The sequence below is a fragment of the Streptomyces sp. NRRL WC-3618 genome, from assembly GCF_001280005.1.
Lineage (GTDB): Bacteria > Actinomycetota > Actinomycetes > Streptomycetales > Streptomycetaceae > Streptomyces.
In genome coordinates this window covers 1-45,395 of the sequence record NZ_LGDW01000460.1, presented here as the reverse complement: position 1 = coordinate 45,395, position 45,395 = coordinate 1, and the positions used below count along the sequence as shown (strand labels likewise).

The following is a 45,395-nucleotide window of genomic DNA, read 5'->3' as shown; positions in this document are numbered from 1 at the left end:
CCCAGACCCCCCTTTCGGCCCTGAAGGGGCCTTGTCCTCAAACGCCGGACGGGCTGGGGGTGCCTGGGGCTGGGCTGTGGGTGCGGCGCGGCGGGTGGGGGGAGAAGCTGGGGGCCTTGTCGTCGGGTGCCGGTCGGGCGGAGGTGCTCGGCCGGCTACTCCGGGTGCGTTTTCTTGATCGCCGCGTCCCTGCCTCGGACGTACCAGATGCCGATCAGGCCCAGGCCGGTGCCTGCCAGGCACGTCCATACCCACCACTCGTGGTGGTGGTCCTCGTACCAGCCGTAGAAGGGGAGCTGGGCCAGGAAGAGGACGAACCAGAGGATCGTGCCGCCCGTGATGGTGGCGACGACGGGGCCCTCCAGGGGCTCCGGCGCCTCGTGCTTCGGTGTCCACTTCGCCATGTGCACAGCTTACGAGGCCATTCACGCGACCCCCGCGCACGTGAACCCGCGTACACGCGGCACCATCGCTCACGTGACCCCGTAGAACTTCTCTGTCTCGTCCACCGCGCTCTGGAACCGCTCGTCGAAGTCGCCTCGAATGAGCGTTTGGATTACGTAGTCCTGGACGCTCATTCCCCTCTTCGCCGCGTGGTCTCGGAGCCGTTCGAGCAGCTCCCCGTCTATCCGCAGGCTGAGCACGCTGGTCCCCATGTGGATGAGGGTCGCGGGCCGGTGTGGGGCCGCGGGGGGCTTTTTGCGGTTGTTTCACTCGTACGGGTGATGTGGAGGTTCAGTGGCCCTTGTCACGGGCATTCCGGCGTGTTGCGAGTGGTCCTTAGTCAGGGTAATGAGTTACGCTAAAGAACATGCCGGACCTAACCCATGGCGACGACGCTGCCGCCGTGAACTCACTTCGCTCCGCCGTGATGCGCCTGTCGCGCCGACTCAAGCACCAGCGGGTCGACGAATCACTGAGCCCCACCGAGATGTCGGTGCTCGGCACCCTCGCCCGCTGTGGCTCGGCCACGCCGGGTGAGCTCGCCCGCAAGGAGCATGTGCAGCCACCCTCCATGACTCGTATCGTCGCGTTGCTGGAGGGCAAGGGACTGGTCAGGCTGGAGCCGCATCCCGAGGACCGGCGCCAGAAGGTCGTCACCCAGACCGAGCAGGCCGAAGCGATGCTCGAGGAGAGCCGTCGCAGACGGAACGCCTGGCTGGCCGGCCTGGTCGAGGACCTCGACGAGGACGAGTGGGCCAAACTGCGCGCCGCCGCCCCCGTACTGGAGAAGCTCGCGCATCTGTAGGCAGTACCCAGCAAGGAGGCGATTACCTTTGAGTTCGGGAACCGGAGCACACTCCGCACCCGCACCAGCCGCCCACGACCCCCAGCCCGCCCCCGTTCCCGTCCCCGAGGCCGAGGATGGACCCGTCCCCGAGGCCGAGGATGGATCCGTCCCCGAGGCCGCTACCGCTCCCCCCACCCGCACCTCGATGTTCAGCTCCCTGCGCGTGCGCAACTACCGCCTCTTCTTTCTCGGCCAGGTCGTCTCCAACATCGGCACCTGGATGCAGCGCATCGCCCAGGACTGGCTGATCCTCAGCCTCACCGGGTCCTCGACCGCCGTCGGTATCACGACGGCGCTGCAGTTCCTGCCGATGCTGCTCTTCGGTCTGTACGGCGGTGTCCTCGTCGACCGGCTGCCCAAGCGGCCCACGCTGCTCGTCACGCAGACGATGATGGCCGTCACCGGCCTGGCGCTCGCCGCGCTGACGCTCACGGGGGATGTCGAGGTCTGGCACGTCTATCTCGCGGCCTTCGCCGTCGGTCTCGCCACCGTCATCGACAACCCGGCCCGCCAGTCCTTCGTGTCCGAGCTGGTGGGAGCCGACCAGCTCCAGAACGCCGTCAGCCTCAACTCCGCGAACTTCCAGTCCGCCCGCCTCGTCGGACCCGCCGTCGCCGGCGTGATGATCACCGGAGTCGGTACGGGCTGGGCCTTCCTCTCCAACGGACTGTCCTTCGTCGCGCCCATCGCCGCCCTCCTCCTCATGCGCGGCCGCGAACTGCGCTCCGTGAAGCGGGCGCCGCGCGCCAAGGGGCAACTGCGTGAGGGGCTGCACTATGTCGCCGGGCGGCCCGAACTGGTCTGGCCGATCGTCCTGATCGGCTTCATCGGCACCTTCGGCTTCAACTTCCCGGTCGTTCTGTCGGCGTACGCGGACGACGTCTTCCATGCGGGCGCCGGCGCGTACAGCCTCTTCAACACGCTCATGGCGGTCGGCTCCCTGACGGGCGCGCTGCTCGCCGCCCGGCGCGGTACGGCGAAGCTGCGGATCCTCGTCGCGGCGGCCGTGGCCTTCGGCGTCCTGGAGATGGTGGCCGCGACGGTCCCGTCCCTGTGGCTGTTCGCGCTGCTGATGGTGCCGATAGGGATCGCCGGTCTGACCGTCAACGTCACGGCCAACACCTCGATCCAGATGTCCACCGACCCGGCCATGCGCGGTCGGGTCCTGGCCTTGTTCATGATGGTCTTCATGGGCGGTACGCCGGTGGGCGCGCCCATAGTCGGCTGGATCACGGACCAGTACGGCCCCCGGGTCGGCCTCGCCTTCGGCGGCGTCGTCGCGACGGCCGCCGCCCTGACGGTCGGCGTGGTCCTGGCCCGCGTCGGCGGCCTGCGGGTGCGTGCCGACTGGAACTCCGGCCACCCGCGCGTCCACTTCGTCAAGCAGGAGCAGGAGCAGGAGCAGGAGACGGAGGGGGAGCGGCGGGAGCCGGTGGCTTCCGTGGCGTGAGTACCGTGAGCGCCATGAGTGCCGCCAGTGCCATGAACACCGTCAGACTGTTCGCCGCCGTCCTGCCGCCCGAGGACGTGACTGTGCAACTCGCCGTCGCGGTAGCCGGGTTGAGGAGCCTGCCCGGTGCGGACGGGCTGCGCTGGACCGGCGTACCCGGCTGGCACTTCACCCTCGCGTTCTACGGCGAGGTGGCCGAGGATGTCGTACCGGAGCTGTCCGAGAGGCTGGCGCGGGCCGCCCACCGTACGGACGCGTTCGCGCTGTCGGTGCGTGGCGGCGGGCAGTTCGGGCACGGGCGGGCGCTGTGGGCGGGCGCCGCCGGTGAGGTGGACGTGCTGCGGCTGCTGGCCGACCGGGCGGAGGCGGCGGGGCGCAAGGCGGGCGTCGAGATGGGGGAGCACCGGCGTTACCAGCCGCACCTCACCGTGGCGCGCAGCCGCGAGGCGTTCGAGACGACGCCGTACGTCGAGGCCCTGGACGCGTTCACGAGCCGCATGTGGACGGTGGACGACCTGGCCCTCGTGCGCAGCGATCTGCCGAAGTCGGGGGTGCCGGGGGAGCAGCCCCGGTACGAGGTGGTCGCCCGTTGGCCCCTCGCGTCGGCCGGTTAGGCTCGGTGGCGTGAATCCGAAAATCCGGAACCGGGTAATGGCCGGTGCGCTTGTGCTGTTGTTCGCGGCGGTGGCGGTGGCAGCGGCGGTCGGGAAGTGACGTAGGCCGGTAAACCGCCTGGTCAAGGCCCGTTCGCGACCGCCGCCCACCTGCTACGGCACCTGTTACGGCACCTGGTATGGCTGCCGCCCGTGCCTCACCAGGCGAAGGCCTCCGGTGACGGGCCGGGACCCGGGAAGATCTCGTCGAGCGAGGCCAGCAGGTCGTCGCTCAGCTCCAGCTCGGACGCCCGTACGGCCGACTGAAGCTGCTCGGCGGTGCGCGGGCCGACGATCGGGCCGGTCACGCCGGGGCGGGTGAGCAGCCAGGCGAGAGCGGCCTCGCCGGGCTCGACGCCGTGCTTCTCGAGCAGGTCCTCGTACGACTGGATCCGGGCGCGTGCGGCGGGGTCGGCGAGGGTGTCGGCCGTACGGCCACCCGCGCGTCGGCCGCCCTGGACCTCCTTCTTGATGACGCCCCCGAGCAGTCCGCCCTGGAGTGGCGACCAGGGGATGACCCCGAGCCCGTACTCCCGCGCGGCCGGGATGACCTCCATCTCGGCGCGCCGCTCGGCGAGGTTGTAGAGGCACTGCTCGCTGACGAGCCCGATGGTGCCGCCGCGCCGGGCGGCGGTCTCGTTGGCCTGGGCGATCTTGTAGCCGGGGAAGTTGGAGGATCCCGCGTAGAGGATCTTTCCCTGCTGTACGAGCACGTCGATCGCCTGCCAGATCTCCTCGAAGGGAGTCGAGCGGTCGATGTGGTGGAACTGGTACACGTCGATGTGGTCGGTCTGGAGGCGCTTCAGCGAGGCGTCCACCGCGCGGCGGATGTTCAGCGCGGAGAGCTTGTCGTGGTTGGGCCACGCGTCGGCCTCGGCGGCCATGTTGCCGTACACCTTGGTGGCGAGGACCACCTTGTCGCGGCGGTCACCGCCCTTGGCGAACCAGTTCCCGATGATCGATTCCGTACGGCCCTTGTTGTCGCCCCAGCCGTACACGTTGGCGGTGTCGAAGAAGTTGATGCCCTTTTCCAGGGCCGCGTCCATGATCGCGTGGCTGTCGGCCTCGTCGGTCTGGGGGCCGAAGTTCATGGTCCCCAGGACGAGACGGCTGACCTTGAGTCCTGTGCGTCCGAGCTGCGTGTACTTCATGACGGTTCAGCCAACGTCGTGGAGTGCGCTCTAGGCAAGCGGGCGGGGTGAGTTGGGTTGGCGGGGTTGGGATGGGGCGGCGGATCTTGACACTAACTTGTGGTTAGTGCTTACTTAAGCGCAGCGTTACTCGCTTTAAGTTTCAAGATCCATTCAAGGTTCGTTCGCTTCGAGATTCCTGTTCGAGATTCCTGAGAGAGGGACAAGCACTGTGACCCCCCACATGCCCGCCCGCCGTATCCTCGTCGCCACCCTCGCCGCGTCCGCCCTGCTGGGCGCCGCGACCGTGCCCGCCGTCGCCTCGCCGTCCGCCGGTGGGCACCACGCCGGCGGCTACGGCGGTGACGGGTGTGTCGGCGACGGTGCCCGGCTCGACTACCAGAAGGACGTCTCCGTACGCGTCCTCAAAGGCGTGTTCGAGCGCGGTGACACCGCGATCGTGGACAGGTTCGTGCGGACGGACTACATCCAGCACAACCCCTTCGCGGCCGACGGCTCCGAGACGCTGAAGAACCTGGGCGTCGGGGTGCACCAGCAGTTTCCCCAGGCGAAGTACGACGTCAAGCGGGTCATCTCCGAGGGCGACCTCGTCCTCCTGCACTCCAACGTCGTACTGACGCCGGGCAGCCGGGGCTCCGCCGTCTTCGACATCTTCCGGTTCCGGGGCGGGAAGATCGCCGAGCACTGGGACACCGGGCAGAACGTGCCGGACACCAGCGCCAACGGCAACGACATGTTCTCGACGGTCAGCCGGCCGCAGACCGGGCAGCCGGGGGCGCGGTGGCTCACCGCCTACAACAAGAAGCTCGTGACCAAGGCGTTCGACCAGCTCATCGTCGACAAGGATGTGTCGGCGCTCGACAGGTACTGGGGGCCCGAGTACCACCAGCACAATCCCACCATCGCGGACGGCGTGGCCGGCGCGCGGGAGGGGCTCGGGGGGTACTTCCGGGCGTTCCCGGAGCTGGCCGTCTCCGTCAAGCGGGTGGTGGCGGAAGGGGATCTGGTCGCCGTTCACAGCCACTACGTGAACGCGCCCGGCGAGCGCGGGCAGGCCGTCGTGGACCTGTTCCGGGTGCGCAACGGGAAGATCGTCGAGCACTGGGACGTACTTCAGGACGTGCCGGCCACCTCGGCCAACGACAACACGATGTTCTGAGTGCTCCGGATGCGCTGAGGCGAGCACGCGGTTGTGGTGAGTGAACGGGGCCGCCCGGCCGTCTGCCGGGCGGCAACCGCATGTGTCGGAGCCGGGCCGTACGGCCCGTGGCAGACGGTCCACGGGCGGGTCTACGGACGAGTCGGGCTGATCACCTGGGAGCGTTCACGGGTGGTCATGTCCCTCACCATCCCGTCGGCAGGCCGCTGAGGAACGGGGCAAGCCGGTCGGCGATCACCCGGTCGTCCTGAGCCGAGGTGTGCCGGTCACATCCGAGGAAGTCCAGGCCGGCCTGATCGAGGAACCAGTAGTGGACCCCGCTGTCGTCGGCGTCGTTGCGCGCCTCGACCACCTGCCGCACGTGCTCGGCGTTGCCGTCGAAGCCCACGGCCACGAGGGTGGTGCCGGCGCCGTAGCGCGTACGCAATTTCCGGAGGAACTCGTCGTAGGCGGTGCGGAAGGCGGTCGCGAGGCTGTCGGGCGTCCACGCCTCACCGGGGGCGAGGTCGGAGAAGTCGTTTGCGCCGAGGTTGACCACCACGATCTGGGGCTGCCACGTCCCCGGGTTCTGCCAGACGTCGCCGTCCACGTTCAGCAGGGCGCGGTCGTAGTAGGTCCGGTACGTGACGTCCGGGGATATGCCGGCGACGTTGCGCACCATGCCGAGGCCGGAGAAGCCGTTGATCTGGTAATCGGCGTCCAGCCGCCGGGCGGTGAGGGCGCCGTGGCTCACGTCGGCGTTGGTGTTCCGCCTGAGCTGCTCCGGATCGCACTCGCGGGTGCCCGAGACATTGCCGTAGCCCACCGTGATGGAGTCCCCGATGAACTCGATCTGGCGGTCCCGGGCCGCCGGCTTGCTCAGTACGGCGCCCCCGGGCGCGGCGACGAGGCCTCCGAACGTGCTGGTGTCGCCCGGGGTGTCGTTGCGTTTGACGACCCGGACCGTGTGCTCGCCGTCCCGCAGGCCGTCGATCCAGTGCGTGGTGTCGCCGGGTGTGACCAGGGTGGCGACGGTGACCCCGTCGACCTGGACGTCGTAGTCGGCGGCGGCGCAGTCGAGGACCACCCCGAGGCCGGTCCCGCGGAAGCGGCCCTCGAAGTACACGCCGGGCCAGCTGAACTGCACCGTCGTCCCCAGGTCCTTGACCCGCCCTGCGATGTGCACCTGCTCCGAGACGCTCTTCACGGGGACGTCGGGCACCTTGTTCCCGGTCGCGCCCAGCTTCCGGTTACTGCCTCTTAAAGTCATCTGCGTGGCATCTCTCCGGCCCGGTCGCGCATCGGTGGGTCACGGCTGAACGTCCGACATTCCACCCCTGGCTGTCAACCGATTTGCAGGGATGAAATGGAGCAATAGGCGCCCAATTTGCGCGACTTGGTGAATATCCACGCGAGCGGTGACACATACGGGACGGGCGGAGAAGCCCCCGCGGGGGCTTCTCCCACAGGCCTAGCCGAACATGCCGGGCTCGTAGTCGCCGGCGGGCTGCTGGACGATGACGTTCATGCGGTTGAAGGCGTTGATGAGGGTGATGGTGAGGACCAGCGCGGTGAGCTGCTCCTCGTCGTAGTACTTGGCGGCGTTCGCCCAGGCCTCGTCCGTGACGCCGCCGGCCGCGTCCGCGATACGGGTGCCCTGCTCCGTCAGCTCCAGCGCGGCGCGCTCGGCGTCGGTGAAGACCTTGGCCTCGCGCCAGGCGGCGACCAGGTGCAGGCGCTGCGCGGTCTCTCCCGCGGCGGCGGCGTCCTTGGTGTGCATGTCGGTGCAGAAACCGCAGCCGTTGATCTGGCTGGCCCGCAGCCGCACCAGTTCCTGTGTCGCGAGCGGCAGGACCGAGTCGGGGACCGCCTTTCCTGCCGCGACGAGGTGCTTCGTGGCCTTGGCGGCGATGGGGCTGGCGAAGAGGTTCAAACGGGCTTCCATGATGGGCTCCTCCGTCGTCTTTGAAGCTGCTCTGGTTCTGCTGTGGTGCTGCCCTGTCGGGCGGTACACACGAATGACGTGACGGAGCGGTGGGATGTGACACGCCTGGGCGAATGTGACGTGGGTCTCACCGAGGGGCGTGGGCTGAGGTGGTGCCGCCGGGGTGTCGAATGCGTGGGTTCCCGATCGACGTGGGAGTGAACGAAGCACTCCCGCCCGCCCGCGCCTCCCAGGCCTCAAGGCCTCAACACCTCAGGAGCACACCCCCATGACCGTGACCGTGACCGCGGACCTGGCCATCTCCCTCGACGGCTACATCGCCGGCACCGATGTCACCCTCGACAACCCGGGCGGGGACGGCGCCGAGCCGCTCTTCGAGTGGATCCACAACCTCGCGAGCTGGCGGGAGCGCCAGGGCATGACCGGCGGGGAGGACAACCGCGACTCCGAGCTGATGGCCGAGTGGTTCGACGCCACCGGTGCGGTGGTCATGGGCCGGATGATGTACGACACCGGCGAGGCGTTCTGGGGCGACAACCCCCCGTTCCGGACCCCGGTCTTCGTGCTCACGAACCGCCCCCGGCCCACCCTGGTCAAGGAGGGCGGCACCACCTTCACCTTCGTCACCGACGGCATCCACAGCGCCCTCAAGCGGGCGAAGGAGGCGGCCGGGGGCAGGAACGTCGACATCGCGGGCGGGGCGAGCACCGTGCGTCAGTACCTCGGGGAGGGCCTCATCGACGAACTGCAACTGCACGTCGTACCCGCGCTCCTCGGGGACGGCCTGCGCCTCTTCGGGGAGCTGGGCGCCGGGCCGGGGACCCTGGAAAAGGTCAGGGTCATCGACACTCCCCTCGCCACCCACCTGAAATACCGCTTCGTGACGCCCGCCTGACGTCGGCCGCCTCCTCGGTCAGCCGCTGCCGGCCCCGTACCGTTCCCCCAGATCCCACGCCTCGTACAGGGAATCCGCGAACGCCCCCGCGATCTTGTGCTCGCCGCTCGCGTTCGGATGCGTGCCGTCGTACGTGTCGTGGTGGATGTCGTACGAGGGTGGGGGTGACGTCAGGAGGAGGGGGGAGCGGGGCTCGTCGAGGTCGGCTGCCGTCTTCGCCAGGAGTTCGTTGAAGCGGGTGACCTGGGCGGCGAAGGGCGCGTCTGTTTCCGCGCGGACGTTCGGGATCACCGGGAGCAGGGCCATGGCGATGCGCGGGTTGGACGCCCGCGCCTCGGCGATGAACGTGCGCGCGTTCTCCGCCGTCTGTTCCGCGTCCGTGTAGAAGCCGAGGTCGATCAGGCCCAGGGAGACCAGGAGGACGTCCGGCTTGTGGGCGCGTACCGCGTCCGCGATCAGCGGGGTCAGGTGGTGCCAGCCCTCGCCCCAACCGGCCAGGTGGGCGCGGGGGAAGTCCGGGTCGGCGTACTCGTACGAGTCCGGGGTGTCCGTCGCCTTGTCGTACAGCGCCTCGCGCGGGCCGACGATGCGGAACGGGCCGCCGTACGTCTCCCGCAGGTGCTGCCACAGCCGGTAGCGCCAGGTGTGTTCGCCGGCGCTGCCGATCGTCATGGAGTCGCCTACGGGCATCAACCTGAGCATCCGCTCATGATGAGGGATCGAGGGAGGGCCGTGGGGCGGGAGTGGTGTGTGAGTCGGGCCACCCGGTGTCAGGTGTGGGGCGGGTTGTGGGCAGTTGCGCGGGCGGGGGGCGGCCGATCCGGTGGGCGATCAGGGTCGCGAGCCTCCTATCGGGCGCCGGGATGGCACGCTGGAGGGCATGCGCCGATCGCTCGCTCTCCTCGCCGGGGGCCTACTCGTCGGGGCGCTCGCCGCGCCCGCCTCCGCTGCCGATGGTGACCAGGACTTCACCATCAAGGATCCGCGGATCACCGAGTCCAGCGGCCTCGCCGCGTCCCGGCAGCACCCCGGCGTCTACTGGACCCACAACGACAGTGACGACGGGGCCTTCCTGTACGCGATCGACAGCGCGACCGGGCGGACCGTCGCCACCGTCACCATGACGGGCGTCGGCAAGCCCCGCGACATCGAGGCCATCTCCATCGGGCCGAACAACCAGATCTACGTCGGCGACATCGGCGACAACGACGGCGTGACCTGGAACTACGTCTGGATCTACCGGCTCACCGAGCCGAAGGTGCTGAAGAACCAGACGATCCGCGCCAAGCAGTACGTCGTGAAGTACTCGGACGGTTCCCGCGACGCCGAGTCGCTCGTGGTGCACCCCAAGACCGGGCGCGTCTACATCATCGACAAGCAGGAGGACGGCGGGCATCTGTACGTGGGCCCGGACAAGCTCTCCTCCTCCGGCGCCAACGTCTTCCGGCCCACCGTCCCCGTCGACATGTGGGCCACCGACGCCGCCTTCTCGCCCGACGGGCGGCAGTTGGCCGTACGCGGGTACTTCGGCGGCGTCGCCTACACCTGGAACGGCGGCAAGCTCAAGCGGCAGGGGGAGCTCGACGTGCCGTTGCAGGGGCAGGGGGAGTCGGTCACGTACAGCCGTGACGGGTCCAAGCTCATGTACGGGAGTGAGGGCGCCGAGAGCGTGGTGAAGGCCGAGGACGCTCCCTCGTACGGCGCCTCCGGTGGCTCCGACTCGCCTGGTGGCAAAGGGAGTTCGGCCTCGGGGAACGAGGGAGCCGGGGGCGCGGAGGGGAACGCGAAGACCGGGGCCATCGCCGTCGCCGTGCTCGTCGTCGCCTTTGTCGGGGTCAGGCGGCTTCGGAAGCGGCCGTCTTGATCGGCGGCGGGTGGCGGGTGGCCGGGCGTCGGGATCGGCTCGGCTCGGCTCGGTCGTGCTGAACCCGGCCTGAAGCTGGTCCGAAGTCGGCAGGGTGCCGCGAGTATTGACGTGAGCATGTTGTGCCAGTTTCCTGGGAGGTGCGCGGCGCATGGGAGCGCTCCCATCGAGTCCGGGGCCGCGCCCCCCGAGAGGAGCGAGCGGCATGTTCCGCTTCCACTTCCATGACACTCCCAGCATTTCCGGCTCTCCCAGCCTGCCCCGCCGCCGCGGCCTGCGAAGAGCGGTGTGTTCTGTCGCCGCCGCGCTCCTGTTGACGCTGGGAGCCGGCGGGCAGGCCGTCCACGCGGCGGACGCCGACACGGCGGACGTCCGTGCGGCGCCCGCCGCCGCCGGTGCCGGCTACTGGCACACCAGCGGGCGGCAGATCCTGGACGCGGCCGGGCAGCCGGTCCGTATCGCCGGCATCAACTGGTTCGGCTTCGAGACCGGCAACAACGTGGTCCACGGGCTTTGGTCCCGCGACTACAAAAGCATGATCGACCAGATGAAGACGCTCGGATACAACACCATCCGGCTGCCCTACAGCGACGACATCTTCAAGTCCTCGACCGCCCCCAACAGCATCGACTTCAGCAGCGGCAAGAACGCGGACCTCCAGGGCCTGAACTCCCTCCAGGTCATGGACAAGCTGGTCGCGTACGCCGGCCGGACCGGCCTCAAGGTCATCCTGGACCGGCATCGCCCGGACTCGGGCGGACAGTCGGCGCTCTGGTACACGGCGGCGGTGCCCGAGTCGACGTGGATCGCCAACCTGAAGGCCATCGCGACGCGTTACTCCGGCCAGGACGCGGTTGTCGGCATCGACCTGCACAACGAGCCCCACGATCCCGCCTGTTGGGGCTGCGGCGACGTGACGAAGGACTGGCGGCTGGCGGCGCAGCGGGCGGGCAACGCGGTGCTCGCCGCGAACCCGCAGCTGCTCGTCTTCGTGGAGGGCGTGCAGACGGTCAACGGGGTCTCCGGCTGGTGGGGCGGCAACCTGATGGGGGTCGCGCAGTACCCGGTGCAACTGGACGTGGCCAACCGGGTGGTGTACTCCGCCCACGACTACGCGACGAGCGTCGCCCAGCAGAGCTGGTTCAGTGATCCCTCGTTCCCCGTCAACATGCCCGGGATCTGGGACAAGTACTGGGGTTACATCTTCAAGCAGAACATCGCGCCGGTGTGGGTGGGGGAGTTCGGTACGACGCTCCAGTCGACCGTGGACCAGCGGTGGCTGGCCGCGCTGGTCGACTATCTGCGCCCGACCTCGACCAACGGCTCGGACTCCTTCCACTGGACGTTCTGGTCATGGAACCCCAACTCCGGTGACACGGGCGGGATTCTGAAGGACGACTGGTCGTCGGTGGACACCGTGAAGGACGGGTACCTGGCGAGCATCAAGGCGCCGGGCTTTCCGGGGAACGGTGGCGGCGGGGGAGGAGGAGGCGGTGGCGGTGGTGGCGGTACGGCGGCCTGTTCCGCCTCCTATGCCGTCAGCAGCGACTGGGGTGGCGGGTTCAACGCCGAGGTGAAGGTGACCAATTCGGGGACGGTGGCGCTCAAGTCCTGGAAGGTGACGTGGACTTGGGGCGGTTCACAGGCGGTCACGAGTATGTGGAACGCGTCGTACACGCAGAGCGGGGCGACGGTTACCGCTGTGAACGCGGTTCACAACGGGAGTGTGGCGGCGGGGAGTTCGGTGACCTTCGGGTTCGGGGGAGCGCCGGGGGGTGGGGGTGTGCCGACGGTGAGCTGTACGGCGACGTGAGGGGCTGAGTGCAGGGGAAGGGGGGTGCCCGGTGGCTGGCGGGTCGGCGGGCGCCCCCATCGGCTCCCGGTCCGGCTAACCACCGCTCATGGTGCAGCCTTCCGGACCGCGTACGCCGTCGATCCAGTTGGTGCTGTTCTCGATGTAGTAGCTGGAAATGATCCCGTACTTGTCCCAGCCTCGTGGCGAGACCATCACCCAGTACGGGTTGCCGCCCACTGACTGGCCAGGAATCTGGCAGTACACGAACACCTCGTCCCAGGAATTGATCTGGCCCATGACAGGGCAGTTCGAAGTGCTCGGCGACTGGAAGCAGCTGTCCTCGGTGACATCGCGGACGTTGACCCCGTCCGCCCACACGCCGTACCAGCCGCGGCCGTGTCCCTCGGCCGCGGCGCTCTGAGAGGCGGTGACCACGAGGGCGAGTGCCCCGGCAGCGGCGAGTGCCGCAGTCGTCTTGCGCATGACGTTCCCTTCGACGCGGTGGGAGGTGCGCGGGTGGACTCCCGTACTCCTCGCTTCGCACCTTAGGCAGGCCCGAGAGGCCGTGGTCCCTGACAGACGTCAGGGGCCACGGCCTCTCGGGCACGGTGTCGCGGGAGGGCGGGCGTGGGTGACGCGGCGCTGGTCCTGACAGTTGTCAGGACCGTGCGGATCACGGTCTCCCTACAGTTCTGGACGTCGGCAAGCAGCCCGTCTCCGGGCGCTGCGGGCCCGGAACAGGACTGCTTCCGGCCACGCCATCCTCATTCTCGTCCTTGGGGGACAGACACATGAAGCGACTGATCAGCCGTGCCGCCATGGGGCTCGCGGTGACCGCTCTCACCGTCGGCGGCCTCGCCACCACGGCCCAGGCGGCCCCGGCCGCCGTTGCCAACCAGGGCGACCCGACCCTCACCGACGTCTACATCTGGGCCACCGACGTCAACCTGCGCCAGCAGCCGACCACCGACTCCCCGCGGCTCGCGGTCCGTTCGCAGTGGTCGGCAGACGCCCTGTGCCAGAAGCAGGGCCAGACCGTGAGCGACCCGGCCGTCGGCACCAACAACTGGTGGACCGCTGTCATGGAGTTCTCGGGCAGCGACCTCGCCTGGGTGAACAACCTGTACATCCGGGGAGGCCAGAAGATCGCCGGAGTCCCGGACTGCTGACGCACCGTTCCCAAAACACGCCCGAGGGGCGGACCGGAGTACCGGCCGCCCCTCGGGCGTGTGGTGCGGCTCAGAACCAGCCGGTGCTCGCCAGTTCTTCGCCGTCGCAGGCGAGCAGGGCGCGCGAGACGCGGCCGTTGAGGTTGCTGCCCATCATCGTGTAGGCGTAGTTGATGCCGTTGTCGACGGTCTCGGAGACCCAGCCGTCGGCCCTGCCCGCGCCGTTGTCGGAACGCTCCAGTACGGCCTCGCAGTTCGCCCGGGAGTTGTCGATCCGGGCGAACGAGCCGCACTTGTCGGAGTAGAAGTACTTCAGGGACATGCCCTGGAAGGTCTTGGTGGCCCCGATCTGCCGGAACGTGCCCGAGCAGAAGTTGGTGGTGGGGTACTGGCCCTCATTGCCGTAGGCCCCGTAGTTGCCGCCCGAGAACTGCTGGGCCTGGGCGGAGGTCGGAAGGAGTGCCATGACCGCGGCGGCGCCTCCGGCGGCCAGCACTGTCCTGAGTGATCGGCGGCTCATGAGTCCTCTTTCGTGTGTCGGCGGTTGATCCGGTCGTGCGCGGCGACCGGCCGCCGGCCGGCCGTCGCTCGCTGGTCGTGACCGTACGGGGGTCACCGCACCGCCGGAACCTGACACTTGTCAGGGTCGAACCCGCAGGGCGGCCCCGCTCCGCCGGAGCCCTGACTAGCCCTGACATTCGTCAGGACCACCGCCCCGGCCGGGCTCCTATCGTGGCGCCGCGGGGCCAGGCCAGGGCCCGTAGGACAACCAGGGCGATCCAGGAAGGGCAACCATGCGCATGCTCCTGCGGGGCGCCGCAACGCTCGCGGCCGTCGTCATGGCCGCGTCACTCACCAGCGGTGCGACGGCACAATCCGGGACGGGCAAGACGGCCAAGACGGCCAAGACCGTCCGGACCGTCGCGGCCGCCCAGATCCCGCCCGGCGTCACCGCCGGCGTGGCCGTCTTCGACCGGCAGACCGGCAAGTTCACCGAACAGGTCAACGAGAGCGCCCAGTTCCGGTCCGCCTCGGTCGTCAAGCTCCTGCTGGCCCTGGACTTCCTCCTGGGCCGCGCGCCGGACTACACCATCCCCGCGCCCGACCGCGCCCGGCTGGAGCCGATGCTGCGCGGCAGCGACGACGACGCCGCGAACTACTACTGGTCGACGTACGGCGGCTCGGCGATCATCGAGCGGATGAAACGCCTGCCCGAGCTCGGGCTGCGTGACACGGCGGCGCCGCCCGCCGACTACCCGGGCTTCTGGGGCTACACCGCCCTCTCGGCCCGGGACACGGTCGCGATCTACCGGTACATCCTGGACAAGGCGCCCGCCCCCGTCCGTACCTTCATCATGGACAACCTGCGCCGCTCCACGCGCTGCTCCGCCACCGACCACTTCGACCAGCACTTCGGCATCGCCGGGTCGTTCGACCGGCCCTGGGCGGTGAAGCAGGGCTGGTCCGGGAGTTACGCGAAGGGCACGTGCGGCCCGCAGACCCTGTCCTCGGGAACGCGGGCGGAACCGGCCGCCCAGGCTCCCCGCGCCGCCGACGCCGTGAACCTCAGCCTTCCCGCGCTGCACACCACCGGCACGGTCGGCGCGGACGACCGGGCGATCGTGGCCGTGCTGACGCTGCACGAGGCCGGCACCTCGTACGGCAAGGCGTACACCGACATCGGCCGGCTGACCCGCTCGCTGAACGTGCCGGGGGCGAAGCGGCCCGCCGGTACCTGGTTCGGCACCTGGAGCGAGTTCGTGAACGTCCGCAGGAGCCCGACCACGGGCAGTGACCGGCTGACGCAGCTCCCGGCCGGAGTCGAGGTCCTGGTGAGCTGCCAGACCCGGGGCGAGGAGGTCAGCCTGCCGCCCTATACCAACGAGTGGTGGGCCTACCTGCCCCAGTACGGGGGCTACATGTCCAACATCTACATCAGCTCGCCGGACAACCGGCTGCCGAACGTCCCGGAGTGCGGCCAGTAGGTAGGTGCCGTAACCGGGAACGGGGGAACGAAGGAACGGGGGACGAGCGGTGGGCGGGGCTGTGGCCCCGCCCACCGCTCGCGTTCGTGCGGCTCAGCACTCGTGATCTGCGTTCGTACTCAGCGTTCGTACTCGGTGAGGTAACGCATCACCTCGTCCACGTGCGGCCGGACCCGCTCCGGCACGCCGCGCTCCTCGATGACCGTGCGGTCACTGGTGCGGTAGCCGGCCGCGACGAGCGCCGGCAGGTCCTTCTTCGGCAGCCCCGCCTGCTTGAAGCGCTGGTCGAGCCAGCACACGTACAGGCTCATGGTGGAGATCGCGTCCGGCGGCGACATCAGGTCCTTGTCGCCGTCCCCGTCCCCGTCCACCGCCCAGGCCCGGAACACCGACGGCGTCCACATGGCGATGCCGTACTCCTCGCTCTGCGGGCGGGAGGCGGTCGCGTCGAAGCCGCTCTCCGCCTTGACCAGCGCGGCCAGCAGGGCCGGGGTGATCTCCTCGTCGGAGCAGCGGCCGGCCGCGCGGGTGATGACGGGGCGCAGCGCCTCGGGTACGTCGGAGTTCGCGGGGATCTCCCCGGGCGGCGGGCCGGGCGTGGCGGGGGTGGCGTGGGTGCCGTGGCCGCGGTCGTCGTCCTGGCTGCCTCCGCCTCCGCCCCCGCCTCCCCCTCCGCCGAGCACCGCCGCCCCGGCGACCGTGGCCGCCGTCAGGACGACGAGGCCGGCCGCGACCGCGGGTCTCAGGCGGCGCCGGCGCCGGTGTGGGCCGCCGGTGAGGGCCTCGACCCGGGCGGCGACACCGGCGGCCGTGAGCGGGAGCCGGGCGGCGTGGTCCGGGGCCAGGCAGTCGGCGATCAGCCGGCGCATGTCCTCGTCGAGACCGACGTCGAGCCGCAGGGGCGCGGTGTCGCGGGCGTACGCCTGGGCCGCGAGCGAGCGGGCCCTGGCCGTCGCGCCCGGGAACGCGTGGAGTCCGCCGGTGAGCACCTGGTGGGCGAGGACGCCGAAGGCCCAGATGTCGGCGGTGGGGCGGACGACGGTGCCCTGTGTGCCGGTGCGCTGGGACCACCACTCGGGCGGCAGGTGGTCGAGGGTGCCGAGCGGCGGCAAGTGGGCGTGGGTGCCGTCGAGTTCGGCGGTCAGGCCGAAGTCCGCGAGCCACACCTCGCCGCCGGGGCCCAGCAGGACGTTGGCGGGTTTGAGGTCGCCGTGCACCCACCCGGCGTCGTGCATGTGGGCGAGTCCGGCGGCCACCCCGCGCAGGACACGGTGGGCGTCCGCGATCGGCCCGCCCGTCCCGGCGGCGTCCAGCGCGTCCTTCAGGCTGGCCTCGGCCCGGTCCATGACCAGCGCGATCGCACCGTCCAGGGCGGGCAGTTGAGGTGCCTCGACGGTGCACACCGCGTGGGTGCGGACGAGGTGGGGATGATCGGCCTCCGCGCTGAAGCGGACCTCGCGCGCCACGAGTTCACCGAGCGCGGCCCGCTGCCCGGGCCCGAGGGCACCGGTCGGGAGCACCTTCACGGCGGCGGGTGTGCCGTCGGCGACCGTACGGGCCTCGTACACGGTCCCCCAGCCCCCGGAGCCGATGACCGCGCCCAGCTCCCAGCCCTCGATGCGGAAGCCCTCGGGGAGAGCGGGCGGGCGGGGCGCTTCCCACTCGTCGTCCCGTTCCTCGGGTGTCGTCATGCGCCGCTCTCCTGCGGGTCGGTGAGGCGGCCGGCGGTGCGGGGCGGCAGCAGGCTGAGGTGCTCCTCGCGCACCAGGCCGAAGCGCAGGGCGACGGAGGCGAGCCGGGTGCGCTTGGCGCCGATGCGGCTGCCGTCGGTCGCGGTCGTGGCCTCCTCGCCGAGGTCCAGGCGCAGCTTGGCGAAGGCGAGGTAGTCGATGTGGTAGTTGACCGCGGAGCGCGTCAGGTCCTGGCAGGACTCCAATGGCCGCAGCCGTTCCACGATCTGCCCGACGCCGGGCAGCGCCGAGTCGGCGGGGTCGCGCAGCCTGGGTTCGCACAGCGCGACCAGGACGAGGAAGTACTTCGACGTCGGGTCCAGGGCGAAGGGGTGGACGGTGTGTTCGCCGCCGCCCGCCATGGACTGCTCGCCGAGATAGGCGTGCTGGGGTGCGAACACCTTGAAGGTGGCGGTGCCGGACAGGGCGGGCAGCACCACGCGGGAGAACTCGAAGGGCACGGGCGCCCCGAGCCGGCCCGGCGCGACGGTGAGGTACTCGCCCGCCCCCTCCAGGTTCTCCACCACGTACGACACGTTGCGGCTGAAGTTGGACAGCCGCCAGTAGTCCCCCGCGGCTTCCAGTTGCCCGGCCCGCCGGGAGATCCCCGGGTCGGCGAGGACGATGCGGACCCCCTTTCCGCCGCGTCCGAAGTCCGCGATCTCCCCCGGCCCGAGATGGATCAGTTCCGGACTGCCCGTCTCTTCCTCGCCCCACTGGGCGGTACCGGGCAACTGCACGATGATCGTTTCCACGCGGACTCCCCCGCTGATGTCGCCCCCGAATTGGTCGCGAGGATTGTATGTTCGGCTCCGGGCGCCGCAGACGCGGCGGGGCCGCCCTCGGAGGGCGGATTTCGCGTAGGATTTACGGCGACATCGCGTGTCGGTCACCGGCTGGGTGAGACATGGAGGTGTCGGGAGATGCCTACGGAGGCATTCCTTGTCAGTCGAGTTGAATCACACGATCGTCTATTCCCAGGACAACCGCGAGGCCGCGGAGTTCTTCGTGAACCTGCTGGGCCTCGAGATCACCTCGGAGTGGGGGCCGTTCATCGCGGTCCAGCTGAGCAACGGCGTCACACTGGACTTCGCCACGATCCCCGCGGAGCGGATCGCTCCCCAGCACTACGCGTTCCTGGTCTCCGAGGAGGAGTTCGACGCGGCGTACGCGCAGATCACGAAGCGCGGCATCGAGCACTACGCGGATCCGCACAGGAAAGAGCCCGGCGCGATCAACCACAACGACGGTGGCCGTGGCGTGTACTTCATGGACCCGTCGGGTCACGCCATGGAACTCATCACCGTGCCGTACGGCGGCTGGACCTCGTAACCGGTACACGCGGTAACCGGTACACGCGGTAACCGGTACACGCGCCGAGGGCCGCATCCCGTCACGGGGTGCGGCCCTTGCCGGTTTCTCCCGTCCTCCCGGCCGCTATCGGTCCGTTCCGAAGTAGCGGTCGCCGAAGTCGCCTATGCCGGGCAGCATGTACGCGTGCTCGCTCAGGCCCTCCTCGATGGCGGACGTCACGATCCGTACGCCGGGGTAGCGCTCGCACACGGCGGTGATGCCTTCCGCCACGGTGATGAAGTTGACGAAGACGATGTGCTCCTCCGGCACACCGAGCCCGCGCAGGACCTCGATGGCGGCGACCGCCGTACCGCCGGTCGCCAGCATCGGGTCGAGCAGGAGGACGTGGCGGTCGGCGATGTCCTTCGGGAGCTTGGTGTAGTAGAGGTGCGGTTGTTTGGTCTCCGGGTCCCGCTGGATGAGGATCTTGCCGATGCTGATCCCGGGGACCACCGCACGTAATTCCGCCTCCATGCTCTCGCCGGCGCGGATGATCGGCACCCCGCACAGGCCGCCCGCGAAGCGCAGCCCCGGGTAGGTGCTGCCCACGGGGGTGGTGACGTCGTACGGCTCGAAGGGCAGGAGGTCCAGGGCCGCCTCGGTCAGCATGCGGATGATGCGGCCGGTGTAGAAGACGAAGTCCTCGCGGCGGGCGTGGCGGTCGCGGACGATCGTGTGCAGGGCGCGCAGTTGGTCGGTCTGCGGGAGCAGGTGGACGTTGCGGTCCAGGTACGTCCGAAGCGTGTGCGCGGATGCAGTGCTAGCGGCAGTGGCTGTGGTCATGTCGGGCTCCTGGTACGTGAGTTGGTGAGGGGCGGTGGTCAGTCGACCGGCGGCTGTTCGAAGGTCGCGGGCAGTTCGGGCGTCGCGGTGAACTGGCCCGCGGCGACGCGGTAGATGGACCTGCCGCCCGTGTTGCGCCACATGGCGCGCATCACGTAGACGAGCTTCGGGTTGTGCTCTTCCTCCTCCTCGGCGGCTCGTGCGATGAGCCACTCCCATTCGCGGTTCCAGCGCGGGTCGTCGACGTCGTCCACGGCCGTGTCGAAGAGGCTGTCGAGCGCCGTCAGCTTTCCGGGCAGGGAGAAGTGGCCGCGGGAGAACAGGACACCGAGGATGCCGGTCCAGTAGCACTTCACCGCTTCGGGGCGCTGCTCCTCGGGGAGGGCGTCCGCGATGTGCCGCATGGCGTGCAGCGCGGTCATCAGGTGCAGCAGGAGGAAGTCGCCCGGCTCCGCCAGGTAGAGAAGGGTGACCAGGTAGGCGAGCTGGTCCCAACTGGCGTCGGTGTCCTGGTCGGTGACCCAGGCGGGGGTCTCGTAGATCTTCGGGTGTCCTTCGCCGAGCATCCGGGCGATCCGGTGCTGAAGGCCGGACCTGAGCAGCTCGGGGTGGATGTCGGACGTCGTGTCGTCGACCAGGTTCTGCACCCAGGCGCCGAGCTCCTGCCGGTTGTCCTCCCAGTAGCGGGCGATGCGCAGCAGCGAGTCCTTGGGCCGCTCCACGCCGTACGCCTCCGTGGTGACGGCCCGCTCGGGGTGGCAGTCGACGTGGGCGAAGGCCAGGTAGGCGATGCCCTCGATGGCCATCCAGCGGTTGCCGGCGTCCAGCGCCCAGCCCAGATGGATGGTCGCGTGCTGGAGGGCGCCGACCCAGCCGGAGAGAAGGCGCGGCAGATAGCGCCGTAGCATCTCCGGCATTCCCAGTTCCCGCTCGCGGCGGTCGAAGAACTCGCAGTGGGCGGCGAAGTCCTGGCGTTTGCCGAGGAGTTGGACCCAGTTGTCGTCGTCGATGGTCAGCTGGGGCGCCCGGGCGGGCTCCACGGGGCAGCCGTACGGGGTGAGCGTGACGTAGTTGTCGTGGTAGGCCTTGATCCGCTCCGGGGCGATGCCCAGGCCGGCCAGGGCGACGACGGCGTGCTTCACGTGGTTGGTGAGGTGGCCGTTGAACTCGATGTGGTGCGTACGGTCGTTCAGCATGTCCTCAACCGACGCGGCCTCGACCAGCGCGTCCTTGACCCGTGTGTTCCGGGGCAGCGTGCCGACGATGTGCGCCACGACCTCGGGGAACGTCTCGGCGACGTACGTCGGGCGGGCCGCCTCCAGTTCCGCCCGCTGGTGCACTCCGTAGGTGACCGCGACCGAGGGGATGCCGGCCGCCTCGGCCATCCGCAGGTCGTGGGTGGTGTCCCCGACCATCACGGCGTGCTCGGGGCGCGCGTCCAGCCGTTCGAGGATCAGCAGCCCCGGCTCGGGGTGCGGTTTGGGGTAGGTGACGTCGTCCGCGCCGATCAGCACCGTGAAGTGGTCGCGCAGTCCGGCCGCGGTCAGCAGCGCGTCGGCGCTGGCGTGGAACTTGCTCGTCGCCACCGTCAGCTCGAATCCGCTGCGGCGCAGTTCGTCGAGGCCCTCGGCGACGCCGGGGAAGACCAGCGACCTGGCCCGGGGCAGGATGACCGTGCGGAACGCCTCCTGGTACTGGGCGACGCCCTCGGCGACCCGGGGGTCGTCCTGCGGCACCCCCAGCAGCTTGGCGAACGCCTGCTCGAGCGGCAGGCCGATGGTCGCCCGGATGTCCGCCGGGTCCCGGGGGTCGGCGCCCATCGCCGCGAAGGCCACGCCGAACGCCTCCACGATCGCCCGCGGCGAGTCGACGAGCGTGCCGTCCAGGTCGAACATCGCCACGCGGGTCACAGCAGTCTCCTGAGGTCGGGATCGGGGGTGGGCCTGAGTCGGGGGGTGGATCTGCGTGCGGGGCTGGGCCGGGTTCACCGGTTCTCCTCGCGTCGGAGCCGGGCGTGGGCCGCGGCGAGCCGGCCGCCGACCTCCGCGGTGTGGATGAGTACGGCCATGTTGGCCAGCGCGGAGCGTCCCTCGGTGGCGCGGTCCACGGCACGCATCACGTACTTCGTGACGGCGCCGCCCCGCACCCCGTCGGCCGAGGCGCTGTGCAGGGCCCCGGTGATGGCGGCCTCGATGTCCTCTCCGTCGATCGCGTCCTGCTCCCGGGTGGGGCTGGTGATGAGCACGCCGCCGGGGTTGCCCAGGGCCCAGTGGGTGTCGACGGCACGGGCGATCAGGGCCTCGTCGTCCAGGCGCTGGGGGGCGCGCAGCCCGCTGGAGCGGCAGTAGAAGGCGGGGAAGTCGTCGTAGCCGTAGGAGATGACGGGGACGCAGTGCGTCTCCAGGAACTCCATGGTCAGGCCGAGGTCAAGGATCTTCTTCGCGCCGGCGCAGACGACGGCCACCTTCGACCGGGTGAACTGGATCAGGTCCGAGGAGACGTCCATGGTGGTCTCGGCGCCGCGGTGGACGCCGCCGATTCCCGCCGACGAGAAGAAGGGGATGCCGGCGAGTTCCGCCGCGACCAGCGAGGACGCGACGGTGGTGGCGCCCATGCCGCCCGAGGCGAGGACGGCGGCCAGGTCTCTGCTGCTCACCTTGGGGATGCCCGGGGTGGCGGCGAAGCGCTCGATGTCCGCGTCGGTCATCCCGACCAGGATCCGGCCGTCGTCGATGCCGATGGTGGCCGGCACCGCGCCGCCGGTTCGTACCGCCTCCTCCACCTTGTGGGCGGTGGCGGCGTTGTCGGGGTAGGGGAGGCCATGGGTGATGACGTTCGACTCCAGGGCCACCACCGGGTCGCCGTCGGCGAGCGCCGCGGCCACCTCGTCGGTGAACACCAGGGGCACCGGGCTGTGTCCGGGTGCGGGGAGCGTCATGGAAAAGTCCTTACTGGAGGTGGGGACGGCGGTCGGGAGTGCGGTCGGGACGGAGTCGCCGGTCAGTAGTTGGGCGTCTTGGCCAGCAGGTCCTGCCGGTCGACGATCTCGGGCACGTAGACCCGCTCGTTCCACACGTCCTGGGTGACGGGTTCGAGGGCGATGGAGACGACATCCTCCTTGCAGCCGAAGGCGTTTCGCACGGCCGCGGTGACCGCGGTGACCAGTTCCAGCTCCTGCTCCTCGGTGATGGGCACCGGGAAGTGCTTGATGTTGATGTGGGGCACTCCGACCTCCTGGAGAACGGCGCGGGTCGCATGGCCCGGACGCGGGGGCGTGATGGTGGCGGCGATGGTGATGGGGGCGGGAGTGGCGTCGAGACGGTAGTTGACGAGCGCGGCGAGCTCGGCGGCGTACGGCTCGCGCAGCAGTTCGTAGTGGCCGGCCCGCAGTTGGCGGACGGCGGCCGGGCGTGCGGAGAATCCGCCCTGGCGCTCGATGCGCTCGATGAAGGAGTAGTTGTCGTCGGCGGCCTTGACGAGCGTCACCGGGGTGTCGAGGCGCCGGCCGGTCAGCTCGTCGAACTCGTAGGTGAAGGAGTACGTCTGCCGTACGACGCCGGTGACGGCCCGTACGAGGTCCGCGCCGAGGCCGGGGAAGCGGGCGGTGACGAAGTCGACGAAGCCGTCCTCGTCCCTGACGGTCCGCAGGGCCTCGTCCAGTGCCGGGCCGCTGACCGTGCCGGCGAAGACGGAGAAGAGAATGGCGAGGAAGGCGCGGTCGCCGAAGTCCGCGCGGCCCGAAGCGCCTTCGGCGTCCTCGGGACGCAGCCGGGGCTGGCCGGGGGCGACGAGGAACAGGTGCTCGACCTGTTCGCCGGCCTGTTCCAGCTGGTACGCCGCCTCGAAGGCGACCCGGGCGCCGAACGAGTAGCCGCACAGGAGGTAGGGGCCGTGCGGCTGGATCTCCCGGATCGCCTCGACGTCCGCGGTCGCCATCTCACGGACCGTGGCGTACGGGACCTCACCGTTGTTGACGCCGTACGCCTGCACCCCGTGGACGGGCCGACCGGTGCCCAGGGCGGTGGCCAGCGGGCGCAGGTTCATGGGGTAGCCGCCCAGGCCGGGCCAGCAGTGCAGGGGGGTGCCGGTGCCCTCGGGCTGGAGGGGCACCAGCCGGGTCAGCGGCGCGGACGTCTCGGCGTCGAGGAGGGCGGCGAGCCGCTCCACGGTCGGGGCCTCGAACAGCACCTGGAGCGGCACGGTCCGGCCGAAGTCCGCGTTCAGCCGGCCGACGAGGGCCACGGCGAGCAGGGAGTTTCCGCCCAGTTCGAAGAAGTCGTCCACGACGGAGACCTGTTCGCGCTTGAGCACCGCCTGCCAGACATCGCGGACCCGGCGTTCCGAGCGGGTGCGGGGGGCGACGAACGCCCACCCGGAGAGGGCCAGTTCGGTCTGCTGGGACGCTTCGAGCGCCTTGTTGTCGATCTTTCCGTTGGCGGTGAGCGGCAGCCGGTCCAGGACGACGATCCGGTTGGGCAGCATGTAGCGGGGCAGCAGCCCGGCCAGGTCCTCCTTGATCAGCTCGGCCGGTCCCTGCATGTGGACCGAGTCCTCCTTCATGTCCTCGCCGAGCAGTTGCTCCCCGCTGACGCGTCCGCCGACGAAGAAGTACGACGGTCCCGTGGGCAGTCCCCGGTCGGTGAGGATCCTGGCCAGCCGCTTGGCGGAGGGCAGGTCGTTGCCGGACTGGGAGCTGTAGCCGGACGACATGAAGCCGAGGCTCAGGTCGTTCATCTGGAGGCGCTGGAGTCCGCGGCCCAGATCGAGGTAGTGCCGCCAGGAGTCGGGGCCGGTGGCGACGAGGCTGACGCCGAAGGCGGCCCGCTCGTAGACCCGCTGGTTGATGGCGATGACGTGCTTCTTGAGCACCACGTCGTCGCTGATGTGTACGAGGCCGCCGTCGGCGTACCGGTAATGGCCGGCCGGGAGGCCGTCGACCCGCCCGGAGTGTGCCTGGACGTAGACGTCGAAGGCGCCGTCGGCGGACTCGGCGGACTCGGCGGACTCGGCGAGGTCCTGGGGCAGGAGCTCGAAGGTGCCCAGGTAGTGGTCCTCCTCGGCGCAGTCGAGGCGGTCCTTGACGGTGGGCCGGTACTCCCCGGCCGCGATACCGAGACCGTGGGCCGGCAGCACCTCCTCGAACAGGCCGACCATGTGCCCGGCCTCGATCTCCAGCACCTCGCGGATGTTGTTGCGGTAGACCGGTTCGATCGCCCGGTGCTTGCCGAGGAAGTGGACCCTCGCGTGCGGCGTCCCGGGCGTGCCCGCGTCCGGGAGCGCTGGGCCGATGAGCACCAGCTGGTGCTGGAGCGGGTGGTAGTAGTACAGGCCCGCGGGGATCTCGCCCACGCCACTGAGTTCGAGGTACATCTGCGTGGCGTAGAGGGAGCCGGGGGAGGCGTAGGCGTACTTGGGCAGCAGCCGCTGGTCGCTGAGATGGTGGCCGAAGTCCCGCAGAATCGCGCCCAGTTCGTCCCGGGTCAGGTCGGCGGGGGCGCGCGCGGGCAGCTGCGGCCGGGCGGGCGGCGCCAGCAGCCGCAGGATGTCGTCCCGGCCGACCGGCCCGCCCTCGTAGAAGCGGTAGGTCTTACGGGCGAAGGCGCGGGCGCGCTGCTCGGGGGTGGCCTCGGCGCCGGGGAGTTCGACCACCGGCCGGCCGTCGAGTTCGGCGGCGTCACGGCAGCCGGAGTGCGACAGCTGGGCCCTGACCTGGAGCCTGCTGCGCTTGGACTGGTGGTGCGAGCCATGGTTGCCCTGGTCCATCAGGGCGGCTTCCTTGGGGTTGAGTTCGACGAACGCCACCAGGTTCTGGAAGCCGGTGGCATCGTTGTCGTGGAGCAGGACGGCCGCGCCGCGGACCCAGTCGTGGGTCTCGATCGTCTGGCGGATCTCGTCCAGTTCGACCCGGTAGCCGCGAAGCTTGACCTGGTTGTCGGCGCGGCCGACGAACTGGACCGTGCTGTCGGCGTTGAAGTGGGCCAGGTCGCCGGTGCGGTAGAGACGGCCTTCGGGGGTGTCGGAGAAGGGGTCGTCGATGAACCGGTCCGCTGTCAGGTCGGGGCGGCCGAGATAGCCGCGGGCGACCTGGATTCCACCGATGTGCAGTTCGCCGATCTCGCCGATCGCGACCGGCTTCCCGTGCTGATCCAGGATGTGGAACGTGGTGGCGTCCACGGGGGTGCCGATCGGCATGGTGCGCGGTCCGTCGTCGACTGTCGCACGGTCCACGACGAAGGCCGAGGCGTTGATGGTGCACTCGGTCGGGCCGTAGAGGTTGACCAGGCGGGTCGCCGGCATGGCGTCGAGGCACTGGGCGGCGAGGCTTCGGGAGAGCGCTTCACCGCCGCTGAATATGTGACGCAGGGAGCGGCAGGTGGCGAGGTCCTCGGTGTCGAGGAGCGCTTGGAGGAGGGTGGGGACGCACTGGAGAGTGGTCACGCCGTGCCGGTTGATGGTGGCGATGATCGCCGCGGGGTCGCGGTAGACGCCGGGGGCTCCCATCACCACCGTGCTTCCGCAGGCGGGGGCGAGGATCTCCCACTGCGCCGCGTCGAAGCTCATGGGGGTCTTCTGGAGGATGATCTCGCCGTCGTCGATCCCCTGGTCGTCGTGCAGCCAGCGCATCTGGCTGACGATGCTCCGCTGCTCGACCATGACCCCCTTCGGCTTTCCGGTGCTGCCGGAGGTGTAGATGACGTAGGCGAGGTCGTCGGGCCGGGGAGCGGGCAGCGGCGGCAGCGGCTCAGCGGTCGCTGCCTGGAATTCCGTTGGCCGGAACACTTCGTCGAGAGTGACGGTGCGGACGCCGGCCGGTGACATTTCCTGGAGGGTGGGCCGGAGTAATTCCTGCGTGAGGACGATTTCCACTCCGGCGTCCGCCATCATGTACGCGATCCGCTCTTCAGGATATTCCGGGGAGAGCGGCACATAGGATCCGCCGGCCCACAGGATTCCCCAGATGTTCGTCATCAGGTCGAGCGACGGCTCCATGAACACGCCGACGCGGCTGTCCCGGGTGACGCCCGCCCTCCTCAGGAAGCCGCCCAGCTCCCGGCTACGGCTCGTGAGCTGCGCAAAGGTAAGGCTCTCGGTCTCGTGGACGACGGCGATCCGGTCCGGTGATAGACGTGCCTGTTCGGCGAGGAGGTCGGTCAGGCAGGTGGTGGCGAGACGAGTACCGGGCATCACAACTGTGCTCACTGAATTACCTTTTCCACGTTATTGGACATGGCAGGGTGCAGGGTGTGAAGGGAGAAGAAGTAGTTTCTCTGGGTGCGGTTTTCGGAAATCTCGCCCGCCGATTTCTCAGCCGATCTGGCGATTTCGGCCCGCCAGCAGGCCTGCCGCGATCTGGACCAGGGTCAGCAGCAGGATGAAGGACAGCGGCAGCCGCCAGCCGCCGGAGGTGTCGTAGAGAACGCCCACGGCCACGGGTCCGGGAATCGACAGCAGATAGCCGAATCCCTGCACGAAGCCGGAGAGCCGGACGACGGCGGCGCCGTCCCGGCCGCGCATGCCGATCATCGTCAGGGCCAGCGGGAAGGAGCAGTTGGCCACGCCCAGGAGGAACGCCCACAGCCAGGGCGCGGTGGCCGGACCGGCCCACAGTCCCGCGTATCCGGCCAGGCCGCACGCGCCGATCGCCGCCGCGATCCCGCTCTGGTGACGCAGCTTCCCGGCCACGGCGGACAGGGCGAAGGACAGGGGTACGCCGAGCAGTGAGGTACCCGAGAAGAGCAGGCCCGCGGTCTGGGCGGAGAGTCCGGCGTCGCGGAAGATCTGGGGCAGCCAGCCGATGATGATGTAGGCGGAGCTCGCCTGCAGCCCGAAGTAGGCGGTGAGCGCCCACGCGGTGGGGTCGCGGGAGAGCCGGACCGAGGAGGGCGGGTGCGGGGCGTTCGGGTCCGCCCGGTCCGCCTCCGGTGGCGGGCGGCGGCGGGCGAGGGCCAGCCAGGGGGGTACGGCCATGGCGGCCAGGACCGACCAGGCCCCCAGGCCGTACCGCCAGTCGCCGCCGAACGCCTCGGTCAGCGGGACGGTGAGGGCGGCGGCGGACGAGGCGCCCGCGTTCAGCGCCATGGAGTACAGGCCGGTCATCGCGCCCACCCGGTCGGGGAAGCGCTCCTTGACGACCGCCGGGAGCAGCACGTTGGCGATGGCGATGCCCGCGAGCGACAGGGCGGTCAGCGTGACGAACAGGGCGGGGTCGGTGGCGAACGGCCGTAGCGCGAGGCCGGCCGTGAGGACCGCGGCGGCGGCGGCGATGGCGCCGGCCGCGCCGTAACGCCTGGCCAGCAGGGGGGCCGCCGAGCCGATCAGGGCGAAGCACGCGGCGGGGATGGAGGTGAGGACTCCGCTGAGCGTGCCGCTCATGGAGAGGCTGTCCCGCACCTCTTCGAGGACCGGCCCGAGGCTGGTGACCCCCGGCCGCAGGTTCAGTGCCGCGAGGACGAGCGCGGCCACCGCCAGCCCGCTCATCTTGCGGGAGGTGCTGAGGGGAGCGGGGTGGCCGGGGTGAGAGGCGGGCTTGTTGAGCTCACTCTTCGTCATAGGCCCTATCGTAGACTCATCCTATGACTCGATGTCTAGAGGTTCGAGGGTAGATTCATAGGATGAGTTAGAAAACCGGTGAGTCAGTGAGTCAGTGAGTCGGTGAATCAATGAGTCGATGAGCCTCAGAGGGGTTCATTGGGCGAGAACCCCCCTAGACTGAGGGGATGACAATGGATCCCGTTCGCCGGCAGGCGCTTTCCGACCAGGTGATCACCCGGCTGCGGCGGCAGATCACCTCGGGCGCCTGGGCCGTAGGCTCCCGCATCCCGACCGAGACGGAGCTGGTCGAGCAGCTCGGCGTCGCCCGGAACACGGTCCGTGAGGCGGTCCGGGCCCTGGCGCACACCGGCCTGCTGGAGATCCGCCACGGTTCCGGGTCCTATGTACGGGCGACCAGCGAACTCGCCGGCATGATGCGGACCCGCTTCGAAAAGGCCCGGCGAGAGGACGTCACCGACGTCCGCAGCGCCCTGGAGATCCGTGCGGCGCGGCTGGCCTGCGACCGCCGTACCCCGGAGGACCTGGAGCGGCTCGAACTCCTTCTGGAGCAGCGGCAGCAGGCCTGGTCGGCCGGAGACCGGGTCGGTTTCGCGAACGCGGACGTGGCCTTCCACCTGGCCGTCGTCACCGCGTCCCACAACACCGTGCTGGCCGAGTTGCACGCGGACCTCGGCGAGGTGATCCGGGACTCGCTGCTCGACCACTTCGGCGACACCCTGCGCCCCGAGCAGTTCCAGGACCACGCCCGCCTCGTCAAGGCGATCCGCGAACGCGACAGCGACCGGGCGGCGTACGAGTCCGGCTCCTACATGGACTGCGCTCCCGCCGAGAAGTACGAGTGACGGTCGCCGCTGTCGAGGCGGCGCCACGACGAAGGGGGCGCCCGGTGCTGGTCACCGGGCGCCCCCATGGTCGTACGGGAGGAAATTTTCGTACGAGAGAAGATCGTCGTACGGGAGAAGGTCAGAGCTTCTCGATCACGTAGTCGACGCACTTCGTCAGCGCCTCGACGTCCGCCGGGTCGACCGCCGGGAACATCGCCACGCGGAGCTGGTTGCGGCCGAGCTTGCGGTAGGGCTCCGTGTCGACGATGCCGTTGGCGCGCAGGACCTTGGCCACGGCGGCGGCGTCGATCTCGTCCGAGAAGTCGATCGTGCCGATGACCTGCGAGCGCTTCGCCGGGTCGGTGACGAACGGGCTCGCGTACTTGACGTCCTCGGCCCAGCCGTACAGCGCCTGCGACGAGGCGGCCGTGCGGCGGACCGCCCAGTCCAGGCCGCCCTGGCCGTTGATCCACTCCAGCTGCTCGTTGAGGAGGAACAGGGTGGCGAGGGCCGGGGTGTTGTACGTCTGGTTCTTGCGCGAGTTGTCGATCGCCGTGGGGAGGCTGAAGAACTCCGGTACGTGGCGTCCGCTCGCGTGGACGCGCTCCGCGCGCTCGATCGCCGCCGGGGAGAACGCGGCGAGCCACAGGCCGCCGTCCGCCGCGAAGGACTTCTGCGGGGCGAAGTAATAGACGTCCGTCTCGGTGATGTCGACCGGCAGGCCGCCGGCGCCGGACGTGGCGTCCACCAGGACGAGGGCACCCTCGTCGGCACCCGGTACGCGCTTGAGGGGAGCGGCGACACCGGTGGACGTCTCGTTGTGGGTGAAGGCGTACACGTCGACGCCCGCCTCGGCCTGTGGGTCCGGGTGGGTGCCCGGGTCCGAGGAGATGACGGTCGGGTCGGCGAGCCAGGGGGCGAGCTTGGACGCCTTCGCGAACTTCGAGCTGAACTCACCGAACGTGAGGTGCTGCGACTTGTTCTCGATCAGGCCGTGCGTCGCGATGTCCCAGAACGCGGTCGAGCCGCCGTTGCCGAGGATCACCTCGTAGCCGTCGGGGAGCTGGAACAGTTCGGAGATGCCCTCGCGCACCTTGCCGACCAGGTTCTTGACCGGGGCCTGGCGGTGGGAGGTACCGAGGAGGGAGCTGCCGGTGGCGGCCAGCGCGTCCAGCGCTTCCGTCCGCACCTTGGAGGGGCCCGCGCCGAAACGTCCGTCGGCGGGCTTGATGTCAGCGGGAATCTGGATCTCAGCCACGGGGGGAGCCTAGCCGTTCTGGGAAACGTGGAGGAAACGTGGTCCGTCCGGTGAGACGCGCTCCGCGGGTTTGGCGGGGGTGTGGGGCGCCCTCGATCTGGGGGCTGCCGCCCCCAGGCCCCCGCTTCGGCCATGAACGGGCCTTGTCCTCAAACGCCGGACGGGCTGGAGGGGGGCCGGACGGGCTGGAGGCGGCCGGGCGGGCTGGAGGGGGGCCGGGCGGGCTGGAGGGTGTCGCCGTTACCAGGTGGTGCCGGACGGTCGTGAACCCGAATCTCGGTTCTTGGCAAGTAGTGAGTGAAGCCTGTGCAGTTTTTGATGTCCCTCTGACGACACGGACCCGTTCATGACTGATTCCCTCTGCCGGCCCTCCCAAGGGGCCGGTGCGGAGGCGGATGCCGTGTTGATCGCGGCGTCGCTCGATGAACCGGAGCGTTTCGCGGCGCTCTTCGACCGGTATGCGCCCGCCATCCATCAGTACGTCGCCCGGCGGCTCGGGCATGACGCGGCCGACGACCTCACCTCCGACACCTTTCTGACCGCCTTCCGGATACGAGCCCGCTACGACAGCGAGCGCGCCGGCGTCCGCCCCTGGCTGTACGGCATCGCGGCGAAACTGATCAGCCGGCATCGCCGTGAGGAGGTGAGGGCACTGAAGCTCCTCGCCCGTACCGGACACGATCCCGTGGTCGAGACCTGGACCGACTCCGCCGACGACCGCGTCGCCGCGCAGGCCGCCTCCCGGCCCCTGGCCAAGTCGCTGGCCAGGCTCTCCGAGGGCGACCGGCACGTACTGCTGCTCTTCGCCTGGGCGGAGTTCAGCTATCAGGAGATCGCCGAGGCACTGGACATCCCGGTGGGCACCGTCCGCTCACGACTCAACCGCGCGCGGCGCAAGCTGCGCGCCTCGGCCGCCGCGCTCAGCCCCTTGAGCGCAACGTTCGAACCGCACGCACCCGAAGGCGACCTCACATGAACGACCTCTCCGAGTTTCCCGAAGTGTCCGCACTGCGTGAGATGCGTTCCGATGTTCCCCTGCCCACCTCTGAACATCTCGCGCCACAAAGGGAGTTGCTCGCGGCGGTGTTCCGGGAGGAGACCGGCGGAGCCGGGAACGGGACCATGCGTACGTCCCTGTCCCCGTCTCTGTCTCTCCCCCGGCGTCGTCTCGTCCTCGTGGGTGCCGCCGCGGTCGCAGCTCTCGCCGTCACCGGCGGCGTTGTCGCGTCGCTGCCCGGCAGCAGCACTCGTACCGCGTCCCCGGCCCGCCAACTGCTCTCCGCGCAGGCATCCGCCGACACCCTCGAACTGGCCGCGGCCACAGTGGAGAAGCTCGGCGCGACCGAGCCCGGACCGAAGCAGTGGGTCTACGAGAAGAGCACGTCCTTCGGCAGCGACGGACCCCAGACGTCCGAGCAGTGGACCCGCTGGGACGGTACCGGAAGCGCCCGTCTGCCCGGCCTGCCGTACGAGGGCGACCTCGATGACTTCGACCCGAACAAACTCCAGGTCTGGTACGGACCAAACCAGGAGGAGAAGTGGAAGGAGGAGGGGTACGACGACCGGTCCCAGCGTCAGTTCTACCGCTTCCTGGCCACTCTCCCCAGCGACCCCGACCGCATGATGAAGCGCATCCGCCAGGAGCACGCCATCGGCGACATCCCCGGCGAGACGCCGGCGGAACGCGACTGGCGGGAGATCGACGTCCTCTACCGCTCCGTCCTCATCCCGCCGAAGGTCCAGGCGGGCCTGTTCCGCGCGCTCGCGAAGATTCCCGGCGCCCGAGTGGAGAAGGGCGTCGAGGATCCCGTCGGGCGCCCTGCGATCGGCGTGACCGTGACCTACACCAAGCCCAGCGCCTCCGGCTGGATGGGCAAACAGGAGATCTTCTTCGACCCCGAGACGTACGCCTATCTGGGGGAGGTCATGGGCCTCGGGCCGGTCAGATTTCCCAAGGGAATGAGCCGGCCGCCGATGGAGTCCCAGGAGCCGGATCCCGGGATCATCACGGCCCGGGACGCCTGGGGTGTCGTGGACAAGCCCGGCGCACGCCCCTGACGCATCCCTGGTCGCCCTGAGACGGGGGCTCAGGTCGCTGCGGCGCCCACCGCCGGTGTGGGAGTGAAGCGCACCGGGAGTTCCACCAGGCCCCGTAGCCATGGGGACGGGCGGCGGGTCAGGGTGTTGGGTGGGACCGCCAGGTCGATGTCGGGGAGGCGGTCGAGGACCACCTCGATGCCTGTCCTCGCGATGACCTCCGCGACCTCCTGCGCCGGGAAGGGGCACCGGTGTTCCCCGTGGCCGAAGGAGAAGTGGGCGTTGTTGCCGCCGGTGAGGGCCGAGCCGCCGGTACGGACCTGGGGGTCGGAGTTGGCGCCCTGGAGGCCGAGGAGGAGCAGGTCGCCCGTACGGATGTGCCGGCCGCCGAGGCGGGTGTCGCGGGACGCCCAGCGGCCCGGCATGGTCTGCACGGGCGCGTCCTCCCACAGGACCTCGTTCATCGCCTCGGCGACACTGCTGCGGCCGCCGAAGAGGGAGGCCGCGAACCGCTCGTCCGTGAGCATCAGGCGCAGCGAGTTGCCCATCCAGTGGGACGTCGGGTCGTTCCCCGCCGCGATCATGATCATCAGGTCGTGGGTGATCTCCTCGTCCGTGAAGCCGTACGGGTTCGCGAGCATGCGCGAGACCACGTCGTCCGAGGGACGCTCCTTGCGCGCGGCCAGCAGTCTGCCCATCGACGCGATCAGGTGCTGCTGACCCGCCATGCCGGTCTCCTGCCCGTCGGTCATGGCGAGCGCCGCGGTGACCAGGCCGGGCCCGTCCTCGTCGGCGAAACCGAAGAGCCGGGCCAGCACCCGTACCGGCAGCCGCGTCGTGTACTCCTGGATGAGGTCCGCCTCGCCCCGGGCGCAGATCGAGTCGATCAGCTCGTCCGCGAACTGCTCGGTATACGCCCGCAGTTCGACCGGATCGGCCTCCTCCAGCGCGCCACCGACCATCGCGGCGCGCTCACGGTGGCGTTCGCCGACGGTGTAGAGGATCGAGGGCTGACCGCGGCCGATCATCGGCAGGTGCGGCCAGTCGTCGGGGATCGTCTCCCACTGGTTCCACAACTCCGAGTTCCGGCTGAAGAGTTCGGCGTCGCCGGTGACCTGATGCAGTTCGCGGTAGCCGAGCACCAGCCACGCGGGTACGTCCCCGTCGAGCAACACCGGTGCCACCGACCCGTGTTCGTGCCGCATCTCCCGGTACAGCCGGTCGGGTTCGGTGCGCCACCGGGGGCCGTTGAGGGGGACATGGGCGGCGGTCACCGGGGCAACTCCTCGTTGAGCTCGTCGAGTACGGGCACCTGACCATCGTACGAACGCGAACGAGAGTGCAGGTAGCGGTGTTTCGCGTGTTCCACGAGCGCGATCAGCACCCGTTTGCTCGAACTCCGCAGGCGCGCGTCGCAGTGCACGAGCGGTACGTCGGGGTCGAGGTCGAGCGCGTCACGGACGGCCTGGGGGGCGAAGTCGGGGCCGCCGAAGTCGTTGCGGGCCACGACGAACGGGGTGCCGTGCCGTTCGAGGCGGTCGATGGCGTACCAGGAGTCGTCGAGACGGCGGGTGTCGACGAGGACGACCGCGCCGAGCGCGCCCGCGAACAGCCGGTCCCAGAGGAACCAGAAGCGTTCCTGGCCCGGCGCGCCGAACAGGTACAGCACGTTGTGGGCGTCGAGCGTGACGCGGCCGAAGTCGAAGGCGACGGTCGTCGCGTTCTTGTCGCGCACCGCGCTGACGTCGTCGACGGTCTCGCCGGCCCGCGTCATCGTCTCCTCGGTACTGAGCGGACGTATCTCGCTCACCGAACGCACGAGCGTCGTCTTGCCGGCCCCGAAGCCGCCGACGACCACGATCTTCAGCCCGTTGTCGGCGGATGCGCGGAGGGGCGGGCGTGGGTCGGGGACAGGGTCGGGGTCGGCGGCTTCTGCCGGGTCAGAGGTTGCGGAGTCCAACGAGCACCTGCTCCAGGATGTCGGGGTCGGTAACGGCGGTCCGGCGCGGATGGCGGGCGCTGACGCGCCCCGCGGCGAGGAGGTCGGCGAGCAGCACCTTCGTGATGGTCACCGGCAGCCGCAGCACGGCGGCGAGCTCCACCACCGCCGTCGGGCGCTCGGTGAGCCGCAGGATCGCCGCGTGCTCCGACTGCATCCCCGGCACCGGATCGCTCTCGGCGACGACAAGCGTCACTAAATCGAACGGATTGCCGGGCGCGGAGCGGCTGCGCCCTCCGGTGAGGGTGTAGAGACGGTCCGGAGAATCGTCCCTTCCCGGGCGGTTTCCCGGCTGTCTCCCCTGCTGTCCCCCGAGTTGTTCCGCCGGTCGGCTCATGCCGTAGGGGGCTGAGCCGTACCGGGGTGAACTGTTCTGGGCTGGGCGCGCAGGTGTTCCCCGAGCTGCTCGACGAGTTCGCTCATGTTGTGGCCGACGAGCCCGGCGTCCGCGTCCTCGGCGGTGACGACGGCGAGATGGGCACCCTGGCCCGCTTCGACGATGAACAGCACCCCGCCGTAGAACTCGGTCATCGCGGACCGCACCCCTCCGCTGCCGTCCCCGAACTCCACGGACGCGCCGTGCGACAGCGACTGGATCCCGGCGGCGATCGCGGCGAGCTGGTCCGCCTGGTCGACGGACAGCTCGGGCGTACGGCACAGCTTCAGGCCGTCCCGGGAGAGCACGAGCGCGTGCCGGGCCCCCGGGGTGCGCTTGAGCAGGCCCTCGATGAGCCAGGCCAGCTTCTCGTCGGCGGTCGTCGGGCCGTGGCCGAGGCCAGTGCCGGTGCCGGTGCCAGTGCCGGTCATCAGGTGGGGTCGCCTTCCGGGTGGGAGGTGGAGGTGGGGGGTGGTGGTGGCAGCACGGCTTCCGCCTGGGGCGCGGGTGCGGGTGTGACGGGTGTGGATGCGGGTGTGGGTTCCGGGTTCGTGCTGCCCTGGAGGGCCGCCTGATCCGGCTGGATGCCCCGTACGGCCTGCCGGAATCTTCCGAAACGGGCCACACGCGCGCGCGTGTCGTCGATTTCGGGGTCGGGCGGTGCGAGCGGGATCGAGAACCTCGACTCGTCGGTCCCTGCCGTTCCCCGGGTGCGCTCGGCCTCGGCGAGCGTGCTTCCCCGGCGCCGCTGCGGCAGCCTGAGGGGCGGCGCTTCCACGCCGGGGCTCTCCTCCGCGTGCTCCGGCGCGTGGTCGGCGCGGTCGGGGGACTCGTGCGTGGGCACGGGGTCCGGGTCCAGGTCGGTCACGGGGGCGCGAGAGGCGGCGTACGACTGCTCGGGGTAGAGCTGGTCAGGGCGCGGCTGGTCCGCGTACGACTGTTCCGGGTGGTACGGCTGGTCCGGGTACGGCTGTTCCGGGTACGGCTGGTCCGCGTGGGGACGGCTCGTGTACGGCTCCTGCCGGTACGGCTGCTGGGCGTACGGGCCCTGGCTGTACGTGTCCTGGAGGTACGGGTTCTGGGTGTGCGAGTCGCGGGTGTACGGCTCCTGCGCGGAGGGCCCGTCCGTGGTCGGTCCCTGCGGATACGGCTCCTCGGGGTACGGCCAGCCCGCGGGGCCCTCTTCCGCGTACGACACCCGTGGATCCTGGTCCCGGTCCTCCTCGGTACGCGCCTCCCAGGGCACCCCGGGTGTCGGCAGCGGAGCCACGGGTGTCTCCGGGACCGGCGGTGCCGTCCGCGCCGGCGGTGTCGGCAGCGGTTTCGCCGCGACCGCGTCCCCGGCCAGGATGTCCTGCGGAATGAGCACCAGGACGCCGGTGCCGCCGCGCGCGGAGGGGCGGAAGGAGACCTTGAGGCCGTACTTGCGGGCCAGCCTGCCCACGACGGAGAGACCGAGCCGGGTGCCGGTGAGGCCGCCGAGGCCTACGCCGCCGCTGCTGTCCCCGTTCCCCTTGCCGTCCCTGTCCATGTCGTCGCCGGAGACGGCCCGTTCGGCGCGTTGCAGCTGTACCTCGCCCATGGCCAGGCCGCTGTCCTCCACGGACACGATGACGCCGGCGGGGACCTCCTCGACGTACACGCGGACCTCGGCGGTCGGCGGCGAGAAGTTCGCGGCGTTGTCGAGGAGTTCGGCGAGCGCGTGCATGACGCCCTCGGCGGCGTGTCCGGCGACGGCGGCGTCGCTGGTGGAGTGCACGCGCACGCGTTGGTAGCCGCTGATGCGGCCCATGGCGCCGCGCAGGATCGACTCCATGACGATCGGGCGGGCCCAGCGGCGGCCCGAGCGGGCGCCGGAGAGGACGGCGATCGAGTCGGCGAGGCGGCCTGCCTGGGCGGTGCGGTGGTCGAGGTGGAGAAGGTCGGCGAGGACGTCCTCGTCCGTGTGCCGGTCCTCCATGGCGCGCAGGTCGGCGAGGGTGCTCGTGGCGAGCGCCTGCATACGGCCGGCCGCGTTGGCGGTGGCCGCGAGAGCCGCCGCCCGTTCCTGGTTGGCCCGGCGCAGCTCCTCGGCGAGGCGGGCGTTGTCCTCGGTGAGCAGGGTGATCTCGTGGGCCTTCTCGCGCTGGAGGCGGGCGAACTCCCGCGTGGAGGCCTCGGTGAGGCGGGAGCGTTCGCGGGCGAGATCGGCGGCCACGCGCGCGTGGTCCCGTTCCAGATCGGCGGCCAGCCCGGCCCGTACCTGGTTGAGCTCCTCGGTGAGGCGGGACCGGTCGTGCAGCAGGCGGCCGGCGTCGTCGGTGACGGTCGCGAGCTGCCGGCGCAGCAGCCGGGAGGTCCGGATCCCGTGGGCGGCGACGGTGACGGCCGCGCACAGCAGCAGCGTGGCGACGGCACCGCCCAGCGTGAGCGGGGTGCGCGCCGCGTCCGGCGCCTGGGCGACGGCGCCGGCCACCGCGAGCGCGGCGAGTACGGCGGTGAGCAGCGTGGCGGGCAGGAGGGCGCGGTAGGCGGGACGTTCGCCGGGTTGGCGGGGCGCGGTCATCAAGCGGTCCTTGGTCGGTTCCTCGGTGGGTTCCGCAGTGGGTTCCTGGTCGGTCCTCGGCTGTGTCCTCGGTGTGCTCTGTGCGATCGGGTTGTGAGGGTGAGGTTACTCATGGTGCTCAACTGGCCGTAACTATAGGGGAGTTAGTGATCGAATTAGAGGTGTTTCGGTTCGGTCTCCATAAACCGTCCACGTTTCACGGGGCGCCCGGACGGTCACTGTCAGTGGCGGGAGGCATGCTGGGGGTATGACGGATCTTCGGCCGCTGGAGGCGGAACTGCGGGGGGCCGTCCGGGGCGAGGTCGGTTTCGACGCCATGTCCCGGGCGCTGACCACCATGGACGCGTCGAACTACCGGCGCGTCCCGCTGGGCGTGGTCGCACCGCGCGACGCGGACGACGTGGCGGCGGCGCTGGCCGTCTGCCGGGCCCACGGTGTGCCGGTCGTGGCGCGCGGCGGGGGCACCTCGATCGCGGGCCAGGCGACGGGCACGGGGGTCGTGCTGGACTTCACCCGGCACATGAACCACCTCCTTTCCCTCAACCACGAGGAACAGACGGCGGTTGTTCAGCCGGGCCTGGTCCTGGACCGCCTCCAGGAGGCCGCCGCCCCGCACGGCCTGCGGTTCGGCCCCGATCCGTCGACCCACGGCCGCTGCACGCTCGGCGGCATGATCGGCAACAACTCCTGTGGCGCGCACTCCGTCGCCTGGGGCACGACCGCGGACAGCGTGCGCGAACTGACGGTGCTCCGCGCGCGCGGCGACCGCCTCCGCCTGGGCCGGGACTGGGCGGGTGCCCCGGAGGGCCTGCGGCAGCTCGCGGAGGGCGAGCTTGCCCGTCTGCGCACGGGCTTCCCGGACCTCCCCCGCCGCATCTCCGGGTACGCGCTGGACGCGCTGCTCCCCGAGAAGGGCGCGGACGTCGCCCGCTCCTTCTGCGGCTCCGAAGGCACCCTGGGCATCGTCACGGAGGCGGTCGTCCGGCTGGTCGAGGCCCCGCGCGCGCGTGCGCTGGCCGTGCTGGCGTACGCGGACGAGGGCGCGGCGGCGGAAGCGGCGGCCGGTCTGCTGCCGTACGGTCCGCTGACGGTCGAGGGCATGGCCGCCGACCTGGTCCGCACCGCCACCGACCTGCCCCGGGGCGGCGCCTGGCTGTTCGTGGAGACGGGCGGCGACGAGGCGGCACAGGCACGCGCGCGTGCGGACGCGATCGTGCGGGCGGCGGACGTCATGGACGCCCTCGTGGTGTCCGACCCGGCCGGCCAGCGTGCCCTGTGGCGTATCCGGGAGGACGCGAGCGGCACGGCGACGAGGATGCCGGACGGCACGGAGGCGTGGCCGGGCTGGGAGGACTGCGCGGTACCGCCGGCCCGCCTCGGTGCCTACCTACGGGACTTCAGGCGGCTCCTCGGGGACCATGGGCTGCGCGGCACGCCGTACGGCCACTTCGGCGACGGCTGTATCCACGTACGCATCGACTTCGACCTTCTGACGGCGCCCGGTGTGGCCCGCTTCCGCCGCTTCTCGGAGGAGCTGGCGGAACTGGTGGTGTCGCACGGCGGCTCGCTCTCGGGCGAACACGGCGACGGCCAGGCGCGGGCGGAACTCCTGCCGAAGATGTACGCCCCCGAGATGATCGCCCTCTTCGAGCGCGCGAAGGCCCTCTGGGACCCGGACGACCTCCTCAACCCCGGCATGCTCGTCCGCCCCGCCCGCCTCGACGAGAACCTCCGCTTCGCGGTCCTCCCCCGGAAACCGGTACCGGTGGCGTTCGGCTACCCGGCGGACGGCGGTGACTTCTCGGCGGCGGTGAGCCGGTGTGTGGGGGTGGCGAAGTGCCGTACGCCGGCGGCCGGTTCAGGGGGAGGCGGCGGCTCGGAGGTGATGTGTCCGTCCTTCCGGGTGACGGGGGAGGAGGCGCACTCCACGCGCGGGCGGGCGCGGCTGCTGCACGAGATGCTCGCGGGTGAGGTGATCACGGACGGCTGGCGCTCGGAGGAGGTCCGCGACGCGCTGGACCTGTGCCTGTCCTGCAAGGGCTGCCGCTCGGACTGCCCGGTCGAGGTCGACATGGCCACGTACAAGGCGGAGTTCCTCCACCATCACTGGTCCGGCCGCCTGCGCCCGGCGGCGCACTACGCGATGGGCTGGCTGCCGGTGTGGCTGGGGGCTGTCGCTCGTACGCGAACGGCGCGGCTGGTCAACTCCCTTGCCAGGGTGCGGGTGTTGGCGGCGATGGCGAAACGGCTGGGGGGAATCGCGCCCGAGCGGGAGATTCCGGCGGTGGCGGGGGAGGCGTTCAGCCGGTGGTGGGGGAGGAGGAAGGCCGCGGGGGACAGCGGGGGTGGGCCGGCGGTCGTCCTGTGGCCCGACACCTTCACGGAGCACCTGACACCGTCGGTGGGGCAGGCGGCCGTACGGGTCCTGGAGGCGGCGGGCCTGGCGGTGACGCTGCCGCCGCGCGCCCGCGGCACCCGGGTCTGCTGCGGCCTGACGTACGTCTCGACCGGCCAACTGGGCCGGGCCCGAGCGGTGTTGCGCCGCACGCTCGACATCATGGAACCGGTCCTGGACGTGGGCACCCCGGTGACGGTCCTGGAACCGAGCTGCGCGGCGGCGCTCCGCGCGGACCTGCCGGAACTACTGCACGACGACCCACGCGCGCGGCGCCTCGCGGACGCGGTCCTGACCTTCGCGGAGACCCTGGACCACCACGCCCCCGACTGGACCCCGCCCCGCGTGGACCGCCCGGCGACCGGCCAGACCCACTGCCACCAGCATGCGGTACTGGGCGACACGGCGGACCGCCGCCTGCGCGAGGCCGCGGGTCTGACGGGCGACCTCGTCGGCGGCTGCTGCGGCCTGGCCGGCAACTTCGGCTTCGAGAAGGGCCACCAGGAGGTGTCGACGGCCTGCGCGGAGGAACGGCTGCTGCCGGCGGTACGGGAGGCGGCCGAGGGGACGGTGGTACTGGCGGACGGGTTCTCCTGCCGGACGCAGCTGCGGCAACTGGCGGGGGTGCGGGGGCGGCATCTGGCGGAGGTGCTGGCGGAGGTGCTGTGAGGGGCTGGCGAAGGAGGAGGAACCCGGAGAGGCGTGAGGCGCGGCTCAGGTCGCTTCGGTGCGGACAGTCATCCTCCGATGATGTGGTTCATCGCGTAACCGAAGGCGATGCCGTGCTCCGGATCGGCGTAGCCGAGCGAGCCACCCCGTCGGGTTGGTCTCATCAGCCCCCATTTTGTCCAGGCCGCGGCAGGTGAAGTTCACGGTGGTCGTGGTGGCAGGCGCACCGACACCGGCGCTGGAGCAGGATGTGCGGCGCGCTGTGGTGGACAGGGGTGTCCTTCGTCTGGCGGCACCGGCCGTGCAGCTGCGTGAAGCCGGGCCGCTTCGCGACCGTGCACTCGGCGGACAGCGTCACGGCCGTCGTTCCAGAGCCGCTCACTGACCGGCCCCCTGGTACTGGCTCAGGTTTTCGTAGTGGTCGCAGAGGGCGTTGAGGACGCGGGCGAGCTTCCGGGCCGACGAGAGCCGGATGGGGAGCGTGCCGTCGGTGCCCAGGCGCAGCTTGTTTCGTGCCTCGCCGATGCAGGCGAGGGCGCAGTACCGGGGGATGCTGTCCTTCGGCTCGCGGCCGGCGGCCTGGGCGACCTCGGGGATGAGTAGCTGGATGTGCCCGCGCAGCGCGAGGGCGAACGTATCCAGCTCGTCCAGCACGGGCAGTTCGGCATCCTCGGCGAGGAGCAGGTGTGCGCTGTCGCGCATCGTCTTGATGTCGGGTGGGCGGGAATCCCGCTGTTCAACGGTTGATGGTGAGGCTGTAACTCGTCTCATGTCGAAGCTCCTAGCGGTGTCGGCCACGCCCCGGGAGTCCTGGCCGACTCGCCGGGGTCTTGCCGTAACTGCCGACGCTAGGAGCGCGGTGTGAGCAGGATCCAGCAATGTGCAGATCTGTGCATGGGCTTTGTGGCGGACTTGCCACCTTGACCAACTCACCGTGACGCTAAGGGTGTTGCACAGAACTGCACATGACGATGTGGGAGGCAGCCATGCCGCTACTGTTCATCGGCATCGACCCCAACACGGGAGACCACGAGAGTCCGACCGTCTGGGTTCATCAGGAAAAGCAGGAACTCGTCTTCCAGGGCTGGAAGCCGGACGCCGAACTGGAGGCGGAATGCGCCACGTTCGAGGTGTCGGGCCACGCCCAGGGCATCCCGGACCACGAGGCCGTGATCCGTATCCCCGCCAGGATGGTGCCGATGATCAGGGAGGCCTGTGATGCCGTCGAGCGCGCCGCCGTCATTCACTGAGCTGCTCTCCCGCAGCGCACACTCCGCCGTCCATCTGGAGATGCGGGATGCCTACGCGGTCGACTACGAGAAAGGCCCGTTCGCCGACTGGCGGGCAGGCTTCCGCCACGACCCAGCCGACCGCCCAGCATGGTGGCGGCCGTGGCTCGACCTGATCCAGGACACCGTGGCCCGCGGCGTCGTCGTCCGCCGGGCCCGCATCGTGTCCGAACCGGTCAGCGAGTACACGCGCTTCCTGTACGACGGCACCTTCACGAACATCGCTGCGGGCGAGCACGTGCGGTGGCTGCCGCGCCGCCAAGCATCCGACATCGCTCTGCCCGGCAACGACTTCTGGCTCTTCGACGAGCAGTGGATCTACTGGAACCACTTCACCGGTGAGGGCGCCTCAGCCGGCGGGGAAGTCTCCGACGACCCGCTCGCCGTGAAGCTGTGCGCCGAGGCCTTCGAGGAGGTCTGGGAACGCGGCATCCGGCACGACCAGTACAAGATTCACTGACAGGAAGCACCGGACAGGCCAGCTCATGCCCATCTCCCCGTCTTCATCCGCCCAGGCCGCGCGCGAAGTCGTTGCCCAGCGACTGCGCGACCTCCGTAAGGGGGCAGGACTGACGGTCACCGAGATGGCCAGCCGGTGCGGCTGGCACCACGCGAAGACGTCGCGTGTCGAGAACGCGCGTACCGCTCCATCGGCGACCGACATCAGACTGTGGTGCCGCGCTGCTGGAGCGCAGGACCAGGCGGAAGACTTGATCGTGCAGTCGCTGCACGCTGAGTCGATGTACACGGAGTGGCGCCACCAGGTACGCAGCGGCCTGAAGCAACTCCAGGACAGTGCCGTCCAGTTCTTCCACGAGACGCATCTCTTCCGTGTCTACTCGTCGTCCCTGGTTCCGGGCCTGCTACAGACTGAGGGGTACGCGGCCGGGGTTCTCGGCATCAGCGCCCAGTTCCGGGACCTTCCGGTCGACGACAGTGCGGAGGCCGCGCGAGCGCGGGTCGACCGGTCACGCGTGATCCACGAGCCAGGGCATCGGTTCGTGTTCCTTGTCGAGGAGGCGGCGCTGCGCTACCAGATCGCGGCGACCGATGCGATGGCCGCACAGTTGGGCTACTTGCTCACCGCTGGCGCGATGCCGCAGGTGTCGCTCGGCATCATTCCCACGGCCGCGCCGGTACGAGGCCAGTGGCCGCGTGAGACCTTCCACATCTACGACGACCGGATGGTGTCGGTCGAGCTGGTGTCGGCACGGGTGAAGATCACCCAGCCCTCGGAGATCGCGCTGTATCTCAAGGCGTTCGAGCAGATGCGCGGTATGGCCGTGTACGGGGCCGATGCGCGGGCCCTGATCGTGAAGGCGATCGAGGCCCTGCACTGACACCCCGGGCTTGATGAAGCGCCCCCTGCACGGCCGCGTGGCCGTGCAGGGGGCGTGTTGTTGTTCATGCGCTGTCGGGTGGCCGCAGCCCGCGGCCCGCAGCCCGTAGCCCCCTCCCCTCACCTCCCGCTCAGTTCAGCCGGTTCAGCCGTTGCCCCCGGCTCTCGGCCACGCGGAGCACATCCCGGAGAGCCTCCGTCAACCGCTCGGCCCCCGCTGGCGCCAGGTTGCCGAGGTGATCCGCCGCCGTATCGAGGACGGCACGTACCCGCCGCGGACTCGTATCCCCTCTGTCGTGGAAATCACCGCGGAGTTCGGCATCGCCGCTGTGACCGCGCAGAAGGTGCACAAGGGTTTGCGTGCGGAGGGACTCATCTACACGGAACCAGGCCTGGGGTCCTTCGTTGCCGAGCAGTCCGCAAAGCCCTTGGAGTAGGCGTCTGGCGATGCATCGTGAGCCTGACCAGCGACTTGGGGCGCCAGAGTGCAGGCCGGGGCGTGTCGGGAGTGCACGGGCTCGCGTGCTCTTTCCGGTCCATTACTCTGGACGGTAAAGTGCATCTCAATGTACGGAGATCGCGCGTAGACCTTGGGAAGGCCCTGTAAAGATGCCCAGTGTTGAGCGTCTGCCCTCGTGGGCCGTCGTGGCCGGACCGGTTGTGCCCGTCGGGGTCAGTGACGCCGCGGCGCCTACTGCCAACCTGCCCGCTGTGGTCGTTCCCGCCCCGGGGAGCTCTCGGGGGCGGCACCGGGGGACGCGCAAGGGGTGGGGGACCCTCGGGGCTGTTGGGCTCGTGCTGTCCGGGGGGATTTCCGTGCAGTTCGGCGGGGCGCTCGCCGTGACGTTGTTGCCGAGGGCCGGGGCCTTCGGGATCGTGACGCTGCGGCTGGTGGCCGCCGCCCTGATCATGCTGGTGGTGTGCCGGCCCAAGGTGCGCGGGTACTCGCGAGGGGACTGGGGCGTGGTCGTCCTGTTCGGGGTCACCATGGCCGCCATGAACGGGCTGTTCTACCAGGCCATCGGACGCATTCCGCTCGGCCCCGCCGTCACCCTGGAGGTGCTCGGGCCACTCGTGCTGTCCGTCATCGCCTCCCGGCGCGCCCTCAATCTCGCCTGGGCTGGTCTCGCGCTCGCCGGGGTCTTCCTGCTCGGCGGGGGCGGCTTCAACACCCTCGATCCCCTAGGGGTCGCCTACGCTCTTGGCGCCGGTGCCATGTGGGCGACGTACATCCTCCTGAGTTCCCGTACGGGACGACGGTTCCCGCAGGCCGACGGGCTGGCGCTCGCCATGGCGGTCGCCGCGGTGGTGTTTCTGCCGTTGGGGGTCTTCGAGTCCGGCGACAGGCTGCTCGACCCGACCACCGTGGCACTGGGCGCGGCGGTGGGCGTACTGTCCTCCGTCCTGCCGTACACCCTCGAACTTCTCGCCCTGCGGCGCCTGCCCGCGTCCACTTTCGCCGTCCTGGTGAGCCTGGAGCCCGCTGTCGCGGCGACCGCCGGTTTCCTGATCCTCGACCAGGCTCTCTCCGTCCCCGAGGCCCTCGCGATCTCCCTCGTCATCGTGGCGAGCATGGGGGCGGTACGGACACAGGTGGGCCGGAAGGAGGCTCCGGCCGCCGGTGCCGAGGAGGCCGCCGGGTCGACCCAAGTGCCCAGGAAGCCAATGGAGTTGGAGGCGTAGAGGCGCTGCGCATCGGTACCGCCTGCCGGGCGAGGAGGCCCCGCGGGTCCGGTGATCTGTCCCTGGGCATCCCCGTCAACGCTCCCTCCCGAGATCTGCGAGATTGACAGCCGCGTCAAGCGCGAGCAGTACCGGCAGCGCGCCCGCCGCGCACCCCGCGTAGGCACCTCGGCGATCAGTCGGGCCTCCGTCGCGCCCCAGCCAGCCGTTCGACCGGCTGACCTGCGGAGTTTCATTGATCAAGTCTGTGGATGATCGGCGTTGCTCGAATTGTCCTTAGGGGTATTGACGCCGTTCACATATTCCTTATGATCCTGATGGCTCGACATTTCGACCCTTGTTCGGTATTGCGAACATATGGGGCCGTTCCTGTCTTGCTCTTCAACCACGCCGCCCAGGCGCTGGTGGCTCGGTCCGCGCCACGCGGTTCGAGCCGCCCACGCCCCGAACCGAGACGATTCCGGCCGCCGTCCACACCCGACCGTACGAGGAGAGGCATGAACGCTCAAACGCTTCGGCCGTCGCCGAGACTCGGTCCTGTGTCTGTCGGCCGCGACCGTCCTGATGACGCCGGGACCGTGACGGGCCCACCCGGCGCCGTCCCAGCCTTCATTCCGGGCTTCCCAGCGGCCCGGACAGGACAGCGAACACGACCGACGCCCTTAAAGGGAAAGCCGGGTGACAGCACCATCCGTCCACCCGGCGTCGGTGACGCCACATGCCCTCTTCAGGTGGGCACGGCAGGCCGTTGAGCCGTTCGATCCCCCGGTCTCGACCGGAGCTCGAACGGACCGCGGAGTGCGGGGAGTCACCGCGCGGCGGGCTCGCACCACGACGATCAACGTCGGACGCGGCCCGGTGCGTTTCGCACCAGCCGAAGACACGGCCTTCACCCGTCCTTCAGGACGACTCGCAGGACCGGCAAGCCCCAAAGCGGCAGCCCCGGTGCCCACGCGTCACTGCGAACCGCACCACATCAACAGTCCGGTCACCCTCTGACGGGGCCCCACCGGAACCGCTTACTCAAGGGACGACGAGGTCCTCATGCGTAGTCGAATTTTCAGCCGCAGACGTCTGTCTGCAGTGCTCGCCGCCGCGATAGCGGCTCTGGTCACCTTGGCGGGGGCGCTCGTCGCCAGCCCGGCTCAGGCGGCCACCACCAGCGACGTGCGCGGTGTTGCTTCCGGCAAGTGTCTCGACGTGTCGGGCTTCAGCCAGACCGACGG

General features: G+C 70.1%; 41 protein-coding genes and 2 pseudogenes. 20 read left to right on the top strand and 23 right to left on the bottom strand.

Annotated features, from left to right (window positions below):
- Positions 1-155 precede the first annotated feature (155 nt).
- A complete protein-coding gene (locus ADL01_RS32960; protein ID WP_053745701.1) occupies positions 156-404 on the bottom strand; it encodes a DUF2530 domain-containing protein in 249 nt (82 codons plus the stop codon).
- Positions 405-473: 69 nt separating this feature from the next.
- Positions 474-662: a ribbon-helix-helix protein, CopG family gene (locus ADL01_RS32955; RefSeq protein WP_078960890.1), complete on the bottom strand. Its 189-nt coding sequence runs from the start codon at positions 660-662 to the stop codon at positions 474-476.
- Between the two features lie 149 nt (positions 663-811).
- Between ADL01_RS32955 and ADL01_RS32950 the strand changes: the two genes are divergently transcribed.
- The 3 genes from ADL01_RS32950 to thpR are packed head-to-tail and all read left to right on the top strand — an operon-like array spanning position 812 to position 3,355.
- Positions 812-1,249, top strand: a complete 438-nt coding sequence (locus ADL01_RS32950; protein WP_053745699.1) for a MarR family winged helix-turn-helix transcriptional regulator — start codon at positions 812-814, stop codon at positions 1,247-1,249.
- A gap of 28 nt (positions 1,250-1,277) precedes the next feature.
- Entirely contained in the window at positions 1,278-2,741 is a 1,464-nt protein-coding gene (locus ADL01_RS32945; protein ID WP_234354880.1) for an MFS transporter, read from the top strand.
- Between the two features lie 14 nt (positions 2,742-2,755).
- Complete coding sequence (gene thpR / locus ADL01_RS32940; protein WP_234354879.1) at positions 2,756-3,355, top strand: RNA 2',3'-cyclic phosphodiesterase; 600 nt, start codon at positions 2,756-2,758, stop codon at positions 3,353-3,355.
- A 197-nt stretch (positions 3,356-3,552) separates the two neighbouring features.
- Here the strand turns inward: thpR and ADL01_RS32935 are convergent, their stop codons facing one another.
- Positions 3,553-4,545 (bottom strand): aldo/keto reductase, encoded by a 993-nt coding sequence (locus ADL01_RS32935; protein ID WP_053745696.1) that lies wholly within the window; start codon positions 4,543-4,545, stop codon positions 3,553-3,555.
- Between the two features lie 223 nt (positions 4,546-4,768).
- Here ADL01_RS32935 and ADL01_RS32930 point away from each other — a divergent pair, with 223 nt between their 5' ends.
- Positions 4,769-5,704, top strand: a complete 936-nt coding sequence (locus tag ADL01_RS32930) for an ester cyclase (RefSeq protein WP_107091058.1) — start codon at positions 4,769-4,771, stop codon at positions 5,702-5,704.
- Positions 5,705-5,888: 184 nt separating this feature from the next.
- Here the strand turns inward: ADL01_RS32930 and ADL01_RS32925 are convergent, their stop codons facing one another.
- Positions 5,889-6,890 (bottom strand): SGNH/GDSL hydrolase family protein, encoded by a 1,002-nt coding sequence (locus ADL01_RS32925; protein WP_053745710.1) that lies wholly within the window; start codon positions 6,888-6,890, stop codon positions 5,889-5,891.
- A gap of 264 nt (positions 6,891-7,154) precedes the next feature.
- The gene (locus ADL01_RS32920) at positions 7,155-7,628 is read right to left on the bottom strand and encodes a carboxymuconolactone decarboxylase family protein (RefSeq protein WP_053745694.1); all 474 of its coding nucleotides are present in this window, start codon (positions 7,626-7,628) and stop codon (positions 7,155-7,157) included.
- A 274-nt stretch (positions 7,629-7,902) separates the two neighbouring features.
- On the opposite strand from ADL01_RS32920, the gene ADL01_RS32915 reads away from it, so the two are divergent.
- Positions 7,903-8,523, top strand: coding sequence for a dihydrofolate reductase family protein (locus tag ADL01_RS32915; protein ID WP_053745709.1), 621 nt, complete (start codon positions 7,903-7,905; stop codon positions 8,521-8,523).
- An 18-nt stretch (positions 8,524-8,541) separates the two neighbouring features.
- On the opposite strand, the gene ADL01_RS32910 is transcribed toward ADL01_RS32915, so the two are convergent.
- Complete coding sequence (locus tag ADL01_RS32910; protein ID WP_053745693.1) at positions 8,542-9,225, bottom strand: SGNH/GDSL hydrolase family protein; 684 nt, start codon at positions 9,223-9,225, stop codon at positions 8,542-8,544.
- Positions 9,226-9,403: 178 nt separating this feature from the next.
- Here ADL01_RS32910 and ADL01_RS32905 point away from each other — a divergent pair, with 178 nt between their 5' ends.
- Positions 9,404-10,387, top strand: coding sequence for a hypothetical protein (locus ADL01_RS32905; protein WP_053745692.1), 984 nt, complete (start codon positions 9,404-9,406; stop codon positions 10,385-10,387).
- Positions 10,388-10,592: 205 nt separating this feature from the next.
- Positions 10,593-12,200: a cellulase family glycosylhydrolase gene (locus ADL01_RS32900; protein ID WP_234354878.1), complete on the top strand. Its 1,608-nt coding sequence runs from the start codon at positions 10,593-10,595 to the stop codon at positions 12,198-12,200.
- Positions 12,201-12,275: 75 nt separating this feature from the next.
- On the opposite strand, the gene ADL01_RS32895 is transcribed toward ADL01_RS32900, so the two are convergent.
- A complete protein-coding gene (locus ADL01_RS32895; RefSeq protein WP_053745691.1) occupies positions 12,276-12,665 on the bottom strand; it encodes a hypothetical protein in 390 nt (129 codons plus the stop codon).
- A 308-nt stretch (positions 12,666-12,973) separates the two neighbouring features.
- On the opposite strand from ADL01_RS32895, the gene ADL01_RS32890 reads away from it, so the two are divergent.
- Positions 12,974-13,351 carry a hypothetical protein gene (locus ADL01_RS32890; RefSeq protein ID WP_053745690.1) on the top strand — a complete coding sequence of 126 codons (378 nt, stop codon included), beginning with the start codon at positions 12,974-12,976 and terminating at the stop codon, positions 13,349-13,351.
- A gap of 70 nt (positions 13,352-13,421) precedes the next feature.
- Here the strand turns inward: ADL01_RS32890 and ADL01_RS32885 are convergent, their stop codons facing one another.
- Positions 13,422-13,871, bottom strand: a complete 450-nt coding sequence (locus ADL01_RS32885) for a hypothetical protein (RefSeq protein ID WP_053745689.1) — start codon at positions 13,869-13,871, stop codon at positions 13,422-13,424.
- Between the two features lie 274 nt (positions 13,872-14,145).
- On the opposite strand from ADL01_RS32885, the gene ADL01_RS32880 reads away from it, so the two are divergent.
- Positions 14,146-15,336: an SH3 domain-containing protein gene (locus tag ADL01_RS32880; RefSeq protein ID WP_053745688.1), complete on the top strand. Its 1,191-nt coding sequence runs from the start codon at positions 14,146-14,148 to the stop codon at positions 15,334-15,336.
- Between the two features lie 119 nt (positions 15,337-15,455).
- On the opposite strand, the gene ADL01_RS32875 is transcribed toward ADL01_RS32880, so the two are convergent.
- Together ADL01_RS32875 and ADL01_RS32870 are read right to left on the bottom strand one after the other, a co-directional pair.
- Positions 15,456-17,027, bottom strand: a complete 1,572-nt coding sequence (locus ADL01_RS32875; RefSeq protein WP_053745687.1) for a serine/threonine-protein kinase — start codon at positions 17,025-17,027, stop codon at positions 15,456-15,458.
- Positions 17,024-17,821 carry an FHA domain-containing protein gene (locus ADL01_RS32870; RefSeq protein WP_053745686.1) on the bottom strand — a complete coding sequence of 266 codons (798 nt, stop codon included), beginning with the start codon at positions 17,819-17,821 and terminating at the stop codon, positions 17,024-17,026. The genes ADL01_RS32875 and ADL01_RS32870 overlap by 4 nt, the downstream gene beginning before the upstream one ends.
- A gap of 187 nt (positions 17,822-18,008) precedes the next feature.
- Between ADL01_RS32870 and ADL01_RS32865 the strand changes: the two genes are divergently transcribed.
- Positions 18,009-18,398 (top strand): VOC family protein, encoded by a 390-nt coding sequence (locus ADL01_RS32865; protein WP_053745685.1) that lies wholly within the window; start codon positions 18,009-18,011, stop codon positions 18,396-18,398.
- Between the two features lie 105 nt (positions 18,399-18,503).
- On the opposite strand, the gene upp is transcribed toward ADL01_RS32865, so the two are convergent.
- From upp to ADL01_RS32835, 5 genes are all read right to left on the bottom strand, one after another.
- Positions 18,504-19,202, bottom strand: coding sequence for a uracil phosphoribosyltransferase (upp, locus tag ADL01_RS32860; RefSeq protein WP_078960889.1), 699 nt, complete (start codon positions 19,200-19,202; stop codon positions 18,504-18,506).
- 38 nt (positions 19,203-19,240) lie between these two features.
- Positions 19,241-21,112 (bottom strand): HAD-IA family hydrolase, encoded by a 1,872-nt coding sequence (locus ADL01_RS46835; protein WP_234354877.1) that lies wholly within the window; start codon positions 21,110-21,112, stop codon positions 19,241-19,243.
- A 74-nt stretch (positions 21,113-21,186) separates the two neighbouring features.
- Positions 21,187-22,140 carry a pseudouridine-5'-phosphate glycosidase gene (locus tag ADL01_RS32845; RefSeq protein WP_053745684.1) on the bottom strand — a complete coding sequence of 318 codons (954 nt, stop codon included), beginning with the start codon at positions 22,138-22,140 and terminating at the stop codon, positions 21,187-21,189.
- A 62-nt stretch (positions 22,141-22,202) separates the two neighbouring features.
- Positions 22,203-26,387, bottom strand: coding sequence for an amino acid adenylation domain-containing protein (locus ADL01_RS32840; RefSeq protein ID WP_053745683.1), 4,185 nt, complete (start codon positions 26,385-26,387; stop codon positions 22,203-22,205).
- A 120-nt stretch (positions 26,388-26,507) separates the two neighbouring features.
- Positions 26,508-27,752, bottom strand: a complete 1,245-nt coding sequence (locus ADL01_RS32835; protein ID WP_053745682.1) for a CynX/NimT family MFS transporter — start codon at positions 27,750-27,752, stop codon at positions 26,508-26,510.
- Between the two features lie 167 nt (positions 27,753-27,919).
- Here ADL01_RS32835 and ADL01_RS32830 point away from each other — a divergent pair, with 167 nt between their 5' ends.
- The gene (locus ADL01_RS32830; RefSeq protein ID WP_053745681.1) at positions 27,920-28,597 is read left to right on the top strand and encodes a FadR/GntR family transcriptional regulator; all 678 of its coding nucleotides are present in this window, start codon (positions 27,920-27,922) and stop codon (positions 28,595-28,597) included.
- A gap of 121 nt (positions 28,598-28,718) precedes the next feature.
- On the opposite strand, the gene serC is transcribed toward ADL01_RS32830, so the two are convergent.
- Positions 28,719-29,837: a phosphoserine transaminase gene (serC, locus tag ADL01_RS32825; protein ID WP_053745680.1), complete on the bottom strand. Its 1,119-nt coding sequence runs from the start codon at positions 29,835-29,837 to the stop codon at positions 28,719-28,721.
- A gap of 346 nt (positions 29,838-30,183) precedes the next feature.
- On the opposite strand from serC, the gene ADL01_RS32820 reads away from it, so the two are divergent.
- A complete protein-coding gene (locus tag ADL01_RS32820) occupies positions 30,184-30,813 on the top strand; it encodes an RNA polymerase sigma factor (RefSeq protein WP_053745679.1) in 630 nt (209 codons plus the stop codon).
- A complete protein-coding gene (locus ADL01_RS32815; protein WP_053745678.1) occupies positions 30,810-31,895 on the top strand; it encodes a CU044_5270 family protein in 1,086 nt (361 codons plus the stop codon). The genes ADL01_RS32820 and ADL01_RS32815 overlap by 4 nt, the downstream gene beginning before the upstream one ends.
- A gap of 29 nt (positions 31,896-31,924) precedes the next feature.
- Here the strand turns inward: ADL01_RS32815 and ADL01_RS32810 are convergent, their stop codons facing one another.
- The 5 genes from ADL01_RS32810 to ADL01_RS32790 are packed head-to-tail and all read right to left on the bottom strand — an operon-like array spanning position 31,925 to position 36,794.
- Positions 31,925-33,148, bottom strand: a complete 1,224-nt coding sequence (locus tag ADL01_RS32810; protein WP_053745677.1) for a cytochrome P450 — start codon at positions 33,146-33,148, stop codon at positions 31,925-31,927.
- Entirely contained in the window at positions 33,145-33,834 is a 690-nt protein-coding gene (locus ADL01_RS32805) for a GTP-binding protein (RefSeq protein ID WP_078960885.1), read from the bottom strand. The genes ADL01_RS32810 and ADL01_RS32805 overlap by 4 nt, the downstream gene beginning before the upstream one ends.
- Complete coding sequence (locus ADL01_RS32800) at positions 33,815-34,210, bottom strand: DUF742 domain-containing protein (RefSeq protein WP_053745676.1); 396 nt, start codon at positions 34,208-34,210, stop codon at positions 33,815-33,817. The genes ADL01_RS32805 and ADL01_RS32800 overlap by 20 nt, the downstream gene beginning before the upstream one ends.
- Positions 34,207-34,680, bottom strand: coding sequence for a roadblock/LC7 domain-containing protein (locus ADL01_RS32795; protein ID WP_053745675.1), 474 nt, complete (start codon positions 34,678-34,680; stop codon positions 34,207-34,209). The genes ADL01_RS32800 and ADL01_RS32795 overlap by 4 nt, the downstream gene beginning before the upstream one ends.
- Positions 34,680-36,794 carry a sensor histidine kinase gene (locus tag ADL01_RS32790; RefSeq protein WP_053745674.1) on the bottom strand — a complete coding sequence of 705 codons (2,115 nt, stop codon included), beginning with the start codon at positions 36,792-36,794 and terminating at the stop codon, positions 34,680-34,682. The genes ADL01_RS32795 and ADL01_RS32790 overlap by 1 nt, the downstream gene beginning before the upstream one ends.
- A 247-nt stretch (positions 36,795-37,041) precedes the next feature.
- On the opposite strand from ADL01_RS32790, the gene ADL01_RS32785 reads away from it, so the two are divergent.
- Positions 37,042-39,858, top strand: a complete 2,817-nt coding sequence (locus ADL01_RS32785) for an FAD-binding and (Fe-S)-binding domain-containing protein (RefSeq protein WP_053745673.1) — start codon at positions 37,042-37,044, stop codon at positions 39,856-39,858.
- A 68-nt stretch (positions 39,859-39,926) separates the two neighbouring features.
- Here ADL01_RS32785 and ADL01_RS44170 read toward each other — a convergent pair.
- Positions 39,927-40,013: pseudogene (locus tag ADL01_RS44170) on the bottom strand (esterase); the annotation flags it as partial.
- A gap of 223 nt (positions 40,014-40,236) precedes the next feature.
- A complete protein-coding gene (locus ADL01_RS32780) occupies positions 40,237-40,560 on the bottom strand; it encodes a DUF6415 family natural product biosynthesis protein (RefSeq protein WP_234354876.1) in 324 nt (107 codons plus the stop codon).
- Between the two features lie 284 nt (positions 40,561-40,844).
- On the opposite strand from ADL01_RS32780, the gene ADL01_RS32775 reads away from it, so the two are divergent.
- From ADL01_RS32775 to ADL01_RS44165, 6 genes and pseudogenes are all read left to right on the top strand, one after another.
- Positions 40,845-41,108, top strand: a complete 264-nt coding sequence (locus tag ADL01_RS32775) for a hypothetical protein (RefSeq protein ID WP_053745704.1) — start codon at positions 40,845-40,847, stop codon at positions 41,106-41,108.
- A complete protein-coding gene (locus tag ADL01_RS32770) occupies positions 41,077-41,607 on the top strand; it encodes a DUF6879 family protein (RefSeq protein WP_053745671.1) in 531 nt (176 codons plus the stop codon). The genes ADL01_RS32775 and ADL01_RS32770 overlap by 32 nt, the downstream gene beginning before the upstream one ends.
- Before the next feature lie 25 nt (positions 41,608-41,632).
- Positions 41,633-42,487, top strand: a complete 855-nt coding sequence (locus ADL01_RS32765) for a helix-turn-helix domain-containing protein (protein WP_053745670.1) — start codon at positions 41,633-41,635, stop codon at positions 42,485-42,487.
- Positions 42,488-42,638: 151 nt separating this feature from the next.
- Complete coding sequence (locus ADL01_RS32760; protein WP_234354875.1) at positions 42,639-42,923, top strand: GntR family transcriptional regulator; 285 nt, start codon at positions 42,639-42,641, stop codon at positions 42,921-42,923.
- Between the two features lie 172 nt (positions 42,924-43,095).
- Positions 43,096-44,169: an EamA family transporter gene (locus ADL01_RS32755; protein WP_107091057.1), complete on the top strand. Its 1,074-nt coding sequence runs from the start codon at positions 43,096-43,098 to the stop codon at positions 44,167-44,169.
- 1,044 nt (positions 44,170-45,213) lie between these two features.
- Positions 45,214-45,395 (top strand): annotated as a pseudogene (locus ADL01_RS44165) (alpha-L-arabinofuranosidase); the annotation flags it as partial.

Coding starts and splice junctions, on each gene's coding strand:
- ADL01_RS32895 (WP_053745691.1), bottom strand. CDS start 12,665: ATGCGCAAGACGACTGCGGCACTCGCCGCTGCCGGGGCACTCGCCCTC.
- ADL01_RS32820 (WP_053745679.1), top strand. CDS start 30,184: ATGACTGATTCCCTCTGCCGGCCCTCCCAAGGGGCCGGTGCGGAGGCG.
- ADL01_RS32875 (WP_053745687.1), bottom strand. CDS start 17,027: ATGACGACACCCGAGGAACGGGACGACGAGTGGGAAGCGCCCCGCCCG.
- ADL01_RS32830 (WP_053745681.1), top strand. CDS start 27,920: ATGACAATGGATCCCGTTCGCCGGCAGGCGCTTTCCGACCAGGTGATC.
- ADL01_RS32885 (WP_053745689.1), bottom strand. CDS start 13,871: ATGAGCCGCCGATCACTCAGGACAGTGCTGGCCGCCGGAGGCGCCGCC.
- ADL01_RS32755 (WP_107091057.1), top strand. CDS start 43,096: ATGCCCAGTGTTGAGCGTCTGCCCTCGTGGGCCGTCGTGGCCGGACCG.
- ADL01_RS32920 (WP_053745694.1), bottom strand. CDS start 7,628: ATGGAAGCCCGTTTGAACCTCTTCGCCAGCCCCATCGCCGCCAAGGCC.
- ADL01_RS32900 (WP_234354878.1), top strand. CDS start 10,593: ATGTTCCGCTTCCACTTCCATGACACTCCCAGCATTTCCGGCTCTCCC.
- ADL01_RS32815 (WP_053745678.1), top strand. CDS start 30,810: ATGAACGACCTCTCCGAGTTTCCCGAAGTGTCCGCACTGCGTGAGATG.
- ADL01_RS32775 (WP_053745704.1), top strand. CDS start 40,845: ATGCCGCTACTGTTCATCGGCATCGACCCCAACACGGGAGACCACGAG.
- ADL01_RS32800 (WP_053745676.1), bottom strand. CDS start 34,210: ATGAGCCGACCGGCGGAACAACTCGGGGGACAGCAGGGGAGACAGCCG.
- ADL01_RS32765 (WP_053745670.1), top strand. CDS start 41,633: ATGCCCATCTCCCCGTCTTCATCCGCCCAGGCCGCGCGCGAAGTCGTT.
- ADL01_RS32880 (WP_053745688.1), top strand. CDS start 14,146: ATGCGCATGCTCCTGCGGGGCGCCGCAACGCTCGCGGCCGTCGTCATG.
- ADL01_RS32935 (WP_053745696.1), bottom strand. CDS start 4,545: ATGAAGTACACGCAGCTCGGACGCACAGGACTCAAGGTCAGCCGTCTC.
- ADL01_RS32780 (WP_234354876.1), bottom strand. CDS start 40,560: ATGCGCGACAGCGCACACCTGCTCCTCGCCGAGGATGCCGAACTGCCC.
- ADL01_RS32950 (WP_053745699.1), top strand. CDS start 812: ATGCCGGACCTAACCCATGGCGACGACGCTGCCGCCGTGAACTCACTT.
- ADL01_RS32785 (WP_053745673.1), top strand. CDS start 37,042: ATGACGGATCTTCGGCCGCTGGAGGCGGAACTGCGGGGGGCCGTCCGG.
- ADL01_RS32845 (WP_053745684.1), bottom strand. CDS start 22,140: ATGACGCTCCCCGCACCCGGACACAGCCCGGTGCCCCTGGTGTTCACC.
- ADL01_RS32910 (WP_053745693.1), bottom strand. CDS start 9,225: ATGCTCAGGTTGATGCCCGTAGGCGACTCCATGACGATCGGCAGCGCC.
- ADL01_RS32770 (WP_053745671.1), top strand. CDS start 41,077: ATGCCGTCGAGCGCGCCGCCGTCATTCACTGAGCTGCTCTCCCGCAGC.
- upp (WP_078960889.1), bottom strand. CDS start 19,202: ATGACCACAGCCACTGCCGCTAGCACTGCATCCGCGCACACGCTTCGG.
- ADL01_RS32795 (WP_053745675.1), bottom strand. CDS start 34,680: ATGACCGGCACTGGCACCGGCACCGGCACTGGCCTCGGCCACGGCCCG.
- ADL01_RS32930 (WP_107091058.1), top strand. CDS start 4,769: ATGCCCGCCCGCCGTATCCTCGTCGCCACCCTCGCCGCGTCCGCCCTG.
- ADL01_RS32840 (WP_053745683.1), bottom strand. CDS start 26,387: ATGCCCGGTACTCGTCTCGCCACCACCTGCCTGACCGACCTCCTCGCC.
- ADL01_RS32905 (WP_053745692.1), top strand. CDS start 9,404: ATGCGCCGATCGCTCGCTCTCCTCGCCGGGGGCCTACTCGTCGGGGCG.
- ADL01_RS32790 (WP_053745674.1), bottom strand. CDS start 36,794: ATGACCGCGCCCCGCCAACCCGGCGAACGTCCCGCCTACCGCGCCCTC.
- ADL01_RS32890 (WP_053745690.1), top strand. CDS start 12,974: ATGAAGCGACTGATCAGCCGTGCCGCCATGGGGCTCGCGGTGACCGCT.
- ADL01_RS32835 (WP_053745682.1), bottom strand. CDS start 27,752: ATGACGAAGAGTGAGCTCAACAAGCCCGCCTCTCACCCCGGCCACCCC.
- ADL01_RS32960 (WP_053745701.1), bottom strand. CDS start 404: ATGGCGAAGTGGACACCGAAGCACGAGGCGCCGGAGCCCCTGGAGGGC.
- thpR (WP_234354879.1), top strand. CDS start 2,756: ATGAGTGCCGCCAGTGCCATGAACACCGTCAGACTGTTCGCCGCCGTC.